48 protein-coding genes, 2 pseudogenes and 1 riboswitch (2 of these 51 cut by a window edge) are annotated in these 57,671 nt (G+C 32.6%); of the genes and pseudogenes, 21 read left to right on the top strand and 29 right to left on the bottom strand.

What is annotated here, in order from left to right; all coding sequences use genetic code 11:
* Positions 1-2,086, top strand: the 3' portion of a protein-coding gene (gene carB / locus EYD46_RS09690; protein ID WP_130936891.1) for a carbamoyl-phosphate synthase large subunit. It extends 767 nt beyond the left edge of the window; the window shows 2,086 of its 2,853 coding nt (coding positions 768-2,853); the start codon falls outside the window, past its left edge; the stop codon is at positions 2,084-2,086.
* Between the two features lie 259 nt (positions 2,087-2,345).
* Here the strand turns inward: carB and EYD46_RS09685 are convergent, their stop codons facing one another.
* From EYD46_RS09685 to EYD46_RS09655, 7 genes are all read right to left on the bottom strand, one after another.
* Entirely contained in the window at positions 2,346-2,882 is a 537-nt protein-coding gene (locus EYD46_RS09685) for an acyl-CoA thioesterase (RefSeq protein ID WP_130936890.1), read from the bottom strand.
* A gap of 3 nt (positions 2,883-2,885) precedes the next feature.
* Positions 2,886-3,584, bottom strand: a complete 699-nt coding sequence (locus tag EYD46_RS09680) for a DUF3307 domain-containing protein (protein WP_130936889.1) — start codon at positions 3,582-3,584, stop codon at positions 2,886-2,888.
* Entirely contained in the window at positions 3,581-4,195 is a 615-nt protein-coding gene (locus EYD46_RS09675) for a SatD family protein (protein WP_130936888.1), read from the bottom strand. Before EYD46_RS09675 ends, EYD46_RS09680 begins: the two co-directional genes overlap by 4 nt.
* A gap of 151 nt (positions 4,196-4,346) precedes the next feature.
* On the bottom strand, positions 4,347-5,666 hold the full coding sequence (locus tag EYD46_RS09670) for a DNA recombination protein RmuC (RefSeq protein WP_130936887.1): 1,320 nt from the start codon (positions 5,664-5,666) through the stop codon (positions 4,347-4,349).
* Positions 5,667-5,771: 105 nt separating this feature from the next.
* Positions 5,772-6,566, bottom strand: a complete 795-nt coding sequence (locus tag EYD46_RS09665; protein ID WP_130936886.1) for an ABC transporter ATP-binding protein — start codon at positions 6,564-6,566, stop codon at positions 5,772-5,774.
* Positions 6,566-7,597 carry a FecCD family ABC transporter permease gene (locus EYD46_RS09660; RefSeq protein ID WP_130936885.1) on the bottom strand — a complete coding sequence of 344 codons (1,032 nt, stop codon included), beginning with the start codon at positions 7,595-7,597 and terminating at the stop codon, positions 6,566-6,568. The genes EYD46_RS09665 and EYD46_RS09660 overlap by 1 nt, the downstream gene beginning before the upstream one ends.
* On the bottom strand, positions 7,598-8,737 hold the full coding sequence (locus EYD46_RS09655; protein ID WP_130936884.1) for an ABC transporter substrate-binding protein: 1,140 nt from the start codon (positions 8,735-8,737) through the stop codon (positions 7,598-7,600).
* A gap of 69 nt (positions 8,738-8,806) precedes the next feature.
* Positions 8,807-9,052, top strand: a riboswitch (cobalamin riboswitch).
* 30 nt (positions 9,053-9,082) lie between these two features.
* Here EYD46_RS09655 and EYD46_RS09650 point away from each other — a divergent pair.
* The 3 genes from EYD46_RS09650 to EYD46_RS09640 are packed head-to-tail and all read left to right on the top strand — an operon-like array spanning position 9,083 to position 12,588.
* Entirely contained in the window at positions 9,083-10,912 is a 1,830-nt protein-coding gene (locus EYD46_RS09650) for a TonB-dependent receptor plug domain-containing protein (RefSeq protein ID WP_130936883.1), read from the top strand.
* 3 nt (positions 10,913-10,915) lie between these two features.
* Positions 10,916-11,977, top strand: a complete 1,062-nt coding sequence (locus EYD46_RS09645) for a YncE family protein (RefSeq protein ID WP_130936882.1) — start codon at positions 10,916-10,918, stop codon at positions 11,975-11,977.
* 41 nt (positions 11,978-12,018) lie between these two features.
* Complete coding sequence (locus EYD46_RS09640) at positions 12,019-12,588, top strand: PAS domain-containing protein (RefSeq protein ID WP_130936881.1); 570 nt, start codon at positions 12,019-12,021, stop codon at positions 12,586-12,588.
* Positions 12,589-12,672: 84 nt separating this feature from the next.
* Here the strand turns inward: EYD46_RS09640 and EYD46_RS09635 are convergent, their stop codons facing one another.
* The 3 genes and pseudogenes from EYD46_RS09635 to EYD46_RS09625 form a co-directional block, all read right to left on the bottom strand.
* Positions 12,673-13,389 carry an adenine nucleotide alpha hydrolase gene (locus EYD46_RS09635; protein WP_130936880.1) on the bottom strand — a complete coding sequence of 239 codons (717 nt, stop codon included), beginning with the start codon at positions 13,387-13,389 and terminating at the stop codon, positions 12,673-12,675.
* Positions 13,390-14,233: 844 nt separating this feature from the next.
* Positions 14,234-14,338 (bottom strand): annotated as a pseudogene (locus EYD46_RS17975) (thrombospondin type 3 repeat-containing protein); the annotation flags it as partial.
* A 937-nt stretch (positions 14,339-15,275) separates the two neighbouring features.
* Positions 15,276-16,706 (bottom strand): S41 family peptidase, encoded by a 1,431-nt coding sequence (locus EYD46_RS09625; protein ID WP_130936879.1) that lies wholly within the window; start codon positions 16,704-16,706, stop codon positions 15,276-15,278.
* Positions 16,707-17,067: 361 nt separating this feature from the next.
* On the opposite strand from EYD46_RS09625, the gene EYD46_RS09620 reads away from it, so the two are divergent.
* Genes EYD46_RS09620 through EYD46_RS09605 form a run of 4 tightly spaced genes read left to right on the top strand, consistent with a single transcriptional unit; the run spans position 17,068 to position 19,240 of the window.
* Positions 17,068-17,577 carry an RNA polymerase sigma factor gene (locus tag EYD46_RS09620; protein ID WP_130936878.1) on the top strand — a complete coding sequence of 170 codons (510 nt, stop codon included), beginning with the start codon at positions 17,068-17,070 and terminating at the stop codon, positions 17,575-17,577.
* Positions 17,564-18,058, top strand: a complete 495-nt coding sequence (locus EYD46_RS09615) for a hypothetical protein (protein WP_130936877.1) — start codon at positions 17,564-17,566, stop codon at positions 18,056-18,058. Before EYD46_RS09620 ends, EYD46_RS09615 begins: the two co-directional genes overlap by 14 nt.
* A gap of 14 nt (positions 18,059-18,072) precedes the next feature.
* Entirely contained in the window at positions 18,073-18,666 is a 594-nt protein-coding gene (locus EYD46_RS09610; RefSeq protein WP_229731346.1) for a DUF4252 domain-containing protein, read from the top strand.
* A gap of 31 nt (positions 18,667-18,697) precedes the next feature.
* A complete protein-coding gene (locus tag EYD46_RS09605; RefSeq protein WP_130936876.1) occupies positions 18,698-19,240 on the top strand; it encodes a DUF4252 domain-containing protein in 543 nt (180 codons plus the stop codon).
* A 276-nt stretch (positions 19,241-19,516) separates the two neighbouring features.
* Here EYD46_RS09605 and purB read toward each other — a convergent pair whose 3' ends face one another.
* A complete protein-coding gene (gene purB, locus EYD46_RS09600) occupies positions 19,517-20,860 on the bottom strand; it encodes an adenylosuccinate lyase (protein WP_130936875.1) in 1,344 nt (447 codons plus the stop codon).
* A gap of 79 nt (positions 20,861-20,939) precedes the next feature.
* Positions 20,940-21,515: an adenylosuccinate lyase gene (locus tag EYD46_RS09595; RefSeq protein WP_130936874.1), complete on the bottom strand. Its 576-nt coding sequence runs from the start codon at positions 21,513-21,515 to the stop codon at positions 20,940-20,942.
* 37 nt (positions 21,516-21,552) lie between these two features.
* Between EYD46_RS09595 and EYD46_RS09590 the strand changes: the two genes are divergently transcribed.
* The 4 genes and pseudogenes from EYD46_RS09590 to EYD46_RS18165 all read left to right on the top strand — a co-directional run.
* The gene (locus EYD46_RS09590; RefSeq protein ID WP_130936873.1) at positions 21,553-22,026 is read left to right on the top strand and encodes a heme-binding domain-containing protein; all 474 of its coding nucleotides are present in this window, start codon (positions 21,553-21,555) and stop codon (positions 22,024-22,026) included.
* A 65-nt stretch (positions 22,027-22,091) separates the two neighbouring features.
* Positions 22,092-23,327: a glycosyltransferase gene (locus EYD46_RS09585; protein ID WP_130936872.1), complete on the top strand. Its 1,236-nt coding sequence runs from the start codon at positions 22,092-22,094 to the stop codon at positions 23,325-23,327.
* Between the two features lie 59 nt (positions 23,328-23,386).
* Positions 23,387-27,478 carry a T9SS type B sorting domain-containing protein gene (locus EYD46_RS09580; RefSeq protein ID WP_165454367.1) on the top strand — a complete coding sequence of 1,364 codons (4,092 nt, stop codon included), beginning with the start codon at positions 23,387-23,389 and terminating at the stop codon, positions 27,476-27,478.
* Between the two features lie 310 nt (positions 27,479-27,788).
* Positions 27,789-29,262: pseudogene (locus EYD46_RS18165) on the top strand (IS1182 family transposase); the annotation flags it as partial.
* A 198-nt stretch (positions 29,263-29,460) separates the two neighbouring features.
* Here the strand turns inward: EYD46_RS18165 and EYD46_RS09560 are convergent.
* Positions 29,461-31,326, bottom strand: coding sequence for a carboxypeptidase-like regulatory domain-containing protein (locus EYD46_RS09560; protein WP_130936867.1), 1,866 nt, complete (start codon positions 31,324-31,326; stop codon positions 29,461-29,463).
* 219 nt (positions 31,327-31,545) lie between these two features.
* Between EYD46_RS09560 and EYD46_RS09555 the strand changes: the two genes are divergently transcribed.
* The 4 genes from EYD46_RS09555 to EYD46_RS09540 all read left to right on the top strand — a co-directional run bounded on the left by EYD46_RS09555 (position 31,546) and on the right by EYD46_RS09540 (position 36,073).
* A complete protein-coding gene (locus EYD46_RS09555) occupies positions 31,546-33,837 on the top strand; it encodes a type IA DNA topoisomerase (protein ID WP_130936866.1) in 2,292 nt (763 codons plus the stop codon).
* A 78-nt stretch (positions 33,838-33,915) separates the two neighbouring features.
* On the top strand, positions 33,916-34,791 hold the full coding sequence (locus EYD46_RS09550) for a BKACE family enzyme (protein ID WP_130936865.1): 876 nt from the start codon (positions 33,916-33,918) through the stop codon (positions 34,789-34,791).
* Positions 34,766-35,431, top strand: coding sequence for a GNAT family N-acetyltransferase (locus EYD46_RS09545; RefSeq protein ID WP_130936864.1), 666 nt, complete (start codon positions 34,766-34,768; stop codon positions 35,429-35,431). The genes EYD46_RS09550 and EYD46_RS09545 overlap by 26 nt, the downstream gene beginning before the upstream one ends.
* A gap of 51 nt (positions 35,432-35,482) precedes the next feature.
* A complete protein-coding gene (locus EYD46_RS09540; protein ID WP_130936863.1) occupies positions 35,483-36,073 on the top strand; it encodes a pseudouridine synthase in 591 nt (196 codons plus the stop codon).
* Positions 36,074-36,198: 125 nt separating this feature from the next.
* On the opposite strand, the gene EYD46_RS09535 is transcribed toward EYD46_RS09540, so the two are convergent.
* A complete protein-coding gene (locus EYD46_RS09535) occupies positions 36,199-36,813 on the bottom strand; it encodes a hypothetical protein (protein WP_130936862.1) in 615 nt (204 codons plus the stop codon).
* 4 nt (positions 36,814-36,817) lie between these two features.
* The gene (locus tag EYD46_RS09530) at positions 36,818-37,312 is read right to left on the bottom strand and encodes an RNA polymerase sigma factor (protein ID WP_130936861.1); all 495 of its coding nucleotides are present in this window, start codon (positions 37,310-37,312) and stop codon (positions 36,818-36,820) included.
* A 177-nt stretch (positions 37,313-37,489) separates the two neighbouring features.
* On the opposite strand from EYD46_RS09530, the gene EYD46_RS09525 reads away from it, so the two are divergent.
* Complete coding sequence (locus EYD46_RS09525) at positions 37,490-39,643, top strand: TonB-dependent receptor (protein ID WP_130936860.1); 2,154 nt, start codon at positions 37,490-37,492, stop codon at positions 39,641-39,643.
* Positions 39,644-39,716: 73 nt separating this feature from the next.
* Here EYD46_RS09525 and EYD46_RS09520 read toward each other — a convergent pair whose 3' ends face one another.
* The 4 genes from EYD46_RS09520 to EYD46_RS09505 form a co-directional block, all read right to left on the bottom strand.
* Positions 39,717-40,559, bottom strand: coding sequence for a metallophosphoesterase (locus EYD46_RS09520; RefSeq protein WP_130936859.1), 843 nt, complete (start codon positions 40,557-40,559; stop codon positions 39,717-39,719).
* Between the two features lie 106 nt (positions 40,560-40,665).
* Positions 40,666-41,898 carry a M48 family metallopeptidase gene (locus EYD46_RS09515; protein ID WP_130936858.1) on the bottom strand — a complete coding sequence of 411 codons (1,233 nt, stop codon included), beginning with the start codon at positions 41,896-41,898 and terminating at the stop codon, positions 40,666-40,668.
* A 106-nt stretch (positions 41,899-42,004) separates the two neighbouring features.
* Positions 42,005-42,322: a GIY-YIG nuclease family protein gene (locus EYD46_RS09510; RefSeq protein WP_130936857.1), complete on the bottom strand. Its 318-nt coding sequence runs from the start codon at positions 42,320-42,322 to the stop codon at positions 42,005-42,007.
* Between the two features lie 46 nt (positions 42,323-42,368).
* Positions 42,369-43,169 (bottom strand): TrmH family RNA methyltransferase, encoded by an 801-nt coding sequence (locus tag EYD46_RS09505; protein ID WP_130936856.1) that lies wholly within the window; start codon positions 43,167-43,169, stop codon positions 42,369-42,371.
* Positions 43,170-43,208: 39 nt separating this feature from the next.
* Here EYD46_RS09505 and EYD46_RS09500 point away from each other — a divergent pair, with 39 nt between their 5' ends.
* Together EYD46_RS09500 and EYD46_RS09495 are read left to right on the top strand one after the other, a co-directional pair.
* Complete coding sequence (locus tag EYD46_RS09500; protein ID WP_130936855.1) at positions 43,209-45,281, top strand: T9SS type A sorting domain-containing protein; 2,073 nt, start codon at positions 43,209-43,211, stop codon at positions 45,279-45,281.
* A gap of 111 nt (positions 45,282-45,392) precedes the next feature.
* Positions 45,393-46,181: a DUF6503 family protein gene (locus tag EYD46_RS09495; protein ID WP_130936854.1), complete on the top strand. Its 789-nt coding sequence runs from the start codon at positions 45,393-45,395 to the stop codon at positions 46,179-46,181.
* Positions 46,182-46,226: 45 nt separating this feature from the next.
* Here EYD46_RS09495 and EYD46_RS09490 read toward each other — a convergent pair whose 3' ends face one another.
* Positions 46,227-47,294, bottom strand: coding sequence for a DUF3810 domain-containing protein (locus EYD46_RS09490; RefSeq protein WP_130936853.1), 1,068 nt, complete (start codon positions 47,292-47,294; stop codon positions 46,227-46,229).
* A 198-nt stretch (positions 47,295-47,492) separates the two neighbouring features.
* Between EYD46_RS09490 and EYD46_RS09485 the strand changes: the two genes are divergently transcribed.
* On the top strand, positions 47,493-48,953 hold the full coding sequence (locus EYD46_RS09485) for an aminoacyl-histidine dipeptidase (RefSeq protein ID WP_130936852.1): 1,461 nt from the start codon (positions 47,493-47,495) through the stop codon (positions 48,951-48,953).
* Between the two features lie 81 nt (positions 48,954-49,034).
* Here EYD46_RS09485 and metE read toward each other — a convergent pair whose 3' ends face one another.
* Positions 49,035-51,332, bottom strand: coding sequence for a 5-methyltetrahydropteroyltriglutamate--homocysteine S-methyltransferase (metE, locus tag EYD46_RS09480; protein ID WP_130936851.1), 2,298 nt, complete (start codon positions 51,330-51,332; stop codon positions 49,035-49,037).
* A 153-nt stretch (positions 51,333-51,485) separates the two neighbouring features.
* On the opposite strand from metE, the gene EYD46_RS09475 reads away from it, so the two are divergent.
* Positions 51,486-51,950, top strand: a complete 465-nt coding sequence (locus tag EYD46_RS09475; RefSeq protein WP_130936850.1) for an Lrp/AsnC family transcriptional regulator — start codon at positions 51,486-51,488, stop codon at positions 51,948-51,950.
* Between the two features lie 76 nt (positions 51,951-52,026).
* Here EYD46_RS09475 and EYD46_RS09470 read toward each other — a convergent pair whose 3' ends face one another.
* The 8 genes from EYD46_RS09470 to cysS all read right to left on the bottom strand — a co-directional run.
* Positions 52,027-52,503: a hypothetical protein gene (locus EYD46_RS09470; protein WP_130936849.1), complete on the bottom strand. Its 477-nt coding sequence runs from the start codon at positions 52,501-52,503 to the stop codon at positions 52,027-52,029.
* A gap of 280 nt (positions 52,504-52,783) precedes the next feature.
* A complete protein-coding gene (locus EYD46_RS09465) occupies positions 52,784-53,845 on the bottom strand; it encodes an HNH endonuclease (RefSeq protein WP_130936848.1) in 1,062 nt (353 codons plus the stop codon).
* On the bottom strand, positions 53,845-54,339 hold the full coding sequence (locus EYD46_RS09460) for a hypothetical protein (protein WP_130936847.1): 495 nt from the start codon (positions 54,337-54,339) through the stop codon (positions 53,845-53,847). The genes EYD46_RS09465 and EYD46_RS09460 overlap by 1 nt, the downstream gene beginning before the upstream one ends.
* Complete coding sequence (locus tag EYD46_RS09455; RefSeq protein WP_130936846.1) at positions 54,284-55,345, bottom strand: DNA adenine methylase; 1,062 nt, start codon at positions 55,343-55,345, stop codon at positions 54,284-54,286. The genes EYD46_RS09460 and EYD46_RS09455 overlap by 56 nt, the downstream gene beginning before the upstream one ends.
* Positions 55,338-56,336: a DNA cytosine methyltransferase gene (locus EYD46_RS09450; RefSeq protein WP_130936845.1), complete on the bottom strand. Its 999-nt coding sequence runs from the start codon at positions 56,334-56,336 to the stop codon at positions 55,338-55,340. Before EYD46_RS09450 ends, EYD46_RS09455 begins: the two co-directional genes overlap by 8 nt.
* Positions 56,333-56,656 carry a helix-turn-helix domain-containing protein gene (locus tag EYD46_RS09445; protein ID WP_130936844.1) on the bottom strand — a complete coding sequence of 108 codons (324 nt, stop codon included), beginning with the start codon at positions 56,654-56,656 and terminating at the stop codon, positions 56,333-56,335. Before EYD46_RS09445 ends, EYD46_RS09450 begins: the two co-directional genes overlap by 4 nt.
* 135 nt (positions 56,657-56,791) lie before the next feature.
* The gene (yidD, locus tag EYD46_RS09440) at positions 56,792-57,016 is read right to left on the bottom strand and encodes a membrane protein insertion efficiency factor YidD (RefSeq protein ID WP_130936843.1); all 225 of its coding nucleotides are present in this window, start codon (positions 57,014-57,016) and stop codon (positions 56,792-56,794) included.
* 105 nt (positions 57,017-57,121) lie between these two features.
* Positions 57,122-57,671, bottom strand: partial view of a cysteine--tRNA ligase gene (gene cysS / locus EYD46_RS09435; RefSeq protein ID WP_130936842.1) — the final stretch only. The gene runs 932 nt beyond the window's last position; the window shows 550 of its 1,482 coding nt (coding positions 933-1,482); the start codon falls outside the window, past its right edge; it ends in the stop codon at positions 57,122-57,124.

Below are 57,671 nucleotides of genomic sequence, written 5' to 3'. Positions count from 1 at the left end.
GCTTAGCGATAAAACCTATCAAAAAATGCGTGATATGGCAATTCACATGATGCGTAGTATTGGAGATTTTGCTGGAGGATGTAACGTTCAGTTTGCAGTAAGTCCAGATGATCAAGAAGAAATTATTGCCATTGAAATTAACCCACGTGTATCGCGTTCTTCCGCTTTAGCAAGTAAGGCTACTGGGTATCCAATTGCAAAAATTGCTGCGAAATTAGCATTAGGTTACAGTTTAGATGAATTAAGTAACCAAATAACAAAGTCAACTTCTGCGTTGTTTGAGCCAACATTAGACTATGTAATTGTTAAAATACCACGTTGGAATTTTGATAAGTTTGAAGGTTCAGATAGAACTTTAGGACTTCAAATGAAAGCCGTAGGAGAAGTAATGGGTATTGGGCGTTCTTTCCAAGAAGCATTACACAAGGCTACACAATCTTTGGAAATCAAGAGAAATGGACTAGGCGCAGATGGTAAAGAAAATACCAACTATGATGAGGTCATTGAAAAATTAACTCATGCCTCTTGGGATCGTGTCTTTACCATTTACGATGCTATAAAGATGGGTATACCATTAAGTAGAATTTTTGAAATCACTAAAATTGATATGTGGTTCTTAAAGCAATATGAAGAACTATATTTCTTAGAAAAGGAGATTTCCACCTTTAATATCGATTCTATAGATAAAGAATTATTACTTGAAGCAAAGCAAAAAGGGTATGGAGATAGACAAATAGCTCACATGTTGGGTTGTTTAGAAAGTCAAGTATATAGCAAGAGAGAAGAATTAGGAATCAACCGTGTTTATAAATTAGTAGATACTTGTGCAGCAGAATTTGAAGCAAAAACACCATATTATTATTCAACTTTTGAAAGTGATATGGAAACTGCTGATGGTAAACGCTATTCTGATAATGAAAGTGTTGTTACCGATAAGAAAAAAATTATTGTTTTAGGTTCTGGACCAAATAGAATTGGGCAAGGAATTGAATTTGATTATTGTTGTGTTCACGGTGTATATGCAGCTAAGGAATGTGGTTATGAAACCATAATGATTAACTGTAACCCAGAAACCGTATCTACCGATTTTGATACTGCAGATAAACTGTATTTCGAGCCTGTATTTTGGGAGCACATTTACGATATCATCAAACATGAAAAGCCAGAAGGTGTTATTGTACAATTAGGAGGGCAAACAGCACTAAAACTTGCTGAAAAATTATCGCGTTATGGCGTGAAGATTATAGGAACAAGTTTTGAATCTCTAGATTTAGCAGAAGATAGAGGAAGCTTTTCAACTCTATTAAAAGAGAACAATATTCCTTACCCACAATTTGATACAGCTGAAACAGCCGATGAAGCTCTAGCTGTAGCAAAAGAATTAGACTTCCCAATCTTGGTAAGACCATCATACGTTTTAGGAGGACAGGGTATGAAAATTGTGATCAATGAAAAAGAGTTAGAAGAGCACGTTATCGATCTTTTAAATAAAATACCAAATAACAAGTTGTTATTAGATCACTATTTAGAAGGTGCCATTGAAGCTGAAGCTGATGCTATTTGTGATGGAGAAGAGGTGTATATCATCGGTATCATGGAGCACATAGAGCCATGTGGTATTCATTCAGGAGATAGTAACTCTACCTTGCCACCATTCAACCTTGGGGAATTTGTGATGCAACAGATAAAAGATCATACTAAAAAGATTGCTCTGGCACTTAATACCGTAGGTTTAATAAATATCCAGTTTGCTATAAAAGATGATAAGGTGTATATTATAGAAGCCAATCCAAGAGCTTCTAGAACGGTACCATTTATAGCTAAGGCTTACGGAGAGCCGTATGTAAACTATGCGACTAAGTTAATGTTAGGAGAAAAGAAAGTTAAGGACTTTAATTTTAACCCACAACTAGAAGGTTACGCCATAAAACAACCCGTATTCTCATTTAACAAATTCCCGAATGTAGATAAAACACTAGGGCCAGAAATGAAGAGTACCGGAGAAAGTATCCTATTCATAGATAGTTTAAAAGACGATGAGTTTTACGATTTGTACTCCAGACGTAAAATGTATTTAAGTAAATAAAAACGCTTATTGTTATATAAATTAAGAATCCCGTTTTTAAAAGCGGGATTTTTTGTTTTTAAGAGCGTTACCCCCTAAGGTCGGGTCGGGCCTGCTTGCTCGTAGACAGGTTTTCCGTTATACCTGCGTACCGACAGATAGGTCTTTTGTTTTGTCATTCCTGCGTAGGCAGGAATCCATAATGTAAAATTACAAGTTAGTCTTATTAATAAATAAACAAAAGGATACCGCTGTAATCCCTAACGAAGGCGTCTTTGCATTAAAGTTCAATTTTAGCATTTTGCTGTTTTATACTCTCAATATGTTCCTCAATTTTAAACTCAGAAGATTTAAATTTTGTTGAGCGATGTTTAGCCTGTTGTTGCCTAGCTATACTTCTGGCAAAACGTCTTACGGCCTGTTCAGTATCCAAAATAATACCAGGAACAGCTACATTATTACCATGTTCGTCTTTAGCAACCATAGTAAAATACGAAGAGTTACAATGTTTAACCTCTCCCGTTTGTATGTTTTCAGATTCTACCCGCAAACCCACAACCATAGAAGTTCTACCCGTATAATTAACAGAAGCCTTAAGTGTTACCAATTCGCCAACCTCAATTGGGTTTAAAAAATCCACACGATTTACAGAAGCAGTAACACAATAGTGTTGCGAGTGCTTAGAAGCACAAGCAAAAGCAATCTGATCCATTAAGTTTAAGATATGACCTCCATGAATTTTACCACTAAAATTCGAATGAGAAGGTAGCATTAACTCTGTAATAGAAACTTGAGATTCTTTAGGGTGTTTAAACATATATTACGTTAAAAAGGTATAAAGTATACCTGTTACTATTGCAATTCCAAAACTAATTAAGGTGCCAATTAAAATATATTCAGTGAGTTGTCGGTCTTTTGATTCTTTTAAGTCGCCAAATCTAAAAACAGACTTGGCTGTAATTAAAAACCCAACAGCTTCCCAGTGATTAGAAATTATAAAAATAAACACCAAAATGCGCTCTAAAATACCAATATATTTCCCTGCATCCTTAAGGGACTCGTTATTTTTAGTGAGTTCTGAAATATTCCACTTTAAAAAAATGGTTTTCATAATAATGGATACAGGAATCGATAAAAACAATAAACATGTAATTAACAACAGTTGATTTTCAGTAATTCTAAAGCGAAAGGAAGTATTGTTATAGATAAAAAAGTAGCATGCAAAAATAATTAATATATGCAGTAATTGATCAATAAAGAATAATCTCCTTTTTGTTTTTTTCTTCTGGAAAGAGAGCTTTAAGGCATCAATTACAAAGTGCGACACTCCAATAATTACAATTATATACCAAAGAGAGGCATTCCATAACAATAGAGCTGTAGCAACAATATGAATTAATACATGAAAATAGAGTTTGGGTGATTTTAATTTTTTCTTTTCTTTCTCTTTAACCCAACTTTGCGGTTGTAGAAAAAAATCGCCAATTAAATGTGCTAATAAGAGTTTAATTAAAATCATGATAATGAGGCTATTTTTTGTTGAAACATAGTATCAAGTTCCCATATTAAATCAAGTTCAGCACGTTTTTGACGTTTACTTATGGCATCCTGTTTTGTGCCTATTATTTCTGCAAGTTCCTGTTGTAACGCATTTGGTTGTTCTATACTTAGTTTAACAACTTCAGCAGAACTCACTGTCCAACTATCCATAAACGTTGATGCTAGTTTTAAATACAGGTTCAGTTCTTTATTAAGAACCTCGTTATTAGTTTTTATTTTCAGATTAACTTTTTCCTTTTTTAAGGCTTCTAAGGTTTCTCCAGAAAAAATAAAAGCTTCTCCGTTAGATTCGCTTATTGTATGGCTTTGGTACGTTTTATTTCCTATGCCTATGCCTAATCTTACATCTAAACCAGATATCATTTTTACACAAGCTTTAATATAAATAGCACTAATAAAACTTTTAGAAATAGTATCAATTTCAATTTGAAAACTATCACCACGGTATACTTCCCACTGTGATGTATCAGGATTAAGATATGCCAATGCAGATTTTAAAGCAGTTACCCAAAGCTCAGGATTCTTTAAGCTTCTAGATTTTATAATATCTCCTGTTATGATACTAGTCATACTAATCTTTGATTAAATATTCCTTTTAAGGGGCATAATTTAAATTATGCCTTTTTTAGGGAATAATTTAAAATATTCCTTAATTAGGGAATATTCAAATATAGAATGTTTTTATATGATAACCAAATGTAAGGCGTAATTAGGCATAGTATTATTCGTCCTCTTCAGCACGTTTAATGATAGCTTCAGGAAGCGATTTTTTGGCTTTAGCCCCCATTTTTTTGAGTTTTTCAACGCTAGTAATAAGATTACCACGGCCATCTACTAGTTTGTTCATAGCAGCAGAATAATCGACTTTTGCTGCATCAATTTTTTTGCCAACACCAGTTAGGTCTTTTACTAAACCTTCAAATTTATCGTAAAGTGCACCTGCTTGTCGCGCTATTTCAATAGCATTACGTTGTTGTTTTTCGTTATTCCACATGGTATCAATGGTGCGAAGTGTAGCCAAAAGGGTAGAAGGGGTTACAATAACAATATTCTTTTCAAAAGCTTTATTATAAATACTATTATCTTCATTTACCACTACGGCAAAAGCAGGTTCTATAGGGATAAATAGCAACACAAAATCTGGAGATTCAATATCATATAAATCTTGATAATTTTTGGCCGACAATTGCTCTACGTGTTTTCTAATAGAACTTACATGAGCCTTTAGAAATTGCGGTCTGTCATCTTCATCAGCATTAACCATACGTTCGTAATCTGTTAAAGATACTTTAGAGTCGATAATCATTTTTTTACCGTCAGGTAAATGCAATACCACATCGGGCATTACACGAGAATTATCATCTCTTGTAAAACTTTGTTGTACAAAATACTCACGATCTTTTTCTAACCCTGATTTTTCAAGAACCCGTTCCAAAACCAACTCGCCCCAATTACCTTGCATTTTACTATCGCCTTTTAGGGCTCTAGTTAAATTAGTGGCTTCTTTAGTCATTTGTTGGTTCAGGTCTTTTAAGCCCAATAATTGTTCTTTTAAAGCAGAATGCATACTGATGCTTTCCTTTTGAGACGCTTCTACTTTTTTCTCAAAACCTTGAATTTTTTCTTGTAACGGACTTAAAATATTTTTAATGTTTTCTTTATTCTGCTCAGTAAATTTATTCGACTTTTCTTCTAGAATTTTGTTAGCTAGCAGTTCAAAATCCTTACGTAACTGTTCTTGGCGTTGCTCTAACTCTTTATCACGCTTTAAGTTTTGCTCTTGTAGGTTTTCGTATTCTGAATTTTTTCTAGCCAACTCTGTATTTAAAAATTCTTTTTCACGACGAATCTCCTCACGCTCTCCTTCAATCTTATTTAGATTTTGCTTTAAATCATCAATGGTATGTTGCATTTGGTTTTGGCGTTCTGCAAGAGTACTCTGTTCACTTTTATTTTTCAATTTTGAAAAATAATTTCCTAAAAAGAAACCAATTACTGCAAAAATAATAGCAGCTATAATGATGATTAAATTGTCGTTCATATAAAAAAATATAACCAAAGATAAATAAATAGAACGAAGACAAAAGATTTAAGTTAGAACTAATATTTATTTAATATTTTGTCGGTGCTATGTCGGTGTTGAACTTTATTTCTTCACTCGAAAACTTCCTGTAGCTTTATCAAAAGCGATCAAGTCTTTTGGGAATAATTTGTCAAAAGTACCTTTTGTAATCAGGTTACAAGGTTCATCTGAAACAACTTCATTTTCAGTCATTACAATTAAAGTATCGCACAATTGAATGGCTAAATCAATTTCATGAGAAGAGAATAAAATAGTTTTGCCTGTATCTTTTGCCAGTTTTTGCAACAACTTTAAAATATAGGCTTTATGATACATGTCTAGATGCGTGGTGGGTTCATCCAGAATAATTAAATCGGTATCTTGAGCTAAAGCACGAGCAATCATTACTTTTTGAAGTTGACCATCACTAAGCTCAAAGCATTTTTTGTGTTTTAATTCAGAAATGTTAGTATGTGCTATTGCTTCGTTAACCTTTTCAATATCTTGTTTTGATAAATTTCCTATCCAGTTCGTGTAAGGCTGTCTGCCAAGAGCTACCAATTCAAATACAGAAAGATTTTTTGATGCTACAGGCTCAGTAAGCACCAAACTTAATACTTTGGCTAAATCTAAATCAGTGTAGGTAGTAATAGATGTATTATTTAAAATTATCTGCCCGCTTATTGGAGTTTGAACTTTAGTGAGTGTTCTTAAAAGTGTAGACTTTCCAATACCATTAGCGCCAATTAGCCCAACTAATTTGCCTTGTTCTAATTCAATATTTATATTAGAAGCTATTATAGACTTTGCTTTTTTTGAAGTGTATCCAATAGTTAAATCTGCAGTTTTTAAAATGATATGTGTATACTTATTATCCATTAAAACACCATTTTACGTTTTCTAACCAATAACCATATAACTACTGGAGCACCAACAAGGGATGTTATAGCGTTAATAGGTAGCGTAAATTCGCTATGTGGTAATTGTGAAATACTATCGCAAACAAGCATTACAATAGCACCAGATAAAACTACTGCGGGTAATAAAATTTTATGATTTGCAGTATTAAACAACTGTCTTGTTATATGAGGAATTGCCAAACCAATAAATGCTATTGGACCTGTGAAAGCTGTAATAGTTCCTGCTAATAAACTTGTTGCCATGATAATGATAAATCTACTTTTTTTGATATTTACCCCTAAACTTTTGGCATAGTTTTCCCCAAGTAAGAGCGTGTTTAAAGATTTGGTTGAGAGTATGGCTAAAACAATACCTACTAAATAAACTAATGTCAAAATTATTACATCTTCCCACGATAAATTCCCTAAACTGCCAAAGCCCCAAAAAATATATTGTTGTAGTTGTTCTGCCGATCCAAAGTAGGAGAGCACACTTACAATGGCAGCAGTAATACTAGCAAACATTAACCCTATAATTAAAATAGCCATGGTATCTCTTACTTTTAGAGATACTGTGAGAACAGCTAATAATACTAAAAGGCTTCCTAAACTTGCCGCTATTACTATACCCCATTTTGAAACAAATAGTGATGTTAAAATCCCGCCAAAAATTCCTGAACCTAAAATAATTAAAGCGACACCTAAACTTGCACCAGAACTAATACCTAAAACAAAAGGACCTGCAAGTGGATTTCTAAACAGGGTTTGCATTAACAAACCAGATATACCTAAACCAGAGCCTACTATAATTGCAGTTATCGCCTTTGGTAATCTGTAATTTTGAATAATATATTGCCACGATTCTTGTGTTGTAGCATTGCCAATAAGGCTATTAAATATATCTTTTACAGGAATAGAAACCGATCCTAAACTTATATCTATAATAAAGCAAATTATCAAAACAGCTGTAAGAATGGTAAACGATAAACGGTATGTTTGTGTGTTTGACAATTATTTTAGAGGTTTAAAAAAGTAAGGCGAATATTCTTGAAGCAATTCTGGATGGCAAATTTTTATAATATCTTTTAAAATTAAATCTGGTCTGGTCATTCCCAATTCGTAATATGTTACCCCTCCTGTTGCACCTGTAGTATTGGTAAACGTATAAATGTTTTTATTTTTAAACGCAGTAAACAAAGCATGATTTTCATTACCATTTTTTAGATTCTCATAACTTGAATAGTTTGAAGGGCTCAACCAAATATCAGCGTTTTTTGCTTTTACAAATACCGACTCAAAATTTAACTTTAAACTACCAGAGCCTTCGGTGTCATTCCAAATATAATTTACATTAGCGTCTTTTAAAAATTGTGCTTCGGTACTAGTGCCATTTGGCAAATACCAAATGTCGCTGTGCATGGCACCACTTAAAATCTTAGGTTTAGAGGTTACATTTTGAGCAAGTTTTTTAGCATCTAAATAGTTGTTTTCAATAGTGTTAAAAATTGAGTCTGCTTCTTTTTCTTTATCATATAGAGCTCCAAAAAACTTAATCCATTCTGCTTTTGCTAAAGGAGAACTTTCTACCCAATCTCCATTAAAAATTACAGGAATTCCTGATTTTTGAATGGTTTCCAAGGATCGGTTACCACCATCAATCCCAAAAGCCACTAAAAGATCAGGGTGCAACTCCAATAAAACTTCTGTATTTAAACCTTCGTTTTTTCCAAGTTCTTTTACATTACCATTATCAATTTGGGTTCTAATTTTCTTAGAAGATACATAATCTGTCCCAGGGAAACCTACTAAAGTTTTTTCAACATGCAATAACTCCAGAGCAGGGAGATGTGTAGTAGAGGTAACAGCAATTTTATTGATGGGCTTTGTGATTATACTATTGTAAGCATTTTTATCAATTGCTGTTTTTGTGGCTTCATCTTTTGAAATCAATACATACTTGTAAGTTTTACTAGCCCCAGGCCAAGGTTTGTAAACTTCAATTTCTTTAAAATTGGCATGCTTAATAATTGAAAATCCTTCGGCATATTTTAGTTCAACAGGAATACCATTAACGTTTTCTGTTTTTTTTACGTGTTCGTTTTTACAAGACGCAAACAGTAAAACGCTTAAAATGAAGATTAGCTTTTTCAAAATTCAATTTTTAATCCCTTCAAAAGTAATATTATTTAAAGTTTTAATATAAAGATTAAACATAATGTTTATTTTTGCAAAGAATTTGGTTTGATGCATTTGATAGCTCGTAATAAATTCGGGAAAGCATAAGTATCAATTAAAAGGGAATCTGGTTAAACTCCAGAACTGTTCCCGCAACTGTAAGTTTATGCTGAATTATTTCAGTACCTCAAAAAAGAGGATTTTGTTTACTACTATACCACTGGTTTTACACTGGGAAGGTTAAAATAAAATTAAATAAGTCAGGAGACCTGCCATGTTCATCATCTAATATAAACTCTCGGGTAAAGGGTTTTAAAGATTATGAGACAATATATTTATATACTATTATTTTTTGTAATTGGTTTAAGCAGTTATGCACAAGCACAGTTAGACTCTATCCAAAAATTAGATGCAGTTATCTTGAGTGATAGTAAACTTGTACAATATGCTTCTGGTATCAAAATTGAAACGCTTAATGATTCTGTTATTAGTAATAATCCAGTATCATTAACAGGATTACTAGCCTTTAACTCTAATTTGTATTTTAAAGAAAACGGCTTTGGTATGGTGTCCTCTCCATCGTTTAGAGGTACAAATGCGTCGCAAACCGCTGTAGTTTGGAATGGTATCAATATCAATTCTCAACTTAATGGACAAACAGATTTTAATACCATAAACACTTCAAATTTTGATGATATAAGTATCAGAAGTGGAGGGGGTAGCGTGCAATATGGTAGTGGTGCTATTGGAGGTAGTATTCATTTAAATAATAATTTAGAATTTAATTCTCATTTTAATACAGGTATTAATCTTTCTTACGGTAGTTTTAATACTAAGATGACGAACGTATCTACATCCTATGGAAATTCAAAATTTACTGTTAATGCTGGGATAGCTTATGTGGATTCTGATAATGACTATAAATACTTGGGTACAGATAGGGTTAATGAAAATGGCGAATTCAATAATTTGAATTTGAATGTTAATTTAGGGTATTTTATATCTGAAAGCGATATTTTAAAATTATATCATCAAAGCTATGATGGGCAACGTCATTTTTCAGGTACTTTAGTAGCACCATCAAATAGTAAGTTTGAAGATGAAAATTACCGTACGATGTTGGAATGGACACATGTTTCAGGAGGTGTCACATCTAAATTGAAAGCAGTTCATTTAAATGAAAAGTTTAAATATTTTGAAAATAAGGACAATCCTATTTACTCTTTTGGTAAAGTAAATACGTTTATTGTTAATCATAATTTTAATCTGCGACTATCAAATTTACTACAGTTTAGAAGTATTTTAGAGCTTAATTATTTTGATGGAGGAGGTAGTAGTTTTGGAAACCCAGAGCGCAACGCTTTTTCGGCAACTGCTATAATGCATCACAAGCCTTTTCAAAACTTTGAATATAATATTAACCTCAGACAGGGTTATACTTCTGATTTTAAGAATCCTTTTTTATTTTCTGTGGATGGTGCTTATAAAGTTTCAAATACCTATACTATACAATTTAATGGTTCAAAAAACTTTAGAATCCCCACATTTAACGATTTGTATTGGCAACCTGGGGGTAACTTAGATTTAGAGCCAGAATCGTCTTATCAGTTAGATTTAGGACATAATTTTAGTTTTAATCAATTTAATATAGTGTTTAATACTTACTATATTAAAACAAAGGATTTAATTCAATGGAGACCTGATAATTCAGGTGTGTGGCAACCTATAAACATTGCAAAATCTCAAAGTTATGGTGCAGAAGTAGATGCTAGCTTAAACATTACAATGCATAAACATAATTTCAGCCTTAATGGTCATTATTCTTATACAGTTTCAGAAAATTTAGAAACGAAAAGACAACTTATATATGTGCCTTTTCATAAAGGTAATCTCTCTATAGCCTATAATTACAAACTGTTCTCCATGTTTTATCAGCATTTGTTTAACGGAGAAGTATTTATTATTGGAGACGAATTAGATGGGTTTAATGTAGCAAACTTTGGTGTTGGTTACTTGCTAAATAAAAAAGGAAAAGTTGTCTATGATATCAATTTAAGAATAAACAATATATATAATAAAAACTATCAAAATGTGGCATTAAGACCAATGCCAAATAGAAACTATCAAATATTAACAACAATTAAATTTTAAAAAATGAAACTTAACAAATTACTAGTATTAACCTTCTCTATAGGACTGTTTTTTACGTCATGTACTAATGATGATGATAACACACCTGTTTTACCAAGAGGCGATTATGAAAATGGATTATTAATCTCACATGAGGGGAATTTTGGAATGGGTAATGCCTCGGTTTCTTTTGTTTCTTTTGATTTGAACACTGCTGAGCATAATATTTTTAATAATGTGAATAGTGAATTACTCGGGGACACAGCACAGAGCATTGCTTTTAATGGCGATTTAGCGTATATCGTGTTAAATGTATCCAACAAAATAGAAATTGTTAACCGTTATACTTTTGAATCTGTTACTACAATAAACACAGGATTGAATAACCCTAGATTTATAGCTTTTCTAGATGGAAAGGGGTATGTTACCAATTGGGGAGATGGTAGTAATGCTACTGACGATTATGTGGCTGTAATAGATTTAAATACTAATACTTTGGAGGCATCTACTATTGCTGTAGAAGAAGGACCTGAAGAAGTTATTGTTGCTGGAAGTAGTGTTTATGTAGCGCATCAGGGTGGTTTTAGCCAAAACAATAAGATTACAGTAATTAATGGAGCTACCAATACTGTATCTACAACTATTACTGTTGGAGATGTGCCAAACTCTTTGCAATTAGATAATTCTGGAAATTTATGGGTATTATGCGGAGGTAAGCCTTCATGGACAGGAGATGAAACTGGAGGGCAGCTCTTTAAAGTGAGTACCGCTGACAATACTGTAACATCAATAGATTTTGCTGAAACAGAACACCCTAATTTTTTATCTTTTGATGATGGTAACCTATATTATTATTTAGCAGGGAGTATTTATGAAATGGGAAGTACTTCAACCACATTACCAGCTAATGCTGAAATTACAGATCTTAGTTTTTATAATATGACAGTAAATGATGGTGTTTTATATGGTGTAGATGCTAAAGACTTTACTAGTGAAGGTGCTTTAACATCATACGATTTGTCAACAAACGCAGAAGTTAATTCGGTTACTGTGAATATTATTCCAGGAGGGATATACTTTAACTAGTAACACTTAAACTTGTATAAATATTATAACAATTTAGTATTATGAAGCACAATTTATATAACATGATGTGTTTAGATATATACCTCTCTTCATTAAGTAAGAGTGACTATGAAGCTGTTTCTAAAACAATATCTAATACATCTAGAATTATGGTACCACTTACTAGTTGGGATATTTATAGTCAAGGCTACCATGAAACGTTGAATGAAGCAGAAAGATTAGAAGATATAAAGAAAGTTAAGGCTTATGCTGAAAAATTAAATTGGCAAAATAATATTGATTTTATATTTGAAAAGACTGCATTTGAAGCTATTCTTATCACAGATTTAAACCAAAATATAGTTTGGGTAAATAAGGGCTTTACTAAAATGACAGGGTACCTGAAGAATGAAGTTTTAAACAAAACACCTAGAGTATTACAAGGTTTAAAAACTACAGATGATTCTAGAAGAAAAATAAAGGAAAAGCTAACTTTAAATTTACCATTTACTGAAGTAATTACTAATCACAAAAAAGATGGTACACCTTATAAATGTGAGGTAAAGATTTTTCCGTTACATAGTAATACTGGTAAAACACACTTTATTGCTTTAGAACGTCAAGTAGCTTAATAACTCTAGTAAAAATACAAAGCCACTTTTTTTAAGTGGCTTTTTTTATGTAATTTTTTTTAGCTAAACTTTAAATATTCATAGTTAAAAGTTTTTCATAACTAAATCGCAATACCATACACCGTAAGCATTACTATCGCAAACTGAATTGTCTGTATTGGGGTGCTTATATTCTCTATATACTTTTTCTCCAATAATAAAATCAACAGCGTTTTTGAAAATAGGTCCATCAAAACAGAACGTATGGAATTCTCCATTTTCGCCACAGGGATCAACATCTTTTGGTAGATTTTTGATAAAATGTTTATCAATTACCGTCCCGACAAAATCGGCATTAAAGTATTTGGAGTTGGCACAGACGATTATAGTTTTAAAACCTAAATTTAAAAACTCGTTTAAGAGTGCTTTGGTATCTCTCTTCCATAAAGGAAATACAGCTTTAAATCCTTGTTTTGCTAATTGATCTTCGCGGTATTTGCGTAAGTCTTCTATAAAAATATCTCCAAATGCTGAATGGGTAAAACCATCTTGCTTTAATCTGGAGACTGTTGCATTCATTTTTTGCTCATAAACTTCCATACTGGGCATTTCTGGGAGTTTTATAAGGCTTGCAGGAATGTTAATAGCGTTGGTTTGCGCTATGAGTAACTCTTGTCTTAACCCATGCATAGAAACACGGTTGTAATGAGAGTTTACCGTTGTAATAAGTTCGTCAACAGTATAGCGTTTATCTTGTAATAAATGGTATAATGCTAAGGCGGAATCCTTGCCAGAGCTCCAATTGAAATAGGTTTTGTTCATTTACTAAGAGAAGTCTAAATACTATAAAAATGTAATATCACTTATTTAAATTTTAAATAAGTGATATTACAAATATAAAATTTATACTAATTTAATTACCAATAGGTTTAAGCAGTACTGGATTGTTAGGGTTATTAATATCACTTCCAATTCCAATTTTCTTGATGTATTTATCGTTAACATAAATTCCATAAAGTCCAGATTGGGTAGTGCTAGGGAGATTTACTGTTTCTTTATTACTAGATAGTGTTTTTTGGTACACTATAGTGCCGCTATTTAAGTTGGCTAGTTTTAGAATATTGCTGGTATTTTGTGAGTGATTATAATCTACATAAAATGTTTCAAGGTCTTTTACAATTCTTATTTTACCAGTAGTAGATTTAAATGTAAATTCAATATAAAAGATATTATCGGTTCCACTTTCATTGGATTCATCAACTGCTCCATTGTGATCAATATCTACAATCAAATAATAAGTCTTACCATTTTCTAGTCTTAAAGAAGAAATAAAATCATTGATAAAAAGAAAGAATGAATCGGTCTTTTCAGAATTTCCTTTAATGCTACCTATATTATCTCTTCTGACTTCATATACAGGCTTCGAACCTATATTAGGGTAAACTCTTTCTTCTGAAACCAGAATTAGGTAATTTGAAGAACTCGCATTACCTTCATCATCATTTTCAATTGTTATATTAAATTCATGTTCCTCTCCGTTTACAAATTCAGGAACTTCAGGAGTATTATTATTACTTTCGGAAGCGAATGTGTTATAAGTTGTACCTCCAACTTCTACTGTGAAACCTGAAAGGGTTAGGTTTGGTTGGTTGCCACCAAAAGAGCCATCACATGCATCACCATAGCCATCTCCATCACTATCTAGTTGATCTGGATTGTAAATACCCACACAATTGTCCATATAGTTAGGAATACCGTCATTATCTCTATCTTCACTACTATCATTACCAGATGGGGATATGCACCAGATTTTGTCTTCACTAAATTTCTCTAAAAAATTTATGCCACCAACAGAGTTTTCACCTAATTCGCTACGTGAGTTGAAACGTTTTAAACTACCTCTTGCTATACTTCCATCTAAAGTTTGAGTATCAACTATTAAATTTTTTGGAATTTCAAAGTTGTAAGTATAATAAGTTCCACTACTAGATGTAATTCGACCGTCAAATGCGATAGGAGCAAATCTTTTATGATAAACATTTTCTGTAACTTTAAGACCAGAAGTATATTCAAAGTCAAGATACAGTTTAAAGTCCCAGTAATCCCAACGATTAAAAGGACCAGAATAATCAACCCCTGGGTCTACTACTTTTAACTTAACCTTTATTCCTTCATTACAATCGCCAGAGAGGGTAGGAGGAATTATTTCAATGTTGACCTGATAATCACTACTGATATTGTTAGGAAAAGACTGACTTAAAATATTGTTAATTATGATTAAAGATGTGAAAATTGTAATATATTTTTTCATAAAAAGTAAGTTTAGTTTTTTAACTTTATACAAAAATACTTTTTTTAGTTTAAAATTAAACTTACTTTTTTAAAAATATAAATCCAATAAAAGAATTCAAAAATCTTTTATTGGAACGCTAAGTATATTAAGTAAAGTTTAATTAGTATAGACTATAGTTTTATGTAAATTTGATTAACTCTGAACTGTTTATTTATATAGCTTACAATTTTGGTTTATACTATATCATGTTAGTTCATCTGCTAATATTAGCTTGTATTTTTAAATGAGAAATTTTATAAGTTCTACTTTATTTTAATGTTAGATTCACAAATTATATTTGGTGGTTTACTTGAGTGTCTAATTTGTCTCTTATAAAAGTAATAGAGGAATAGAATTATATAATTAAAAAAAGGATTTAATCTGCTAACATGCCGCCCTCGCCTGAAAAGCTGAATGCTTTTTCGTCAATGTCAAGCTTTTCAAGGTGTAATTGATTGTCTTTAATATTGTTTATTTTGCTTACTGAGTTTTCAATATCCGATAGAGCTAGTGCCAACATAGGCTCATTTACATTACCTAAAACGCCTAAATTCAAGATGTTTTCACTATACTCAAAACCTGCGGTAGGCGGTAAACCAGTACTAGGTACAGATTCAAGGTTTTTATTTAAACCATTGGCGACTAGAGGTTGTAAAACATAAGTATGAGCAGGATTAGCACCTTGCCTACTAAAATTTGTAGAGTCATAAAAAAGATTAGATGCTTGGGTTTTTCCACTTGTTGCTTCACCAATTTGTACTATTTCTATATAAGGATTTAGACCATTGATAATGCCCTCGCTTGCTGAAGCAGATCTTTCGGTAGTGAGTATATATATTTTATCTAGACCTAAGCTATTAATTGTGCTGCCACCAAAGTTATCAGAGAATAGAAAATCTTTATTTTCATTCTGTCGGTTTTCATTATAAATTAATTTCTCAAAGACTTGCCCTGTAAATTGCCCTGTAATCATACTAGCTAGATAGGTTGTAACATTAATACGTCCCCCAGGGTTGTATCGTAAATCTAAAACAAAATGTTGTACGTTGTTTGCTTTAAAATCAGAAAAGACATTATTTAATCCAACTTCAGAACCAGCTACAAAACCATTGTACATTAAATAGCCTACATTTTCTCCATTAACTTGAAAAATGTCGTTAACGAATATTGGGTTTTCAGTCAATTGAAATTTTTCTAAAGTTATGTCGTCGCCGTGGGTTACTATGCTGTCATCAGTGGTTTCTGGAGTGCCATTGGTGTTGTATGTTCCTAAATTTAAGGTATACACATCAGGACTAATTACCTCAAGAAAATTTGATCTTGTAATGGTTGTACCATTAACCTGGGCAAATATATCTCCCCTTTTTAAGCCTTTAGCTGCTGCATCACTGTTTGGTAAAACCAATGTTACTAGGTAAAACACATCTGTATCGTTACTAGCAAGTGCATAAGGGATTGCTTCCATGCCATTTGATTTAAAAACACCTTGTAATCTTTGTTCTAAAGTAATATAATCAGGCCAAATTCTACTAAACCTATCCACTGCTTCTGGTCGAAATTTTAAAGATTCGAATAATTCCTCGGGAGAGGAAAACCCATCTAAATATTCAGAGTATTCTGCATTACTTCCAAATCTATCGTTTGCTAAATTTGGCATCTCACTTTTGTAGAGGTAAGTAAAATTCATAGCTTTCCAAACAAAATCGTTAATCTCGTTTGTTTGTATTGGTGTATCGTCTCTATCTTCAAAACAACTAGTTAAAACTAGGGCAACCAATATTAGGACTAGGGCTTTTATTCTTTTCATCTTTTTCGCAATTTTATATAGTAGTCTACTAAACCATAAATTTACTTACATTATTGCGTAATAAAAAATTAATCTTTGGCTATTGGTTATTGGATTTTGGGTATTGGGTATTGGGTATTGGGTATTGGTTGTTACTTATGGATTTTGTTTTTATTTCTAACCTCTAACCTCTAACCTCTAACCTCTAACCTCTAACCTCTAACCTCTAACCTCTAACCTCTAACCTCTAACCTCTCCAATAGCAGGGTAACGCTCAAAATATAATTTTTTTTATTATCATGTAACAAAATAAATAGTGTATCGTCGTAATTACAAATAGCACTAATAAAGTTATTTTTAGAAACCACTAACCACAACCAAAATGACTCAAAATGAGTTTTTAAATATAGTCATGCCTTTTAAAGATAAAGTGTTTCGTTTAGCAAAACGATTGCTGGTATCTACTGAAGAGGCTGAAGACGCCACCCAAGAGGTGTTGCTGAAACTATGGCGGAATAAAGGTAAGATTAGTGAGTATAAAAATGTAGAGGCATTTTCTATGACGATGACAAAGAATTTTTGTTTTGACAAGTTAAAATCAAAGCAGGCACAAAATTTAAAAATTGTACATAGTAATTATGAGGAAAAAAGTACACCGCTGCAAAAACAAGTAGAACTGAATGATAGCGTGAGTTGGGTTGAACGTATTATTGAAGAGTTACCAGACCAACAACGCATGATAATTCAACTAAGAGATATAGAAGAATACGACTTTGATGAGATTGCTAAAATGCTAGATATGAACAATACAGCTGTGAGAGTAGCCTTGTCTAGAGCGAGAAAAACAATAAGAGAACGATTAACTAATACACATAATTATGGTATTAAATAATATAGAAAATTTACTTGAAAAGTACGAGAACGGGGAAACGAGCCTTAAGGAAGAGCAAGTGTTAAAAAACTATTTTTCTGAAGACAACGTTGCACCACACTTAGAGCACTACAAACCCATGTTTGTGTATTTTTTGGGAAACCAACAAGAACAGTTTACTAAAGACCTGCCATTAAAAACTAAAAAGGTATTTAATTACAAATGGGTATCGGTTGCAGCAGTAGCGGTTATTATGTTGGGGGTTTATTTTACAAATCCATTTGGAGGGTCTCAAAAATGTGAGCCAAACCTAGTTGGTACGTTTTGTGAACCAGAAGAGGCTTTTAACGAGGTTTCTAAACAGTTAGCAATGATTTCGAATCATTTTAATAAAGGTACATCTACCGTTAATTATCTTGATGAGGTTAACAAAGGCGCATCTACCTTAAATTATTTGAATGAAATTGAAAATTCAACAAGTATAATTTTTAAAACGAATTAGTAAAACATTAAAAAATGAGAACTTTAAATACACGTAACACAAATAAGATGAAAACACGATTAATAGTAATTATAATGGCAATTATGTTGTTGCCTTTTACAGGAATGGCACAGAACAATGTATTTGAAAAATACAGTGACGACCCTAATGTAACTTATGTAAACATTAAACCAAAAATGTTTCAGATGTTAGCAAAGCTAAATGTAAATGTGGATGATCCAGAAGCACAAGCTTATATGGATATGGTGAAAAGCATTACTAGTTTTAAAACCATAGTTACTGATAATTCTGCAATTTCAGCAGATATCACAAAATGGGTAAACTCTCGTTCTAGTAAGTTAGAAGAGCTTATGGAAGTTAAAGACGATGGTACCGAAGTGATGTTTTACGTAAAAGAAGGAAGAGATGCAGACCATGTACAGGAATTATTAATTTTTGTTACTGGAATTGACAAAAAAATGGATGAAAAGGTAGAGATTAATGGGAAGTCTCGTAAGATAGAAACTGTAGTGGTATCTATGACTGGGGATATCGATTTAAATGAAATCTCTAAATTGACTCAAAAAATGAATATCCCAGGTGGAAAGCATTTAGAGAAGGATAAATAAGATACTGCAATACTAATCATCATCATCTATCATGAAACGAACAGTTAAATCTTTTTTTATAGCCGCCTTATTGAGTTTTATTTTGGCGGGTTGCAATAGCGAACCAAGTTTACAACGCTATTTTGTAGACCATCAAGAACAACCAAATTTTATATCTCAAGATTTGCCAGTATCTATGGTTAAAATAGATAAAACAAATTTTACTGAAGCGCAGAAAGAAGCTTTTAATTCGGTACGTAGACTAAACTTCTTAGGGTTTAATATTAATGATACTAATCAAGAGGTTTACGCAACTGAGCTAGATAAAGTTAAATCTATACTACAGCAAGATAAATACCAAGACTTGATGGAATTTAGTGATAGAGGTAGAAAGATTTTAGTAAAATATATAGGAGATGATGAAGATGCCGACGAGGTTGTACTTTTTGGAAGCGCAAAAGACATGGGATTTGCAGTAGTTAGAGTTTTAGGAAGTGATATGAGCCCCGAGAAAATGATAGCTCTAGGCGAAGCTTTAAGAACATCAAATGTAGATGAAAGCCAAATGCAGGAGATGCTAGACTTTTTTAAGTAATTAAATTACATAGAACTATTAAAAACAAAAAAGGTTTCCTAGTAAGGAAGCCTTTTTTTGTTTATTTCTATATTGTTTACTTGTACAAGTTAATTGTTTTGCCTCTGCTGATAATAGGTGTAAAATAAGTTGATTAGTATAGCAAAAAACACAAGTGTTAAAATAGTAAGTACTATAAAATTATCTAAAATATCAAGTATGCCAAATACAAAGATGCAAGCAGCCATTAAGCCAGTAAGGAAGAGAGATTGTTTACTACTTAACATAACTATATAATTAAATACCAGTATAATTACCTGGTGTGATTTGTTTTAATTCTACTTTAATTTCGTCTGAGACCTCTAAGGTATCAATAAAATCTGAAATTGAAGATTGATTTATTTTTTCATTGGTTCTGGTTAATCCTTTTAACGCTTCATAAGGATTAGGATAACCTTCTCTTCTTAAAATAGTTTGTATGGCTTCTGCAACTACAGCCCAATTATTTTCTAAATCTTGGGCAAACTTGCTTTCATTTAATAATAGTTTATTTAACCCTTTTAGAGTGGCTTTAAAACCTATAATAGTATGTCCAAAAGGAACACCAACGTTTCTTAAAACGGTACTATCAGTTAAATCTCTTTGCAATCTAGATATTGGTAATTTAGCAGATAAATGCTCGAAAATAGCATTTGCAATGCCCAAGTTACCTTCAGAATTTTCAAAATCAATAGGATTTACTTTATGTGGCATTGCAGAACTCCCAACTTCTCCTTTTTTAATTTTTTGTTTGAAATAGTCCATAGATACGTAGGTCCAAATGTCTCTATCTAAATCAATTAAAATAGTATTTATCCGTTTTAAGTTATCAAACAATGCAGCCATGTGGTCGTAATGTTCAATTTGGGTAGTAGGGAAGGAATGTTGTAAGCCCAATTTTTCTTGTACAAAAGTATCTCCAAACGCTTTCCAGTCTATATTAGGATATGCAACATGGTGCGCATTAAAATTACCAGTAGCACCACCAAATTTGGCAGCACTAGGTATATCGTTTAATAAATTAAATTGTTCTTCTAAACGTACTACAAAAACATCAATTTCTTTACCCAAGCGCGTTGGTGATGCAGGTTGTCCATGGGTTCTTGCTAGCATAGATACCTGTGCCCATTCTTTAACAAGTTCTTTAAGTTTCTTTAAAACATTAAAGTATTCTGGTACATAAACATCGTTCATAGCTTCCTTAATACTTAGTGGAATAGCTGTGTTGTTTATGTCTTGAGATGTTAATCCAAAATGAATAAATTCTTTAAATTCTGATAAGCCTAAAGCATCAAATTTTTCTTTTATAAAATATTCAACAGCCTTTACATCGTGGTTGGTAACACTTTCAATATCTTTAATAACATTAGCATCATTAGATGAAAAATCTTTATAAATAGCTCTTAAATCATCAAACACGTTATGGTCAACATGCTTTAATTGTGGTAAAGGAATTTCACAAAGTGCTATGAAATATTCTATTTCAACTAAAACACGATATTTAATAAGTGCTTCTTCTGAGAAAAATCTACCTAAATCGTTGATTTTATTTCTATAGCGTCCATCAATTGGAGAGATGGCATTGAGTGATGATAAGGACATAGTTGCTTAAAATTTTAAAGCTGCAAAGATAGTTTATTTAGACAGAAGACGGAAGCTTGAAGACTGAAGTTTTCTGTTGCTAGATGTTAGCTGTTTTTTTTAATTTTTTTAAAATATGTCTTGCACGAGCTTTAAATGCAGCACTTTGCAAATGGAAATCGCGTTCTAAGATTATAACTAATTCTGGGTATACCCAATCATATTCTTTTCCTAAAAGAAATAATGTTGTCATAGAGTAGGCTTTAGGTGCTACTTTTTCATCATTAATCATATAATCAAAACAAGTTTCTATAATACGTTCTTTATGATGTGGTTTTAGGTTGCTTTTTATTTTATTTTCCTCTTTAGAAGTATAAGCTATAGCAAGTTTTTCGCAAATTTTAGCAACAGGTCTTACAGAAGAATCTAAGTGTACTGTTTTAATGTTTTTAGTAAATATATCAAGGTAAGGAATAATAGATTCTATAGTATTACTACACATAAATTCTAAAATCCAAGCAGCTTTAGGGGAAATTTTATCATTTACCATAAATAATATATCTAATACTTTAGGGATAAGTTTTGGGTTTGCTATTAATAAATTAGCATAATGTAATCGTTTCTCTCTGGAGTGATTTACATAATTTAATTCTTTATAAAGTTCTGCTGTAGTCAAAAGGATTTCTTATTTTTAAAATCTAATAATTACTTTGATGAAAATAATAAAAAAAATAGGTTTAGTACTTTTAATTTTGTTTGTAATTGCTCAGTTTTTTGGACCTGATAAAAATATTGGGGATGTAGCTTCTATTGCAGCGTTTGAGAAAGAAACAAACCCACCAGAGGATGTAAAGCTTATTTTGAAGAATACATGTTATGACTGTCATAGCGATACAACAAATTACCCATGGTATAACGCAATTACTCCAGTTAATTATTGGTTAAATCATCATATCGAGGAAGGTAAAGAACATTTTAACGTGTCTCAATGGGAAGGCAATTCCTTGAAGCGTAAGGATCATAAATTTGATGAGCTTATCGAAGAAGTTGAAGAAGGTAAAATGCCATTAAATTCTTACACATGGACCCATGGAGATGCAAAGTTAACTGAAGAACAGGTCAAAGCTGTAGTTAATTGGGCTAAACAAGTACGTGTTATGTACGGACTACAATCAAAACCTGAATAAAACCAGAATCTACTCCAACTTTCATAAAAGCTTTTTTGAAGTTAGATGTTTGAATTTAGTGTTTTATGAAGAAAAAATTATTAATTATTGGATACGTGTGGCCAGAGCCCAAAAGTTCTGCAGCAGGAAGTCGTATGTTGCAATTAATTGAAATTTTTCTTTCTGAAAATTACAATATAACCTTCGCTAGTCCATGTGCTAAAACTGAAAACGCTTTTGATTTAAACGCTATTGATATTGTTTCTGCATCCATTAAACTAAATGACTCAAGTTTTGATGAATTTATCAAGGAACTGAATCCCGATGTAGTACTATTTGATCGTTTTATGATGGAAGAACAGTTTGGATGGCGCGTTGCAGAACACTGTCCTGATGCAGTAAGGATATTAGATACTGAAGATTTACATTTTTTACGTAAAGGAAGACATCAAGCTTTTAAGAATAAAAAACCATTTGATAAATTATATTTATTAAATGATATCGCAAAGCGAGAGGTGGCTAGTATATATCGTTGCGATTTAAGTTTAATAATTTCTGAAGTTGAAATGGAAATCCTTCACAATGATTTTAAAGTAGATGCATCGCTTTTATTATATATCCCTTTTATGTTAGATGAAATTTCTAAAGATAGCATAGCACAACTTCCTGAGTTTGATGAACGGCAACATTTTATAACTATTGGTAATTTTTTGCATGAACCTAATTATAATGCGGTACTCTATTTAAAGGAAACTATTTGGCCTTTAATTAGAAAAGAATTACCAAAGGCTGAATTACATGTGTATGGTGCCTACGCTACTGATAAGGTAAAACAATTACATAACGAGACCCAACGATTTTTTATAAAAGGATTTGCAGATGATGTGGAAAAAGTAATGCAAAAAGCTAAGGTGCTTGTGGCACCGATAAGATTTGGAGCAGGTTTAAAAGGAAAACTAATTGATGCGATGCATAATGGTACACCTATAGTTACCACGACAATAGGGGCGGAGGGAATGTTTGGAGATTTAATGCCAAATGGTTTTGTGGAAGATACTCCAGAGGATTTTGCAAATGCCTGCGTTAAACTATATGAAAATAAATCACTATGGAAAGATAAGCAGCTAAACGGATTCGATATTATTAACGCGCGTTTTAATAAAGCGCATATAAAGCCCTATTTTGTAACAATTTTGAACAATACCCTAAGGCAACTTCATGAAAATCGAGCTAATAATTTTACAGGGCAAATGCTTCTGCATCACACGCTTCAAAGCACAAAATATCTCGGTAAGTGGATAGAGGCAAAGAATAAAGCCTAATAGTGTTCTGGCTAAGCTTAAGCTATATTTTGTTATCTTTAGTATCTTAAAAAATGAGCATGAATAAGTGCGTGGCCATATTATTACTATTCTTTGTTATACTTGGTGTTAACGCACAAGTTATAAAGTGGCAAAATACCATTGGTGGAGATTCTATTGAGGTTTTATGGGTAATGGAAAAAACTCATGATGGTAATCTTATTATAGGGGGTACTTCATATTCTGGTATTTCGGGCGATAAAACACAGGAGAATAGACGAATTCCAGATCCTCCTTTATTTAGTGATGAAAGAAAAGGGTATTCAGATTTTTGGATTATGAAAATCAATAAAAGTACAGGTGGGATTCTATGGGAAAAGACCATTGGCGGTGCTTGGTCAGATAGTCTTAGAGATATAAAACAAACTGCAGATGGAGGGTATCTATTGGTGGGAACTAGTGTAGTCACATCAAACTTTGTGTCGGGAGAACGAACTGCTAGCCCTTTGGGAGCGAGTGATATATGGTTGGTAAAGTTGGATGCATATGGTACTGTGGTATGGGATAAAACTCATGGCAGTGCCAAAAGTGATTCAGTGTTAGACATGGTAGAGACGCATGATGGTGGATATTTAATGGTAGGTTCAGTTGTTTCAGGAGGCGCTAGTGGTACTGATATTTTAATAATAAAAATTGACGCATCGGGAAATGAAGAATGGCAAAAATCTATTGTTGGTAATTATAGTGATACGGGGATTTCTGTGGATAAAACAAGCGATAATGGCTTTATAATATTGGCAGAGTCGAATTCAAGTATTTCTAATGATAAAACTGTAGAAAACATTGGGGGAACTGATTTTTGGATTATAAAAATAGACAGTCTAGGTAATATCGTTTGGCAACGTAATATTGGTGGTGCGACAACAGATAGCCCTCGTGAAATTATTGCGACATCCGATGGAAATTTTTTAGCATTAGGAAGATCTGAGTCTAATATGTCAGGCGATAAAACAGAAAACTCTATCTGTAACTCTTCTGATGGTTGGGTGGTTAAAATTGATAATCAAGGCAACATTCTATGGGATAAAACTATAGGAGGAGATAAATATGAATGGTTTGGCGATGTTGTTGAAACCCAAGATGAAGGCTTTTTATTGGGAGGTTCCTCTGTTTCGAATGTTTCAGGATATAAAACAGAAGATTCCAGATTGGATCCAGGCTCAATAGCAAGGTGTTGTATAACAGACTATTGGATTGTGAAATTAGATAAATATGGTAATATTGAGTTTGATAAAACAATTGGAGGTTATGGCAGTGACAGTTTAGAAGCGATGGTACAATTAGATGACGGTAGTTATGTTCTTGGGGGTGATAGTGCGTCCGATATATCTGGAGAAAAAACTGAAAATAGTCAAGGAAGTAATGATTATTGGATAGTTAATATAGATATAGGCAATATTAATAATCCTGTTAATACTGCCCCCACATTTAGTGAGCTTTTGGCTTGTGAAGGTGAGAACGTACAACTTAGCATAGCTGAGGGCACAAGTTACAGTTGGTCTGGACCTAATGGGTTTACAAGTAGTGAGCAAAATCCGTTTATAAATATTTTATCCTTACAAAACGTAGGTGTTTACAATGGCACAACCTATTTTTCAGATGGTTGTATTGAAACAAAAATAATAGACCTTAGCATGCACAACTGTGCGCAAACCAATATACCCCCAGAAATTACTGCAACAGGAGATCAGAGTTATTGTTTAGGAACCTCGATGAGCATAGCCACAGATTTTGATATTGTAGATCCTGATGATACAGGGATTGAAGCCTTTTTTATTCAAATTTCTGAAGGCTACACCTTTGATGAAGATGTTTTACTTTTAACTGGGAATCATCCCAATATTACTCATAGTTGGGATCCTGTACAAGCGAAGCTTTCATTTTTTAGTGCAACAGCCAGCGCAACTATACCGTATACTGATTTAATCGCTGCTGTGAGAGATGTCGTTTATAGTGCTACTCCCAATACGGATAAAGTTGATAAAATATTCTCTTTTACCATTGGCGATGCTAACTTTTTACCCACCACAGGGCATTATTATGAATATATTCCAGATTTTGGAATTACGTGGGCAGAAGCGCGATCTGCAGCAGCCTCTAGAACTTATTTTGGGCTCCAAGGCTATTTAGCAACCATTACGTCTCCTGAAGAAGCACAATTAACTGGAGAACAAGCAGCTGGTGCTGGCTGGATTGGAGGAAATGATGCAGCAACTGAAGGCGTTTGGCAATGGGTAACAGGGCCTGAAGCAGGAACTGTGTTTTGGAATGGAGGCATTAATGGTACTTCTCCAAACTATGCGAATTGGAATACCAGCGAGCCTAATAACTTTGGTGGGAATGAAGATTACGCACATATTACAGCCCCTAATATTGGAACACTAGGATCATGGAATGATTTACCCTTAGCAGGAGATGCAGATCCCTCTAGCGATTTTCATCCTCAAGGTTATATTGTAGAATATGGCGGTATGCCTGGAGATCCAATAGTAAATATTTCTGCGAGTACTAAAATTAGTTTTCCTCGTATAATAAGCCCAGTTGAGCCCACTGTGGTGTGTGGAGCTCAAAGCATTAACCTAGAGGCCACACCTTCCTCAGGGCAAGTACTTTGGTTTGAAAGTATAGATGCTTCTACACCTGTTTTTGTTGGTAATACATTCACAACTCCAGTGATCAATACTGCAAAAAGTTATTTTGCCCTAGCATCTGATAACAGATGTTTAGAAGGGGAACGTATTGAATTTCCGGTGGTAGTAAATCAAGTTCCTGTTGTGGAGCCTGTGGTAACATATAGAAATTGTGACGAAGATGGTAATCTGGATGGATTTACAGATTTTAATTTAAATGAAGTTAATTCGATAATAACAACTGAAGATTTAAATGAACTTAATATTACTTTTCATTTAACAATTACTGAAGCAGAACAAAGGCTTGCTGGTATCGAGGCATTACCTTTTAACAATCGAAAAGCAAATACCATTTATGCAAGGGTTGAGTTTGCTGATACTGAATGTTCCAGTCTAGTCACAATAAACTTGGAAGCATCTACAACATCATTTCCATCAGACTATATTTATGAATTCGAGACATGTGATGTAGATGCAGCTATTGATGGTAAAACAGAGTTTGATTTAACGACAATTTCTGCTAATTTTATAAATCAATTTCCAACAGGTCAAAACCTAAGCGTTCATTATTATTATACAGCAGTAGACGCTCAATTAGAGGAGAATGAAATTACCAATACTTTAAACTACCAAAATCAAACGCCTTTTTCGGAAACCTTGTATGTTAGAGTAGAAAATAATGATAATGGAAACTGTTTTGGAATTGGCCCGCATTTACTTTTAACAGTACACCCAAGACCAGAATTTGAAATAGAACAAAGCGAGATATTTTGTTTAAACGGCAGATTACCAGTAACACTTTTGACTGTAAATGCTAGTAATACAGACTTTACTTATGTATGGAAAGATCCAGACGGTAATACAATAAGTAATTCAAATACAGCGACAGCAATTTCTGAAGGTGTCTATAGTGTCCTTGCAACTTCGCAAGAAAATTGTGAGTCTGAGCAAGTTTTCTATGATCTTAAAATATCTGAAATTTCAAGTATAACTATTGAGGACGTAACCGTAATTGATCTATCAGATAATAATACCATAACCATCGATACTTCTGGTATAGGTATTGGGGACTATGAGTTTGCTTTAGATGATGAGCTAGGAACATATCAAGACGCTCCTGTTTTTCGTAATATTTTAGCTGGAATGCATACCGTTTATGTAAGGGATAAAAACGGTTGCGGTACAGTTGATGTAGAGGTATTTGTAATGGGCTTTCCTAAGTTTTTTACACCAAATGGCGATAGTATCAATGATACCTGGAATATAAGGGGGTTAAGAGATATTTATTTTAAAAACACAACAGTCTTTATTTATAATAGATTTGGTAAGTTGATAAAACAATTTAAACCCGAAAATGGTGGTTGGAATGGTACATTAAATGGACGGTTACTTGCTACGAATGATTATTGGTATGTGGTAAATTTAGTAGATGAAGCTGGGGTTGCACGAACCTACCGGGGGCATTTTAGTTTAATCAGGTAGTCTTTAGTTGTTTTATTGGGAGTGGTCGGGCTTTCCGCTATACCTGCCTGCCGGCAAGCAGGTCTTTTGTTTTTTACCACGAACGTCATTGCGAACGTAGTGAAGCAATCTCCTCATCCAAGGAGATTACTTCGTCGTGCCTCCTCGTAATGACGGCTTGTTTGCCAACACAAAAAAGGATTCCGCTGCAATTCCTAACCTTTAGATTAGCAAACTTATGTTTTAAGTACCAAAGAGATTTATTTCTGGGGAGGTTCGTTTATCGGTCTCGGCTCGTATGTTTACCAAGAATTATTAATTATCTTTAGTAATGCAAGGAAAAAAAACCTATCAAGAAAAGTTGTTTCATAGGTTTAAATTAAGCGATCATGTTCCAAAAACTAACTTTTACCGGCAGTTAAAAGCTGTATTACATTTAGAATTCCTTTATAAGAAACAGCGTCTTTTTATGGTTCTAGTGGGCAACAAAGCATAGATCCTATTGTGTTTTTTAAACTCTGTTTAGTGGGGTATTTAGAGAATATTATAAGCGATAGAAAACTCATAGCCCATTGTAGCATGAGATTAGATATTCTCTATTTTCTAGGTTTTGATATTGATGAGCCACTACCATGGCACTCCACTTTAAGCAGAACCAGACAGCTATTTCCAGAGCATGTTTTTGAAGGTGTGTTTGTTCATGTTTTTCAAAAGTGCGTTAATAAAGGCATGGTAAAAGGCAGCACGCAAGCCATAGATTCTGCCCCTGTAAAAGCCAATGCAAGTATGGAGACATTAGCGTTAAAAGTGCCTGCTCAAGATTTAGACGCCCACTTGGCAGATATTCGCCATATCAGTAATCGAAATAAAGATACTTTTTAAACAGCTAAACAGAATAAATCTTCAAAACCCCAGCAAACCATTACAGCCAATACACAAGAGCTCAATAGTATTACCGCGAGAAACAAGACTTGGAGTAGACAACAAAACCATAGGCCTGGTGCTGCCAACAAAGGGTCTAGATATACCAGTAATAAAACCCATTACAGCCCCACAGATTGACGCCAGAATAAGTGTAAAGCCAGGGAAGGCCAGAAAATTAAATTACAGCAGCCAATTAAGTGTAGATACGGCGCACCATGTTATAACAGACATAAAGGCCTATCATGCCGATGGAAAAGACAACCAGTACTTAGAAGATATTGTAGATAGATTGCATAATCGCCTTTGGCGTTTTGGATTTAAATTTGAACACCTACTGGCCGATACAGGGTATAGCAGTGGAGAGAATTATGCTTACTTAGAGCAAAAAGGTATAAAAAGTTACATTCCACCTGATGGTACTTACAAAGGCGGTCCCGATGGTTTTAATATATCAAATCACAAGACCATTACATATGCCCTAATCAACATATAGTTCCTTTTAAAAAGGTGTTTAGAGATTACCGTACAAACAAACCTTAAAAAAGGAATACCGCATCTCTAGCAAGCTTTGTAAACAATGCTCATTAGCCAGAAGATGCTTGGGAAAAACGGCAAAGGAAAAGAAATTTAGTGTCACTTACTATAGAGATGAATACGAGCGAAATACTGCGAGAATACAATCTGCTAAAGGCAGAGTGATGAAGGCCAAACGGCAAAGTACCGTAGAACCCGTTTTTGGGACGCTTACTCAGTTTATGGGCTTAGGGAAAATAAATACTATAGGGATAAGACAGGCCAATAAAGTCATGCAGTTCTCGGCAATAGCTTATAACCTCAAAAAGTATCTTAAATTCACTCAAAGAAAGGTAAAAAGTGATGCAGGACAAGTGTTTTTGTATGAGTTCTACAGAAGGGGAATTCTAAGCCTCTAGTATCATATAAGCCTTCTAAAATCTGTGTTTTAGATAAGGAAATAAAGCTAGAAGCCCCTTAGAGTTCCTTATTTAAAGGCATTTTTTAGGAAATTATGGCGTTGTGCAACGGTTACCGTTGTTACCAACTGTTTTTTAATTTTTGTATCAAAACTTAAAAGCAATACCTGCATTTAAGGATATAGTATTTTCAAATAAATTTTTCTGATTGGTTTGAATCAATAAATTGTCTTGACCATTCTCTACAAATACTTTTCTAGGAAATAGTAAAAATTTACCTCTTTCACGAAACATTAATCCATTTTTGTTATTTAATGATAAATTAAATGATGTAGAAATTAAAAAGCTAATGCATTTGCTTTTTTCAAAAGCTAGGATTAGACTCGGTTTTAATCGAAAGCCTCTTTGCGAAAGAAATGCATCTACTTTTTCGCTGTTAATTCGCTTTCTATTAATTTTTATGTCTTCTTCAAGATTAAATTGTTCAAGAAAATAATCTAATTTTTGGTGTCCTAAATTAAGTCGTGGAGATATGTATATGGGCCTTCCATCAGGGTTCAAATTAAAATTACCTGCAATAACAAAATCATTGGATGTCGTTCCTGTCTTTGAAATTTTACTCTCGTTGGTATATCCAATCAAAAAATGAGGTTTGACTGTATAAAAAATCGATGTTGTATAACTAACAGAACCTCTATTTATTGCTCCATTATTTTGTTGGATATCAATGATTGAATTGGTGTAGTTTATATTATTGGAAGCTATGTAAAAAGGTGTCCAAGTCAGCCCAATTTCATAGGAAATCTTTTTTAAAAAAGTTATAAGATTATTCGATTGCTTTTTCGCACCCACTTTCGTCGAATAATCAATTGATTGAAACAAAGACTCGGACATTTCATTAGGTGAAATAATAGTATAGTTATTCCAGAAGTTAGGATCATATTTTTTTGTTTCATTTAAGAGAATTTCAGAAAATTGATGCCTTTCTAGGTATGGGATATCAGTTTTGTTAGGTATAATATTGGTTGTTACATATTCACTGGTTAAGTTGAGAAGTTTTCCTCGTTTTTTGAAAGCCGTTGTGTAATATGAATTAGAAAATCGCCATAATTTATCTTCACTTTGCTCGTAGGCTACTGTGAAATTTAAAAATTGCCGATTGAAGTCCAATATCTCAAAATTTGATGTGAGTTTTATATCTGCTTTTACTATTGCAAAGGTCTCTTCTTGAATATATACGTGAGCAGAATTTTTGTTCTTCATTTTAACAAAAACTTTATAAACCTCTTTTCCTTTATGCCTTAATGTATCGACTACCTTGTATCTATAGTCTTCTGGGTTTGACAGAAAAAAATCTCTTCTAGCCACGATGTCAAATCTATGTATGTGATGGCTCCCACCGTGAATTCTATAATTTAAGGTATCTAGAGCATCACTTTCATATTTTCGGAATTCGATTAATTTTATATCTCCTGACCTGTTTTTTTTTGAATAATCTTCTTTAATTGCCTCTATAACGGTTTCTGCAATGTAAATTGGTTTTTCTTTGTTTTTCCAAGTAGTGGTTTCTCTAAAAAAACCTGTGTGCCGTTCGTTGGTTTTTGGGTAGTTGTTTGGAATTGCGTTTATGGCTTTTTTTATAAGCTCTTTTGCATAATCTTTTGCAACTATGATAACTTCATTTAGCTGAGTAATATCTTCGGTTAAAGTTATCGTTCGATAACTATCTTTCAAAGTTATTTTTTCTGTGTTGTAACCTAATGCAGATATAATCAAACGTTTATTTTTGTTCTTTATATTTACAACCAATTTGAATACACCAATATCATTTGAAATCGTTCCTATATTGGTGTTTTCTATTCGGATATGGACGAAAGGTATTGGCTCATTATTAGGATTTACAATTTTTCCAGAAATAGTAGATTGTGCCAAAATATATTGAAAAGAGAATAGAAATAATAAGGTTGTTGGAATCGATTTGTATGAAAATTTTAGAGATTTTGAATTACACATTGAAAATTTTGTTTCTAACGTTTTTTTGAATAGTTGGTAACGGTTAGATATGGTCGCGTTTTAATGGGCTATATCGTTCGATAAACGAAGTTATCGTTTTTTTCTGACAAAGTCAATATTATTAAAAGAACTTAAAACCCGTTAATAACTCCTAATAACTCGCTTTTTTAATAGTTACTAAAATTTCTACTTTGCATTTCGAAATAGCCTAATAAATAAGTGAAAGTCTGTATTGCCGAAAAACCAAGTGTTGCTAGAGAAATTGCTGCTGTATTAGGCGCAAGTACTAAGCGTGATGGTTATTTTGAAGGTAATGGTTATGCCGTAACCTATACTTTTGGGCATTTATGTACACTTAAAGAACCTGTAGATTATAAGTCTTATTGGAAAAGTTGGGATTTAAATAATTTACCCATGCTCCCCGAAAAGTTTGAAACCAAAGTGTCATCCAATACAGGGATTCAAAAGCAGTTTAACATTGTAAAAAATTTGTTTAAAAATGCTGAGCTTATTATAAATTGCGGGGATGCAGGGCAGGAGGGAGAACTTATACAGCGTTGGGTAATGAATGAAGCCAAGTATAAGGGCGAAGTAAAACGTTTATGGATTTCATCATTAACTACAGAAGCTATAAAAGAAGGTTTTAATAACCTAAAACCAGCCTCAGATTACGATAATTTATACTACGCTGGGTTTTCCAGAGCTATTGGCGACTGGTTGTTGGGCATAAACGCCACAAGATTGTATACTGTAAAGCATGGTGGTTACAAACAAGTATTGTCAGTTGGGCGTGTGCAAACACCAACTCTGGCTATGGTGGTAAATCGTTTTAAAGCTATTGAAAACTTTAAACCACAACCATATTGGGAACTACAAACCTTGTACAGGGAAACTTTATTTAGCTATGAAGAAGGTCGTTTTTTAAAAAAGGAAGATGGAGAAGCCTTAGCAAATGAGGTAAAAGAAAGTGATTTTGAAATTAAATCTATCACTAAAAAGAAGGGGAAAGAATATGCACCAAAGCTTTTTGATTTAACAGGCTTACAGGTATATTGCAATACAAAGTTTGGATTTTCAGCAGATGAAACTCTAAAAATTGTACAAGCTCTGTATGAACGTAAAGTAGTGACTTATCCCAGAGTAGATACTACATTTTTACCAACAGATATTTACCCAAAAGTACCAACAATATTAAAAAAGCTAACAAATTACGTACAATTAACACAACCAATTCTTGGAAAGAAAATAAAGAAATCTACACGGGTTTTTAATGATAAAAAAGTAACGGATCATCATGCCATTATACCCACAGGGTTGCAAACCACATTACAGTATAATCAACAACAGGTATATGATATTATTGTAAAACGCTTTATTGCTGTGTTTTATGATGATTGTATAGTGGCCAATACAACGGTGTTGGGAAGTGCTGCAGCCGTTGTGTTTAAAACCACAGGAAAAGAAATTTTAGAAAAAGGCTGGCGTGTTGTTTTTGAAAATCCTAATAAAAAAGAGAAGGAATCAGGTATTTTACCAACTTTTGAAAAAGGAGAAAAGGGACCACACGAACCAACATTTTTAGAAAAGCAAACCAAGCCACCCAATCAGTTTACAGAAGCTTCGTTGTTAAGGGCTATGGAAACGGCAGGTAAACAAGTAGATGATGAAGCGTTGCGAGATGTAATGAAAGAGAATGGTATAGGTAGGCCGTCTACTCGAGCAAATATTATTGAAACCTTGTTTAAACGAAAGTATATTAAGCGTAATAAAAAACAAGTGTTACCTACGGAAACAGGTATTCAACTGATTGAAACTATTACTAATGATTTATTAAAATCTGCTGAACTCACAGGAAAATGGGAAAAGCAATTAAAAGATATTGAAAAGGGAGAATACAGTGCCGGAGCGTTTATAAAGAATATGAAACGTATGGTAGATGCTTTAGTGTATCAAGTGCGAAGTGAAGCTAAACGAGCAAATATTTCTTATACCACAAATCAAAAAAATAGAGAGGCTAAAGCTAAGGCTAAAACAAAAAAAGGAATAACAACAGAACACTGCCCTAAATGCAAAACTGGAACTGTTATTAAGGGAAAATCTGCCTATGGCTGCAGTGCTTATAAAGATGGTTGTAATTTTGTAATGCCTTTTAAATTTAAAGGAAAGAAAATTTCAGAGAAACAATTTATAAGGCTAATTCAAAAAGGAGCTACAGTAAACTTAAAAGGATTTAAGGTAGACAAAAATACAGTTGAAGGTTTGGTGCGTTTTGATGATGATTATACATTAAAATTAGAAACCAAAACGGTAAAAAAGGCTAAGAGCGCTGATACTTCATTTTGTCCGAAATGTAAAACTGGAACTATTATAAAAGGTAAAACGGCTTATGGCTGTTCTAACTATAAATTGGGGTGTGATTTTAAAGTCTCTTTTGATATAATAAGAAACAATACAAATGGGAAACAATTAACGAAAGAACTAGTTTATAGTATTTTAGTCGATAATTCTTGAAAGCTTTAGTATCAAACTTTATATTATGATATTATATTTTAGTTATTTAGTGATATCATAAATTATTATTCCAAGTCCATGAATACTGATTACATTTTAAATTTTACGCCTACTGGAATGATTCCAACAAAGGACATGACACCACATGTGCCGGTATCAGTTTCTGAAATTGTTGAGGATGTTCATGAGGCAACGGAAATTGGTATTACAATGGTACATCTTCATTCTAGAGATGCAATTACTGGTAACCCTACCTATAAAAAAGAGATTTACGCAAAAATTGTTGAAGGTATCAGAAAATATGCTCCAGAACTAGTTGTTTGTTTATCTCTTAGCGGAAGGGATTTTGGAGCGTTAGAGCAACGCAGCGACCCATTATTACTTGATGGTAATTTAAAACCTGATATGGGAAGCTTAACCCTAAGTTCATTAAACTTTAATAAAACAGCTAGTATAAATGCGCCAGATATGATAGCTAATTTGGCTGCCATTATGAAAGAAAAGGGAATTGTACCAGAACTTGAGGCTTTTGATATTGGTATGATTAATTATGCAAAATATTTAATAAAGAAAAACTTAATAGAGCCTCCTTTTTATTTTAATTTATTGTTTGGTAATATAGCTTGTTCTCAAGCTAATTTATTGCATTCAGGCGTTATGATTAATGATTTACCTGAGCAGTCGTATTGGAGTTTGGCAGGTATAGGTAATGAGCAGTTAAAAATGAATTCTTTGTCTTTGGCCTTTGGCGGAGGAGTGCGTGTGGGACTTGAAGATAATATTTGGTATGATACTGCCAGAACAAGATTAGCGACCAATTTAGATTTGTTAAAGCGTGTGCAAATAATAGCTAGTGCTAATGGTAGAAAGGTAATGCAACCTAAAGCGTTTAGAAAAATAATGAATATGAATTCTGGTTCATCTAAATATGGAAGAGATTTTAAAAATGGATAAGCAACCCAACAAGACATCTTTATTTCGTCGTTACAGAGATATAATAAATAATGGACTCTTCTTATTTGGTGTTAGAAATAAACTAGCTAGTATAGGGTTGAATTTTAATCCTTACTACTGGGTTGAAGAGGAAGTTAGTTTTTGTGAAGAGCCAAAAATTAAAGATGACGTTGATAAGTATTTAGTTGAGTTTTTGAGTGTTGATGAGTTCAAATCACTTAGCATATTACATTCTGTAGACGATCGTGAGAAAATGATCAAAGGTTTTGAAAAGGGACAGTTGTGTGTAGGCTTAAAATGTGATAATGAAGTGGCAGCATATACTTTTGTTGAGCCTAATGATTTTGAGTATAGAGGTAGAGCATTCAAATTAAAACCAAATGAGGTCTATTTATTTAATATGTGGACATTCCATAAATATAGGGGGAGAGGACTTGCTCCTTACTTAAGGTGGCAAACATACAGGTTACTAGAGGAAGAAGGAATGGATGTTAAATACAGTATTACTAATTATTTTAATAAATCGTCAATAAAATTTAAAAATAAGCTTAATACTGTTAATCATAAGCTGTATTTAGGCATTGTACTGTTTAAAAAATTTCGTTGGAATTTCACTTTAAAACATTACAAAAGAATTTAAATTTAGAGTTAAAGGTATTATATATAAGTAAATCTAGTATTATAGTTGGATATGTACACTCAAACTAATAGTTCTCAAAATTTTATCATTTACAAGCCTTATGGCTTCTTAAGCCAGTTTACAAGTAATGATTCTAAACAACAATCTAAACGATTTCTAGGGGAGCTGCATGAATTTCCGGAAAGTATTATGGCTATTGGTAGGTTAGATGAAAAATCGGAAGGTTTACTATTGCTTACTACTGATGGCAAAATGAGCGATTATATTAACAGCCAAAAAGTAGATAAGGAATATTATGCTTTGGTTGATGGTGCTATTTCGAAAGAAGCTGTAGAACAATTACAGAATGGTGTAGAAATAGGTTTTGATGGTAAAAAATACCATACTAAACCTTGTAAGGTATTTAGAATAGAAGATATTCCAAATCTACCTGCGCGTTCTAAAAAAATTAGGGATGCACGACATGGTCCAGTATCTTGGATATCTATAACTTTAAATGAAGGGAAATTTAGGCAAGTAAGAAAAATGACATCTGCTGTTGGATTTCCTACGTTACGATTAGTTCGTATTAGGGTTGGTAATATTCAATTGGGAGATATGAAAGTTGGTAATGTAAAAGCCGTTGATGTTCTTAATGTTTAACTTAATACATTTATAAATGCCAGAACCGCGTTAGCGATAGTAGTGGTTAGCTTTTGGCGAGGCGAGCATCGAGCCAAAACTAGTAACGGATAGCGCGACCCTTGGGTAACGCCCAAAGTATTAATTTAATCTTCTAATTTTTTGAGTTCTTTGTAATTGTGTTTTAGTCTTCTTAATAATATACCATAAAGTAAATAATAGATGGCAAAAATGATGCCTAAAAATAGAACTGTTATTAAGAGAATTACTAAAATAACTACAATATATTCGGTTAAACCTGTGGCTTCGTTAAAAGCGTCTATTCCTCCTTGTAATTGTGTATAGCCAATGAAACTAGCTACTGCAAAAAATACACCTCCAAAAAATAAATTAAATATAATATAATACCGGACGCATTTTCTTGTTCTTAGAATATTTTGCATTAACACCTTGGCACTATCAGTTGCACTAATTTTTTTATAATTCGTGTAGAAAAGATAAATGAAGTAAAGTGCTACAGGAAATACTAAGTAAGAGAAGATATCTAACCATTTAGGGTATTCAATTTTATTTTCAAATGTTGGATTTAAAATGATTAGTATAAGTCCAAGACTTAATTCAATTAAACTGATATAATATATCCATTTAACAATAGAAGATGATTTTTTAAGTACCATCTTATAAATTTCGTCGTACGAAAGTTTAGGGTAGTTGCTCTCGCTTTTGTTCCAATCTTTCTTTAATAAATCTAGTCCATCCATAGGTTTACGGATTTAATATTTTTCTTAGTTTAGTTTTAGTTCTATTCATTTTCACTCGCGCATTCACTTCGCTAATACCAAGTGTTTCACTTATTTCTCTGTAATCCTTGTCCTCTAAATACAAAAAAATAAGCGCTTTTTCAATATCGTTTAGTTTATGTACTGCCTTATACATTAACTTTAATTGTTCTTCCTCGGTGTCATCATATTCCTCGGCTTTCATTTTAAACGCTACACCCTCAAAATCTTGAGTAGAAATACGACGTTTAGACTTTCTATACAACGTAATTGCTGTATTTAATCCAACACGGTACATCCAAGTACTAAACTTAGCATCACCACGAAACTTTGGGTAGGCTTTCCAAAGTTGAATGGTTATTTCTTGAAATAAGTCATTGTGCGCATCATAATTATTAGTGTATAATCTACACACTTTATGTATGATGTTTTGATGCTTTTCTAATAATTCAACAAATTTATGTTCCAGTTCTGTATTCAAATATTTTGATGGTTTAGTTGTACTATTAGTAGCTTTTAATTTTGATTTGTTACACTATCATCTTAATTTTTGAAAGATACAATTCATCTTTAAAAAATTACAGTTCGGTTACTATCAATTTTTAAATGAAATCTTCTGACGCAATTTTGCACCAGCAATCTTATTACATTGATACTTATGAAAACGTTTCTATCTATTCTATTACTATGTGTTGTATTTCCATTTTATGGGCAAACTAACATAAGTGGTACGGTAACCAATTCGAAAAAAGAACCTATTGTAGGTGCAAATGTATATTTAGAAGGAACTTATGATGGTGGTACTACCAATGAAAAAGGAGAGTTTTTATTTTCTACATCAGAAACAGGAACCCAAACACTAGTTGTTTCTTTTTTATCTTATGAAACTTATACAATGGTAGGCGATATATCATATATGAAAAGCATAGCTATTAAACTTAAGGATGATGTAAATACTTTAGATGCTGTTATTTTGTCAGCTGGTACATTTTCGGCTGGGGATAATAGTAAAGTAAATGTTTTAAAACCTTTAGATGTTGTTACTACAGCTAGTGCATTAGGCGATTTTGTTGGTGCTTTACAAACATTACCAGGAACTACTACAGTGGCTGAAGATGGTCGTTTGTTTGTTCGTGGTGGTAATGCAAACGAGACTCAAATTTTTATTGATGGTATTCGTGTATTTACACCATATACACCAACTACTAATAATGCGCCAACCCGCGGGCGCTATTCGCCATTTTTATTTGATGGTATTACATTTTCAACTGGAGGCTATTCTGCAGAGTATGGTCAAGCTTTATCCAGTGTGCTACTTTTAAATACTATTGATGAACCAGACCAAGAGAAAACAGATATTGGCATTATGAGTGTAGGTGCTACTTTAGGAAATACCCAAAAGTGGAAGAAAAGCTCAATTAGTGTAAATGCGTCTTATATTAATTTAGCACCTTATAATGCTATTTTTCCTAATAGAAATGATTTTATTAAGCCTTTTGGAACAGCTTCAGGAGAAGCGGTTTACAGAAGAAAAACAAACAAAGGTTTGTTTAAACTTTATGGTGCTTTTGATACAAGTAGTTTTGAGTTAACACAAGAGGATATTAACCTACCAGATGGACAATACATAAAGCTAAATAATAATAACTTTTACTTAAATGGATCGTATAGTGGTGTAATTAATGATACTTGGAGTATGCAAACCGGATTTAGTTTTACAAATGCGAAAAACAAATTGAATTTTGGGGACAGAGCTATTAGAGATACTGAAAAATCAGTGCATTCTAAATTGAAATTCAAGAACAGAATTAGTAACCGATTGAAACTATATTTTGGTGCGGAATATTTTAAAACCGATTTTGAAGAGGAGTATAATGACGATTTTATTGATAACGTTCAATATGGATTTAACAATAATATAGCAGCGGCATTTGCAGAAGCAGATATATTTATATCTAAAAACTTAGCTTTTAAAACTGGGTTAAGAGCAGAATATAGTGAGTTGTTTAGTGATTTTACTTTATCGCCAAGAGCAACAATGGCATATAAAATATCAGATAAAAATCAGTTGTCTTTGGCTTATGGAGATTTTTATCAAAGCCCAGATAGTAATGTGTTGAAATTCCATCAAAATTTTGAACCTGCAAATGCTAAACATTATATTTTGAGCTATCAATATAATGCTGATAAAAAAATATTTAGAGCAGAAGCTTATTACAAAGACTATAATAGTTTAGCAAAGTTTGATGGTGTTTTTCCAAGTTTTGATAGTAACTTTAGTAGTACAGGATCGGGATTTGCAAGAGGTGTTGATTTTTTCTGGAGGGATAGTAAAAGCATAAAGAATTTAGATTACTGGTTGAGTTATTCGTTTTTAGACACCAAACGTAATGATGGTAACTTTCCAGAACTTGCGCAGTCTAATTTTGCTAACACGCATAACTTTTCAGCTGTAACTAAGTATTGGATTGACGATTGGAGAAGCCAAGTAGGGTTGAGTTATGCACATGCATCAGGAAGAACTTATACAAATCCAAATAGACCAGGGTTTTTAAACGAAAAAACAAAATCTTTTAATAGTTTAAGTGTGAATTGGGCCTATTTAATAAGTCCACAAAAAATACTGTATGCCTCAGTAAATAATGTTTTAGGTTTTAAAAATATAAACGGTTATCAGTATGCCAATACACCTGACATGAATGGTAATTTTAATCGTCGTGCCTTACGTCCGGCTTTAGATCAATTCTTTTTCGTAGGATTCTTTTGGACTATTAGTGAAGACAAAACCAGTAATCAGTTGGATAATTTATAAAGAATCATGTTTAAGAGTAGAATGTAAAACTATTAGCAATTCATAGCAATAATAAACCTTTGTTTATTTTGGCTTATGCTTTTTCTAATTTAAATATTGTTATTTCTGGTCTTACGTTAAACCTTACTTGCCATAAATGCCCAATAGCTCTGTTTATATAAAGTGTTCTGCCATCCTGTAAGTCTATCTCTCCTTGTGAATAGGTTTTGTTTTTTACAGGTAGGATGGGAGCACTCAAAAATGGGGGTTTGCACTGTCCGCCGTGAGTATGTCCGGATAAAATCCAGCCTTTATATCCATTCCAAATATCTAAATCACATACATCAGGATTATGACAAAGTAAAATATTGGCTTTAGACTTATTATATTTTTTCATTACTTTTTCAGGCTTAAAGTTTAAACCCCAATAATCATCAAGTCCAATAATGTTTAAGCCTTTAAAATCAGCTTGTGTGTTTTTTAGTATGTGTATTCCAGCATTAGCTAATTGAGAAGTAATTTTATCTGCAACTCCTTGTTCTTGCCAGTTTAAACCATAGTCATGATTTCCAAGAACACCAGTAGTAGCTATTGTTCCTTTAACAAAATACTTTAAAACTTCATCTAATTGGTTAAACTGCTCTTTATTTTCATAGTTTACAAAGTCGCCAGTGTAAACAACGTAATCAGGCTTGTATTCTTGGGCTTTTTTAAAAGAGTCTATGATATAACTATAATCAAACCGATTCCCAATATGGATATCACTAATTTGCATTAAAGTTTTTCCAACAAGGCTATCTGGTAAGTTAGTAATAGGCATTTTCTTTTTAACAAATTCCAACCAAAACGGTTCAATTTGCCATGTATAAAAACCTATGGGAAGTCCAACCCCTATAGCTCCCCAAAAAAAGCGTTTAATAAATTTTCTTCTTCTCATTTAAGCAGTTAACGTTTTTTAGCAAAGTTTGCCGAATAGTCAACTAAATTAGATGAAAATATTTATAAAATCAAGAATTAGATCTTTTAGCCTAAGTATATTACGTTTAAGCTTTTAAATTTCTAATTCGCTCCAAAAGTGTAGGGTGTGAGTAATGCATAAATACATACGCAGGATGTGGTGTTAAATTGCTTAAGCTATTTTTAGATAGCTTTTTTAGAGAAGTAATTAAAGGTTCAGCCTTGTACGTGTTTTTAGCATAATCGTCTGCTTGATACTCAAACTTTCTAGAAAAAACATTCATAATTAATCCTGTAATTTCAGAAATCGGAGCATACAGGAGTCCGAAAGCAATTAATCCAATATGAAAACTAGGAATATCAACACCTAACGCTTGGGATAGTATAGGTTTAGAAATGAAAAGTGATAGAATAAAAAGAGTAAACCCGGTTAATAAAATAGATGCAAACAGGTTAAAAATAATATGTTTCTTTTTATAATGCCCTACTTCGTGCGCTAAAACCGCAACTATCTCCTCATCATCTAAATCGTTAATTAAAGTATCGTATAGCGTCACTCGCTTTTCACTCCCAAACCCAGAAAAATAGGCATTTGCTTTTGTACTACGCTTAGAACCATCAATTACAAAAATTTTGTCTAATTTAAAACCAACTGTTTTGGCATAGGTCGAAATTTTATCACGTAAACTACCTTCCTCCAAAGGCGATTGTTTATTGAATAATGGTACTATAAGTTTAGAATAAAACATATTCATAAACAATGTAAATGCAGCAACTAATCCCCAAGCATATAACCAAAAATATGCACCAGTTACTTGATAAAACCAGATAATTAAAGCTAGAATGCCTCCGCCAATGAAGGACATCATTAACCAACCTTTAATTTTATCTAAAATGAATGTTTTAATTGTGGTTTTATTAAAACCAAATTTTTCTTCAATAACAAAGGTGCTGTAATATGAAAACGGTGTTGTTAAAATATCACTCCCAATCATAATAATTCCAAAGAAAATTAAAGCAATAACGATACTGTTGCTACTATAATCTCTAGCTATATTATCAATAAATTCAAAGCCATCAAGAAATAGAAAACCTAATGTGAGTATTAAAGAAAATGCTGATGTTATAATTCCGAATTTATATGTAGCCGCCTTATAGTTTTGAGATTTTTTATATTCAGCATCATCATACACATCTTGTAAATCTTTAGGCAGCTTATCGTTAAAATGTTTAGCATTTAATGAGTCTAGAACTTTATCAATTATGAAGTTGATGATTATAATTCCTATTATAATATAGAATATGGTGTTTGCTGTCATTCTTTCTTATTTAAAAATTTGTCACACTGAGCGCAGTCGAAGTGCTTAAACAATCCATTTTTATAGTGTTTTCATAACATTAAGTAAACGGGAATTGTTTCATAAATTAATCACGTTTCAGATATTTATAATGTGTTGCATTTCTACATTCAGCTAAAATTTGCAACATATCAAAATTACCATTAATAAGAGTTTCTTTTTTAGCCCTAGTCCATTTTTTTATTTTCTTTTCAAAATAGATCACTTGTAAAACATTATTAAACGTTTCGTAAAATTTGATTTCAATTGGTCTTCTTTTATAGGTGTAACAATCTTTAAATTTTCCATATATATGCTCATTTACCCTTTTTTCTAGATTATTAGTTATACCAGTGTAGTATGAACCATCTGAACATTTTAATATATAAACGAAATAAGAATACATTTTATAATTTAAGAGTCTTCGACTGCGCTCAGACTGACATTTGGTTTTACTTAAAATCTCGTTGTCTTTTGGCCTCAAAAATAAGAATTCCAGCAGCAACAGAAACATTCATAGAATCAATCTCTCCTTGCATGGGAATAATGATATTTTGGGCGGAGCTACCAAGCCATTCATCAGTTAAACCTGTAGCCTCTGTACCCACAACAATAGCTGTTGGTTTGGTAAAATTTTGTGTGTGATAATCCACAGAAGCTTGTAATGCTGCACAATATATATTAATGTTTTTTGAGTGTAAAAAATCAATAATTTCTTGTGTACTGCCAGTAGCAATAGTACTAGTAAATATACATCCAACACTAGAGCGAATAATATTGGGGTTATATAAATCTGTTTTTGGGTTAGCAATAATTACTGCATCTACATTAGCAGCATCAGCAGTTCTTAAAAGTGCACCTATATTTCCAGGTTTTTCAGGAGCTTCAGCTACTAAAATTAAAGGGTTTTTGGTAAGAAATTTTAAATTCTCTAGTGTATTTACTTTAGTTTTTGCTACAGCTAAAACACCTTCGGTCGTGTCACGATATGCCAATTTTTTATAGACATCCTTAGAAATTTCAATAATATTAACCTCATGGTTTATTAAACCGCTTAATTGCTCTACAGTACACAAATCAGGGTAAAACAAAACGGTTTCTAGCTTGTAATTGCCTTTGATAGCTAAAGCAATCTCACGCTTGCCTTCAATTAAGAAAGTGCCCGTTTTTTTACGTTCTCTTGACTTATCTCGTAGTTGTACAAGTTGTCGAATAAATTGGTTTTGTATGCTGGTTATTGTTGTTGTAGGCAAACCTTTACTAGCTTTGTTTGTGCAAATTTACTATAAACTATGAAACCAGCTTTACTTTTCTTTTTTGCAACTCTTTTTTCATTTTCATTATTTGCTCAAGTAGAAAGTCCGCCACCACCTTGTGGATTTCTAGATATAAAGATTTGTGATGATATCGGAGGTGATGGGATAGTGGTTATAAATCTTAGAGAAGTATTACCTTTTCAAATGTTTTGTCTGGCAGCTCAAAATTCGGTTATGGAAGAAGATTATCATTCTATTACATATTACCTAAACGAAAGTGATATGATGAATGAGGTAAATCCAATAGGAAACCCAGAATCTTTCAGGAATTCTTCAAAAGATTTTGAAATTTATTTTAGAGCCAATAAAAAAATACCTGAAGGTTTTACAACAGATGTTCTTTACCGTAACGGTATAATTGAAATCTTAATAGGGCCATCAATAAATCAACCTACTTCTTTTGAAAAATGCGATGATGAGTCAAAAGACGGTATTGAGATATTTGATTTAACTACTAAAATACCAGAAATTGTTGGAGGAGCATTAACAGATGTTAGAGTTACGTTACATGAGACAATGGAGGGGGCTGAAACTAATAATGATGTTATTGTTAATTCAACAAATTATACTAATAATATGCCTACCGTTCAAACTATTTATGTGAGAGTAGAGCATAATGACACAGGTTGTTATTCAATTACAACCTTTGATTTGATTGTTAGGGATTGTGATGCTGTGGGCGTCATAGAAATCAACGCATTTCATGATGAGGATGAAAATGGAGTCTTTGAAAATGACGAAATTAACTTTTTAAATGGAGTGTTGACTTACGAAAAAAATAAAGACGGCATTACACGATATTTATATGCTTCAAACGGTAATTTTAAAATCATTAGTGATGAAAACAGTGATGTTTTTGATATAAGCTACAGTATTTTTGAGGAATTTGAAAATTGTTATAACTTAATAGTTGATTCATACGAAAACGTAAGTATTTCCAATGGTAATACCATAACGTATAATTTTCCAGTCACAAAAATAATGGAATGCGGAGATATTGCAGTTTATTTAGTATCAAATATACCACCAAGACCAGGGTTTGATTACAAAAACTATTTAGTTGTTGAAAATAAAGGTATTGAAACCATTTCATCGGGTACAGTAGAATTTACCATGGATGCAACACTAAGTTTAAATGGTGTAAGTTTTGTTAATGCAGGGAATTCAGTAACAAATACCGCAAATGGATTCAACTTAAATTTTACAAATTTGCAACCCAATTCTTATGAGAAGGTTCGTGTAGATATGAAAGTTCCTATTCCTACACCACTAGGAACAGTTTTAACTAATACGGCACGATACACAGGTAATGATGTAAATATGGATAATAATTATACCGAACTTTCCGAAGTGGTTATCGGTTCTTACGATCCCAACGATATCCTAGAATCCCACGGTCCAGAAATAATACATAGTAGTTTTACTTCTGATGATTATTTGTATTACACTGTAAGATTTCAAAATGTTGGTACTGCTGATGCTATAAATGTTTCTATTGATAATACCTTAGATGCTCGATTAGATAAATCTACAATTCAAATGTTAAGTTCAAGCCATGACAATGTATTTACAAGAGTAGATAATCAGCTTAATTGGCAATTTGATAATATTCATCTACCTAGTGAAGATATGGACGAGCCCAATAGCCATGGTTACGTTTACTATAAAATTAAACCCACAGCTGGTTATAGCGTAGGGGATATTATACCAAATACAGCAGAAATTTATTTCGACTTTAACCCCGCAGTGATTACAAATACTTTCGAGACTGAGTTTACCACTACGTTATCAAATAGCTCTAAAGCGTTTTCATCGTTTACAATGGCTCCAAACCCAGCCTATGATTTCGTAGAATTGGAATTTGATAAAAACACGTTGAACACAAAAGAAGTAAAAATCTATAGTATTCAAGGTAAACTTATCAAGCGTTTCTCTAATATTACTCAAACATCACTAAAGCTAGATACCTCAAAATTTAATGCTGGGTTATACTTTTTAAAAGTAAGTGATGGTATTACAGATGAAGTTAAAAAATTGGTAGTTAATTAAATTAAAATTTTAAAAGCCTAATTATAACCAAGCCTCAGAATATTTCTGAGGCTTTTACTGTAATTAAAAATCCGTAACTTCGACAAATACACGTCAATAAAAACCACCAAAATGATAAAGCATAGTTTAATAGTAGCGCTAGTTGTTTTAGTCTCATGTAAAAGTGATAAAAAGGAAACTTCTAAATACGCCGAAGAACAACTAGATATAACAACGTCTGTTTATCCAAAAAATATTACCAAAGTATTCGATGCCCATGGTGGTATAGATGCATGGAATAAAATGCAAGGTTTAGAGTTTACTATGGGAAAACCAAATGGTAATGAAGTAACAACAACCAATTTAAAAAATAGAAAATCACTTATTGAAATGCCTAAACATACAATTGGGTTTAATGGTAAATCAGTTTGGTTAAAACATAAAGATACCACCCAGTATAAAGGCAATGCAAAGTTTTACTATAATTTAATGTTCTATTTCTATGCTATGCCGTTTGTATTAGCTGACGATGGTATTACATATCAAGATACAGAACCATTGGTTTTTGAAGGTAATACCTACCCAGGAATCAAAATAGCTTACGAAGCAGGTATTGGAGAATCTCCAGAAGACGAATATATTTTATATTATCATCCAGAAACATTTAAGATGGAATGGTTAAGTTATACCGTTACCTTCTTTTCAAAAGAAAAAAGTAAAGAATTTCATTTTATAAAATATAGCAATTGGCAAACCTTTAACGGGTTAGTTTTACCAGAAACGCTAACATGGTATAAATACGAAAACAATTTACCAACCGAAAAGCGTAACGATTTAAAATTTACAAATATTAAGCTCACAAAAGAAAAGCCTGAATCACAAATTTTTGAAATGCCTAAAGGTGCTAAAATTATAGAATAATATTTGGTAAGTTTTAAGAGTTACAAAGAGAAGATAAATTTAAAACTACAAGCCTTCAGTTTCTAAATAGTTTACTAAAAGTGCTACAACATAGCTGTAAGTTTCCATGCCTTTAGGTTGATTATTTGCTTTTAAAAAATTACCATAGAATAGTTTAAAAAATGGCTCAAAAGGGTTTTCGTGCGCTTCCCAAAACTTTCGAGATTCCTCGTAGTTTTTTAGTATTCCTTTGTTTACATCGGCAACTATATCTTCAAAAAGGCAAGAATCTCGTCTGTAAATTTCATTCAAGCAAAAGCGTAACCCAAAGGTGTAACCACAATATTTAATGTAAATATCGTTGTTACTAGAAGCAGCCATAAAACCAATAAAATTAGCTTCATTTTCAGCTGCATACCCTAGTTGGTGCGCAATTTCATGAGCAGCGGTAGTTGGAAATTTATACATGGGAATTTTACCATTAACCTGCGCTTCATTTGTGAGAGGGTTTAAGTATCCGCTAAATCCCATATAGGTTAATGGATAACTAAATAAAGATTGTTTGGTACTTTCAGGGTAGTATTCCAGATTAGGAAATTTTGTTTTCAAATTGTTATAACCCTTTGGTATTAATGCAAATACGGTTTTTTTATCATGTGGCACCTCCACTTTTAAAGTGTCATTTTGTGTGATTTGTAAATGTAAATTGTTTGAAACAGAAATTAACATTTCAGTAGTATTTACAAGTTGCTCGGTAGTATAATCTGCATTTAAGCCTAAATTTTTATGTAGCGGTAATCGGTAATAATTCATACCCCAAAATAAATGAAAGGCAAAGTAAATCAATGAGATAGCTGCAAAAACATCCACAAGCCAATTTTTAAAATCATTTACTATACGTTTTTTATGTTTTATAAGCCACCATGTGATATAAAATCCACCAAGACCATAAACTAAATCGCCAAAAGAAAAAGGGAGCCATCCTAAAACAAACCGAAACAGTTTAGAAAGCCATTGGTAAAGCCCTTCACTGTAGTATCGTTCAATAAATTCAGGGTAATTCAAGAGCCACTTTACCAACACTATCTGCGGAATTAACCCTAGAGCTAACCATAATTTTTTCTTTTTCAACATAACTCAAAAATACTAAAAATTTGTACCGCAGCGTTTGTGTACACTAACTAAAGCTTCTTCCTGCTTTCCGTTATACCTGCCTGCCGGCAGGCAGGTCTTTTTTTTTGTGCCTTAAAAAAAGGATGCCACTGCAATCAGGAGTAGCTGCCAATGTCATAGCATTTTTGCTATCTTTGATTGTTCGCTTTAAATTCAACTATGAGTAAAGAAATAAGACAATTAGAACCCAAAGTACTTTGGAATAAATTCGCCGATTTAAATGCTGTACCAAGACCTTCAAAAAAAGAAGAACGTGTAATCGCATTTATGAAAGATTTTGGTGAAAATCTTGGTTTAGAAACATTAGAGGATGAAGTAGGTAATGTTATTATAAAAAAACCAGCAACAGCTGGAATGGAACATAGAACTACAGTAGTTATGCAATCGCACTTAGATATGGTGCACCAAAAGAATAGCAACACCGAATTCGATTTTGATACTCAAGGTATTGATATGTTTATTGAAGGAGATTGGATAAAAGCTAAAGGCACTACTCTAGGAGCAGATAATGGTTTGGGTGTTGCCACAATTATGGCTGTTCTTGAAAGTACTGACATTTCACATCCAGCGATAGAAGCATTATTTACGATAGATGAAGAGACAGGTATGACTGGTGCGATGGGCTTAAAAGCTGGTTTATTATCAGGTGGTATTTTACTCAATTTAGATACCGAAGAAGATGATGAAATAGGCGTAGGGTGTGCAGGAGGAATTGATGTTACTGCAACTAGAGATTACACGGAAGAAGAAACTCCAGAGTTTAAAATAGGATTTGAAATACTTGTAAAAGGTTTGCAAGGCGGGCATTCTGGGATGCAGATACATGAAGGTTTGGGAAATGCCAACAAAATAATGAACCGCTTGTTATTTGATGGTTTTGAAAAATTTGGATTGCGAATCTCAGAGATAGATGGAGGCAGCCTGCGAAATGCAATTCCAAGGGAAAGTAGGGCAGTGGTTGCCATAGATGCTGTACATGAAGATGATTTCATAACCCAACTAAAATCACTGTCAATAACTATTAAAACCGAATACAAAACCATGGAACCTGATTTGGTAATTGAGATTACTAAATGCGATACACCAAAACATATTATGGATTTAGGTGTGCAAGAAGGATTTACCAGAGCCATGTATGCAGCTTTAAATGGTGTGTATAAAATGAGTGCAGATATTCCAGAACTGGTAGAAACTTCAAATAATATAGCAAGGGTTATTGTAAAAGACGGTAAGATAAAAGTTGGATGTTTAACACGTTCTTCGGTAGAAAGTTCAAAACTAGATTTAGCCAATAGTTTAAGGGCAACTTTCGAGCTCACTGGTTGCGAAGTGGAATTTTCGGGCGATTATCCAGGGTGGACACCTAATATGGATTCTGCTATTTTAAAAGTGATGACAAAGCTTTATGAAGATTTAAATGGAGAAAAGCCACATGTAGCAGCCTGTCATGCAGGTTTAGAATGTGGTATATTAGGTAAAAACTATCCAGATATGGATATGATAAGTTTTGGACCCAACATTAAGGGAGCGCATTCCCCAGACGAACGTGCCCAAATTTCTTCGGTACAAAAGTATTGGAGGTTTGTACTGGAGATTTTAAAGCATATTCCTGAGGGATGATATGTATTTACAGCTAGTATTTAAGCCATTGGCGAGGTATAAACCTCGCTATAGCTCATAATAAGATAACAAACTCTTTTTTTACACCTCTTGCAATGCTTTTATCCTCATGTGTTTTGCGGATTTTACTAGGTTTTCTAGTGCAACCTTAGTTTCAGGCCAGTTACGTGTTTTTAAACCACAATCTGGGTTTACCCAAAGTTGATCAGTAGGGATAACAGCTTGGGCTTTTTCCAATAGCTGTTTCATTTCTTCGGTCGATGGTACTCTTGGGGAATGAATGTCATAAACTCCAGGGCCTATTTCATTAGGATATTTAAATTCAACAAAAGCATCTAATAATTCCATCTGCGAACGAGATGTTTCAATTGTAATAACATCTGCATCTAAGTTAGAAATGCTATGGATGATATCGTTAAACTCTGAATAGCACATATGTGTATGAATCTGAGTTTCGTCTTGTACAGAAGAAGAACTTATACGAAATGCTTTTACTGCCCAGTTAAGATATGTGTTCCAGTTTTCTTTTCTTAACGGTAGTCCCTCTCTAAATGCAGGTTCGTCAATTTGGATTATTTTTATGCCTGCTTTCTCAAGGTCGGAAACTTCATCTCTAATTGCCAATGCTATTTGTGTGCAGGTTTCTGAACGAGGTTGGTCATTCCTCACAAAGCTCCATTGTAATATGGTAACGGGTCCCGTAAGCATTCCTTTCATCCAATTATTGCTTAGTGATTGTGCGTAAGCAGACCATTCAACAGTAATTGGTTTTGGGCGGGATACATCTCCATAAATAATAGGAGGCTTTACACATCGTGTTCCGTAGCTTTGTACCCATCCATTTTGTGTAAATACAAAACCATCTAATTGTTCGCCAAAGTATTCTACCATATCATTTCTTTCAAACTCTCCATGCACCAGTACATCAATTCCAATGTCTTCTTGGATCCGGATGGCTTTTTCAGTTTCTTCCTTTAATAGTTTGTTATATTCATTTTTGTCAAGGCTTCCATTTTTAAACTTAGCTCTCCACGAACGTACTTCTTTGGTTTGTGGGAATGAGCCAATTGTAGTGGTTGGAAATAAGGGTAGATTTAATGCTTTATGTTGTTTTTCTTTACGAATAGAAAATACGTTTTTACGTCTTGCCTCTTCCTCTGTAATGGCGTTTACACGTTCTTTTACAATTTCGTTATGGATGAGATTAGACGTTTTTCTACTTTCAATAGCAACCGTATTTGTTCTTAATTTTTCAATAGCAGCCGTATTATTTTTATCAATAACTAAAGTTTTAAGTGTGACTACTTCATCTACTTTTTGTTTTGCAAATGCTAGCCATTGCTTTATTTCAGGGTTAAGTTCTGTTTCAAAATCTAAGTTTAAAGGTGAATGAAGCAAGGAACAAGATGTCCCTATCCAAATATTTTCTGGTGGTAATTTTTCTTTTACTTGTTCGATGACTTGGAACGATGTTTTAAAATTATTTTTCCAAATATTTCTTCCATCCACTACACCTAACGAGAGGATTTTGTCTCTGTTTAAAGACGGATGTGTTAAAATATCCTCTAATTGTTTCCTACAGCGTACTAAATCTAAATGGATAACATCTACAGGCAATTTTAAAGTAAGGTCTAAATTCTCTCCGTAGCAATCAAAATAATTGGCAAGAATTAATTTTACCTTGGTATTTAAGTTTCCAAAATATTCGTAAGAACGTTTAACAGCTTCCTGTCCCTTCATATCCAAGTCTGTTGCCAAAATTGGCTCATCAATCTGAATGTATTCTGCTCCTAAAGCATCGATTGTTTTGATTAATTGCCCGTATATAGGTAATATCTTATCTAATAATTCAAGACTATTAAATCCGCTTTCTTTCTCTTTACCTAAAAGTAAAAAAGTTACTGGACCAATAATTACAGGTTTTGTGTTGATGCCGAGAGCAAAAGCTTCTTTATGTTCATTAATGATTTTTTCGGCATTTAATGAAAAACTTTGGTCTTTACTGAACTCAGGAACAAGAAAGTGATAGTTAGTGTCAAACCACTTAGTCATTTCCATGGCAATTACATCTACGTTTTCTTTTTGTATTCCTCTCGACATTGCAAAATACTGTTCCAACCCTGTAAGGTTTGAGAATCTTTGAGGGATACAACCTAAAGTGATACACATATCTAACATCTGGTCGTAGAGTGAAAAATCATTTGAAGAAATAAGGTCAGCACCAAGCTTATTTTGTTCTAGCCAATTTTTTTCTCTAATATTCTTGCTAATGTTAGATAATTCCTCTTCCGAAGTTTTACCTTTCCAGTACGTTTCAATAGCTTTTTTAAGCTCTCTTTTTTCCCCTATTCTGGGATATCCTAAGATAATCGATTTCATTGTATTTATTTTAAATTTCTTTCAAAACTACATATAGTAGTTATAATATTTATTTGAAATCATATTTTTAGATGAATACTCTTTGAATATTGTTTTATTAGATAAAATAACTTTAATTTGTAATGATTTGATACATTAAAAGAAAATTCATCTATGGCTGATTTGGACGAAATTGATTTGAAGATATTGGGGTTACTTCAACTAAACGGAAAGTTGACAACAAAAGAACTGGCAGGGCAAGTGCATCTATCCCCAACACCCGTTTACGAGAGGGTAAGGCGTTTGGAAAGAGAAGGTATCATAAAAAAGTACGTGGCACTGGTTGAAGCTGAAAAAGTAGGAAAGGGGCTTGTTGTGTTTTGTGATATTACTTTAAAAGAGCATACAAAGGCAATTGGTGTTCAGTTTGTGAAGGAGATTATGTCTTTAAAGTATGTGTGTGAGTGTTATAACATTTCTGGAGATTATGATTTTAGATTAAAGGTCTTAGTGAGTGATATGAAACATTATCAAGATTTTGTGCTTAATGATTTAGGGTCAATTAAAAACATTGGGAGTGCTCATAGTACATTTGTTATGGGTGTTATTAAGCAATCATTTTCAGTACCATTGGGGTAATCGTTTTTAAGTTAAGATAGGGAAGTTTATAATTGAATTTTTTAAAAAGTAATTCTCAACCCTACTCAGTTATTTATTAGCTTTTATTGTTAATATCTAAATCGAATAATTTTTTTTGGTCAACATTGTATTTTATGTTCCAATATAGACAACCTCCATGAAACGATATTCTTCTTCCTTGATTCCACTCTTCCTCTTTACTTGCTAAAGTGTACCAAAAAGAGTTTATATGTAAAATTCGGTGTCCATCCTCATTGATATATCCAAAATATTGACGTTTATATTTATCCAAATTCTCATGAATAATTATAGGGCCATCTTGGTTTTTTAATGCTTTATTTAGTGTTTTTAAGTGTTTATTTAGTTGTTTCTCAGCACGTAAAATATCTTTTTTAGTGGGTGTGTATGCTTTTCCTCCAAATTCGTGATATCTGTATGGAAAAATCATAACATCAAATCTTTTTGTTTTAAAATGTTCAGTCTTAACAGAGTTGCTATCATTTTGTCCGTTGCAATAAAGAATGGGATTTAGTAGCATTACTAAGTATGACATTTTTATAATCCATTTAATATTTATTTTCATAAAGTTATAATCGTAATTTATAAGGTTGATTATTTAAAAAATAGTTATTGCGAAAATAATTTACAGGTTATTTTTTATTAGGAACCATCTAGGAATATATATTGTTTTAATGACGTATAGTCGATTTTAAACGAAGGTAGTAGAAAGTTTTTTCAAAGTCAAATGTACTTTTACAGGGTTACTATTTTATAAAGCCAAGTTCTTTAATAGCTTAAACTTACAGGGTGTCTGTGTTGTTTAACCTTTAGAGTCAATCCACTATTAAGTTTCTATGATAAGCTAAATAAGCTTTTCTTTTCTCATTTAATATAGCTGTATCAAGTTTATATCCTTTCCAAAATTCTTTTACATCCTGAGCTATTCTATTTGAAAACAGTATTGTACCATCATCATTAAAGGAAATGTACTTTAAATCAAATAAAGAATCAATGGTTCTACTTAACAACAATCCGTTGTTGGGGTCATAAGCTTCATGCTCATCTGAGTTTATGAATGGTTTTATATGACTTGCAATTAAAACAGGGTAAGAAAGGTGTTCTAAAACACATATAGGGTTACCATAAATTTCTTCACACTCTGCCTGTAATTGGTTTTTGTATAATCTATGTAAGTACGGGTCTCTTTTTTTGGCTGTTGTTGCTTTTATATCTTCTCCAAAAATTCTCTCAGCATCTTCGGTAAAATATAAATCATCTTTTACAAATGTGAGATTGTCCAGTTTACTCAGAAGATTACAAAAATGACTTATTTGATTATATTTTCGTTTGTAGAAATCAATAGCAATAGCATATTCTTTATGTATGTTTAAATCTTCCTCAGAAATGAAGTCTTCATTGTATTCTTGAAGATTTACGAGCATTAACCCAGTGATTTCATCTTTACTTAACTTTCCATATTCTATTAAACTTTTTATTAAAAAGTTTAATTCTCTTAAGTTAGATTCTTCATTTACAGCTCTATTTAAGCTAGAGTTTGAGTATACTATTTTTGATAATAAAGTTTCAGCTTTTTTATTAGTTCGAGATTCTAAAAATTCTTTAGCTAGAGGGTGGTAAGAAGTTAAATAAGGTTGAATAAACCCCATTTTTACTAATTGATTAATAGATTTTCTTATTGAGATTTGATTTTTAGGTAATGTCTCATTAATCTTGTTTTGAAGTCTTTCATATTTTATTTCGTTGTATTCTTCTTCTGCATATTCATCTATAAAGTCAATACAAATCTTTAATGTTTTAAAAAATTTACCGTTAATGTTATAGCTTGTAAAAGCGTTAGTTAGGCTCCAATATTCCTCGTAATTTTGTTCACTCATTAGTCAAAAGTATTTTTATCGATTGACTTTAATTTAAACAGAGGCACTTCATAATAAGGTGCGCCTTTATTTTGTTTTACAGGATAATTTAAAATTTCAGAACGTTTAATATACCCCAAGATTTGTATTTGATTTGGGGTAACAGTTTCATTGTATTTAACACCAATGTATATATCTTTTGGCTTATCTCTTACATCATGAATTTTTGGCATCAAATAGCGAAAATAGTTTTTTGTAGCAGATTTTATTTCAACTCTTTTAGAGTTAATTACCATGTCGCAATCATCAACAATACCGGAATTATCAAGTCCTTTTGCAGGTTTTTCAACAGTAAAATTTTCTTCTAACCATTTACTGGCTAATATTTCGCAAACTATACCACGCCAAGCCTCAACATTGGAATAACGCCAGCTACCAGCTTCAATTTTTTTAAACGCTTCAATTTGTTGTTTCGCAAACAATTTGTCTTCCTCTGTTACCTGAACTATTATCATACATTTTATTTTTCACTATAAATAAAAATTCTTTGTTCTTTTCTTTTTTGTCTTTACCAGTTATTTGATAATTATGTTTGCGTTCCACTACCTCAATATTATCTGAATATTTTTCTAATAACTTAATTAGTTGATCTTTGCTTGGATAAGAAGAATTATTATAGCTTAAATACCAATATTTAAAGTTATTAAGTTTAGAAAATAGTTTGTCAAAAAGTTCGATTACAGAATTTTTGTTTATAAAGTTATTTTTAAAAGGCACTGTTATCTCTGATGTTATAAAATTATCTACTAAACCGTAAAAACCAAAGTAATTATTCATGGTACCTGTGTAAGGGGGATCTAAATAAATAATATCAGCCTTTACTGTTTCTAATAGGTTAAATATATCATCATTATAAGCAATGTTGTTTTTGTTATTGCTAAATACTGCTTGATTATATGCATCTAAATTTTGAAGAAAATGGTGTTTGAAAGATTGGTTGTGATATGCTCTTCTTCTCTTGTATTTTTTATAGCTATATTCTTCATCTCTAAGTTGCACTATTTTATCCCAATTTAATGTAAATCGTGAGTAAGGCATTTTGCGGATCATGGCTCTTCTCATTAGAGCAAACGCTAATGACTTCTTTTCTTCTGACGTTAATAGATTAATGTTTTGTCTATATAAATCAAGTGCTTTACATTCGTCAGGGAAAAAGTAGACTTCTGAGTAATTTTGAAACATAAAACCTTCATAGGGTTCCCCACTAAAAATTGTTTCAATATCAGATTTATCGAGTACAGTAGTGTTGTTTTTAATCAATGCATTTGCAATATGATAATTGACTTTTAAAATGTCATTTGTATAAATTTCTAATCCTCTAGATTTTGCTTCATAACTTAAAGAACAGCCGCCTGAAAACGCATCAAATAGTGTTTCAGCATCAGTTGGGAATTGGTCGCAGATCCACTTAGCAATTTTTTCTTTATTACCAATATAATTAACTTTTGGGTATTTAAACATGTTTACTCATCTTGATAATTACACTTGCAATAGCTTCGGCCATTTTTGGTGGAACAGAATTCCCTACTTGTTGTTGTTGTGAAATTTTTGTGCCTTTAAACACAAAATTATCTGGGAAAGATTGCAGTTTTGCTAACTCTCGTACTGTTAATGCTCTATTTTGTTCATAGTGAAATATTTTTCTCATATCACCTGTTACGGTTACAGAAGGTTTATTACTGGCGTATTTGATATATTTTCTAACGTCTCCAGATTTTGGTCTAATTGCAATAGGAATTTCACTTCTATTACCTCCATCAGAAACAAAACTCATTTTATGTAACATCTGTTCGGAGTGTGACATTGCAACATGGTTAGGGACTTTTGATTCTTGACCAGATTTTAATTTAGGATAAGAAGATAGTGCTTCTCTTACAGTTACATATTCATCTATTTCTTTTTCAGGAAAAATGATAGTATTCTTGGTTTTTGAGCCTATAAATATGGCTCTTTTTCTAACTTGAGGCACGCCATAATCAGCAGAATTAAGAATTTTACATTCAACTTTATAACCAAGATTCTCAAAATCAGTAATAATTTCTGCTCTAGTTTTGCCTTTGTTATGATTGTATAACCTAGCAACATTTTCCATTACAAAAAAAGAAGGCTGGATAACTTCTACAACCCTTACAAATTCTTTAAATAATCTATTTCTTGGGTCGTTAATAAATTGTCTGCCAATATTACCCGCAATACTAAAACCTTGGCATGGCGGACCGCCAATAACAACATCTATATCATCGAACTCTTTTAAATATTTAAGTTCAGAATTTGTTACCTCACAAATATCTTTTTGTATTAAATTATGGTTAGGGAAATTATGTTTATATGTTTCACAAAAACTGGGTTCTATATCTACTGAAAACACATTTTGAAACCCTTTGTTGTCAAAGCCAAGAGAAAATCCTCCAGCACCAGAAAAGAGGTCTATATACTTTAAAGTTTTACTCATAATTCTAATTTTCCTTGTACTACATTAACATTTTTGTAATAGTTTGCAGTATCCTCTGCAACCGAAAAAATAGAATCAGAACATTTATGTTTTATGGCTTCTTTAACGAATTTATCAGCAAAAAACAGATCAGTTACAGCTTGAAGGTCTGTTTGAAAAAGTTCGGCAAGTTTTTTCAGTTTAGATTTACTGAATTTTTGACTTCCATTTTCAATTCTACAGATGGCACTTGTGTTTATTCCAATTTTAGTTCCGAGTTCGGTTTGAGTCCACTCTCGTTTTTCTCGTTCTGTTTTAATATAATGTCCGAAACTTTTCATTTGACCCATTTTTATCAAATGTAAAAATAAATTGCGATTTTTATATCAAGTCCGCGGCTTTTTTGAGGTAATATTTGGGAGTAAAAGCACTTTGTTTTTAATACTTGTTCTAGGAAGTTAAACTATAAGGCGGTTTTAAGGAACAGGATCATAACCTTTGCCTCCCCAAGGATGACAACTAAAAATACGTTTTACAGCCAACCATCCTCCTTTTAAAATACCGTGTTTTTTTAAGGCCTCTTTAGAATAATGAGAACAAGTGGGTTGATATCTACACGTAGCAGGTGTTAAAGGCGATATCACAGTTTGATATATTTTTATCAAAAACAGAAAAGGTGCTATTAGTATTTTTTTTAGCATTAAGCAATTAATCCATTATAGTCAAGAATCTTGTTAGTTTTAGAGCTAATATGTAATCACGCCACATTATTATTGTAGAATAACAAAAACGAAAAGTAACGCGGTTTAATTTACTGAAAACGAGGTTCCATCTTTGCCGTCTTTCAAAACAATACCAACCTCGGCTAATTCATCCCGTATTTTATCAGAAAGTGCGAAATCTTTATTAACTCTAGCTTCTTGTCTTAGTTTTATTAAAACATCAACAGCACCAGCTAATTTATCACTTCCAGAACTGGTTTCTACGGTATTTTCTAGCCCCAAAACATCAAAAGCAAAAGTATTCATAGTAGTTTTTAAAATCTCTAAATCGTCTACAGAAATACTGGCATTACCTTCTTTAATTTGATTGATGTATTTAATAGCCTCGAATAAATGAGCGATAAGGATAGGCGAATTAAAATCATCATTCATTGCATCATAACATTTTTGTTTCCATGCTAAAACATCAATGGTTGAATTGCCTAAAGCTTTAATCTCGTTCATTAACTTAATGCCTTCCATCAACCTGTAAAATCCTTTTTCACTGGCTAATAAGCCATCATCAGTCAAATCTAAGACACTTCTGTAAGAAGACTGCGCATTAAAAAAACGAATAACCCCTGGTGCAAAAGCT

This window comes from Hyunsoonleella pacifica, from assembly GCF_004310335.1.
Taxonomy (GTDB): domain Bacteria; phylum Bacteroidota; class Bacteroidia; order Flavobacteriales; family Flavobacteriaceae; genus Jejuia; species Jejuia pacifica.
This window is presented reverse-complemented; position numbering and strand designations above follow the sequence as displayed.

Bases quoted from the DNA above. Each gene is read 5' to 3' on its own strand.
- EYD46_RS09460 (WP_130936847.1), bottom strand. From the start codon at position 54,339: ATGATAATAGTTCAGGTAACAGAGGAAGACAAATTGTTTGCGAAACAA.
- EYD46_RS09580 (WP_165454367.1), top strand. From the start codon at position 23,387: ATGAATAAGTGCGTGGCCATATTATTACTATTCTTTGTTATACTTGGT.
- EYD46_RS09645 (WP_130936882.1), top strand. From the start codon at position 10,916: ATGAAACTTAACAAATTACTAGTATTAACCTTCTCTATAGGACTGTTT.
- EYD46_RS09485 (WP_130936852.1), top strand. From the start codon at position 47,493: ATGAGTAAAGAAATAAGACAATTAGAACCCAAAGTACTTTGGAATAAA.
- EYD46_RS09535 (WP_130936862.1), bottom strand. From the start codon at position 36,813: ATGGATGGACTAGATTTATTAAAGAAAGATTGGAACAAAAGCGAGAGC.
- EYD46_RS09545 (WP_130936864.1), top strand. From the start codon at position 34,766: ATGGAAGAGATTTTAAAAATGGATAAGCAACCCAACAAGACATCTTTA.
- EYD46_RS09500 (WP_130936855.1), top strand. From the start codon at position 43,209: ATGAAACCAGCTTTACTTTTCTTTTTTGCAACTCTTTTTTCATTTTCA.
- EYD46_RS09685 (WP_130936890.1), bottom strand. From the start codon at position 2,882: ATGTTTAAACACCCTAAAGAATCTCAAGTTTCTATTACAGAGTTAATG.
- metE (WP_130936851.1), bottom strand. From the start codon at position 51,332: ATGAAATCGATTATCTTAGGATATCCCAGAATAGGGGAAAAAAGAGAG.
- EYD46_RS09585 (WP_130936872.1), top strand. From the start codon at position 22,092: ATGAAGAAAAAATTATTAATTATTGGATACGTGTGGCCAGAGCCCAAA.
- EYD46_RS09680 (WP_130936889.1), bottom strand. From the start codon at position 3,584: ATGATTTTAATTAAACTCTTATTAGCACATTTAATTGGCGATTTTTTT.
- EYD46_RS09465 (WP_130936848.1), bottom strand. From the start codon at position 53,845: ATGAGTGAACAAAATTACGAGGAATATTGGAGCCTAACTAACGCTTTT.
- EYD46_RS09495 (WP_130936854.1), top strand. From the start codon at position 45,393: ATGATAAAGCATAGTTTAATAGTAGCGCTAGTTGTTTTAGTCTCATGT.
- EYD46_RS09525 (WP_130936860.1), top strand. From the start codon at position 37,490: ATGAAAACGTTTCTATCTATTCTATTACTATGTGTTGTATTTCCATTT.
- EYD46_RS09475 (WP_130936850.1), top strand. From the start codon at position 51,486: ATGGCTGATTTGGACGAAATTGATTTGAAGATATTGGGGTTACTTCAA.
- EYD46_RS09675 (WP_130936888.1), bottom strand. From the start codon at position 4,195: ATGACTAGTATCATAACAGGAGATATTATAAAATCTAGAAGCTTAAAG.
- EYD46_RS09635 (WP_130936880.1), bottom strand. From the start codon at position 13,389: ATGAACAAAACCTATTTCAATTGGAGCTCTGGCAAGGATTCCGCCTTA.
- EYD46_RS09620 (WP_130936878.1), top strand. From the start codon at position 17,068: ATGACTCAAAATGAGTTTTTAAATATAGTCATGCCTTTTAAAGATAAA.
- EYD46_RS09450 (WP_130936845.1), bottom strand. From the start codon at position 56,336: ATGAGTAAAACTTTAAAGTATATAGACCTCTTTTCTGGTGCTGGAGGA.
- EYD46_RS09445 (WP_130936844.1), bottom strand. From the start codon at position 56,656: ATGAAAAGTTTCGGACATTATATTAAAACAGAACGAGAAAAACGAGAG.
- EYD46_RS09560 (WP_130936867.1), bottom strand. From the start codon at position 31,326: ATGTGTAATTCAAAATCTCTAAAATTTTCATACAAATCGATTCCAACA.
- EYD46_RS09470 (WP_130936849.1), bottom strand. From the start codon at position 52,503: ATGTCATACTTAGTAATGCTACTAAATCCCATTCTTTATTGCAACGGA.
- EYD46_RS09640 (WP_130936881.1), top strand. From the start codon at position 12,019: ATGAAGCACAATTTATATAACATGATGTGTTTAGATATATACCTCTCT.
- EYD46_RS09625 (WP_130936879.1), bottom strand. From the start codon at position 16,706: ATGAAAAGAATAAAAGCCCTAGTCCTAATATTGGTTGCCCTAGTTTTA.
- yidD (WP_130936843.1), bottom strand. From the start codon at position 57,016: ATGCTAAAAAAAATACTAATAGCACCTTTTCTGTTTTTGATAAAAATA.
- EYD46_RS09615 (WP_130936877.1), top strand. From the start codon at position 17,564: ATGGTATTAAATAATATAGAAAATTTACTTGAAAAGTACGAGAACGGG.
- EYD46_RS09455 (WP_130936846.1), bottom strand. From the start codon at position 55,345: ATGTTTAAATACCCAAAAGTTAATTATATTGGTAATAAAGAAAAAATT.
- purB (WP_130936875.1), bottom strand. From the start codon at position 20,860: ATGTCCTTATCATCACTCAATGCCATCTCTCCAATTGATGGACGCTAT.
- EYD46_RS09665 (WP_130936886.1), bottom strand. From the start codon at position 6,566: ATGGATAATAAGTATACACATATCATTTTAAAAACTGCAGATTTAACT.
- EYD46_RS09610 (WP_229731346.1), top strand. From the start codon at position 18,073: ATGAGAACTTTAAATACACGTAACACAAATAAGATGAAAACACGATTA.
- EYD46_RS09490 (WP_130936853.1), bottom strand. From the start codon at position 47,294: ATGTTGAAAAAGAAAAAATTATGGTTAGCTCTAGGGTTAATTCCGCAG.
- EYD46_RS09650 (WP_130936883.1), top strand. From the start codon at position 9,083: ATGAGACAATATATTTATATACTATTATTTTTTGTAATTGGTTTAAGC.
- EYD46_RS09510 (WP_130936857.1), bottom strand. From the start codon at position 42,322: ATGTATTCTTATTTCGTTTATATATTAAAATGTTCAGATGGTTCATAC.
- EYD46_RS09515 (WP_130936858.1), bottom strand. From the start codon at position 41,898: ATGACAGCAAACACCATATTCTATATTATAATAGGAATTATAATCATC.
- EYD46_RS09550 (WP_130936865.1), top strand. From the start codon at position 33,916: ATGAATACTGATTACATTTTAAATTTTACGCCTACTGGAATGATTCCA.
- EYD46_RS09605 (WP_130936876.1), top strand. From the start codon at position 18,698: ATGAAACGAACAGTTAAATCTTTTTTTATAGCCGCCTTATTGAGTTTT.
- EYD46_RS09670 (WP_130936887.1), bottom strand. From the start codon at position 5,666: ATGAACGACAATTTAATCATCATTATAGCTGCTATTATTTTTGCAGTA.
- EYD46_RS09540 (WP_130936863.1), top strand. From the start codon at position 35,483: ATGTACACTCAAACTAATAGTTCTCAAAATTTTATCATTTACAAGCCT.
- EYD46_RS09590 (WP_130936873.1), top strand. From the start codon at position 21,553: ATGAAAATAATAAAAAAAATAGGTTTAGTACTTTTAATTTTGTTTGTA.
- EYD46_RS09520 (WP_130936859.1), bottom strand. From the start codon at position 40,559: ATGAGAAGAAGAAAATTTATTAAACGCTTTTTTTGGGGAGCTATAGGG.